The sequence below is a fragment of the Variovorax sp. YR266 genome, assembly GCF_900107295.1.
GTDB lineage: Bacteria > Pseudomonadota > Gammaproteobacteria > Burkholderiales > Burkholderiaceae_C > Variovorax.
This window is the reverse complement of record NZ_FNPM01000024.1, coordinates 1-56,887: the sequence shown is the minus strand read 5'-3', so window position 1 is coordinate 56,887 and position 56,887 is coordinate 1. Positions and strand designations below refer to the sequence as shown.

General features: G+C 67.3%; 51 protein-coding genes (1 of these 51 cut by a window edge). 40 read left to right on the top strand and 11 right to left on the bottom strand.

Annotated features, from left to right (window positions below; all coding sequences use genetic code 11):
- On the top strand, window positions 1-827 hold the 3' portion of the coding sequence (locus BLW48_RS33735) for an amidohydrolase family protein (RefSeq protein ID WP_177142502.1). 13 nt of this gene lie to the left of the window's left edge; 827 of the gene's 840 nt are visible here — the last part of the coding sequence; the start codon falls outside the window, past its left edge; it ends in the stop codon at window positions 825-827.
- Window positions 824-1,816 carry a tripartite tricarboxylate transporter substrate binding protein gene (locus BLW48_RS33730; RefSeq protein ID WP_093180029.1) on the top strand — a complete coding sequence of 331 codons (993 nt, stop codon included), beginning with the start codon at window positions 824-826 and terminating at the stop codon, window positions 1,814-1,816. Before BLW48_RS33735 ends, BLW48_RS33730 begins: the two co-directional genes overlap by 4 nt.
- Before the next feature lie 13 nt (window positions 1,817-1,829).
- On the opposite strand, the gene BLW48_RS33725 is transcribed toward BLW48_RS33730, so the two are convergent.
- Window positions 1,830-2,711, bottom strand: a complete 882-nt coding sequence (locus BLW48_RS33725; protein WP_093180027.1) for a LysR family transcriptional regulator — start codon at window positions 2,709-2,711, stop codon at window positions 1,830-1,832.
- Between the two features lie 28 nt (window positions 2,712-2,739).
- Window positions 2,740-4,632 carry a DNA helicase RecQ gene (recQ, locus tag BLW48_RS33720; protein WP_093180025.1) on the bottom strand — a complete coding sequence of 631 codons (1,893 nt, stop codon included), beginning with the start codon at window positions 4,630-4,632 and terminating at the stop codon, window positions 2,740-2,742.
- 303 nt (window positions 4,633-4,935) lie between these two features.
- On the opposite strand from recQ, the gene BLW48_RS33715 reads away from it, so the two are divergent.
- From BLW48_RS33715 to hutG, 14 genes are all read left to right on the top strand, one after another.
- A complete protein-coding gene (locus BLW48_RS33715) occupies window positions 4,936-5,910 on the top strand; it encodes an ABC transporter substrate-binding protein (protein ID WP_093180024.1) in 975 nt (324 codons plus the stop codon).
- A 13-nt stretch (window positions 5,911-5,923) separates the two neighbouring features.
- Complete coding sequence (locus BLW48_RS33710) at window positions 5,924-6,778, top strand: ABC transporter permease (RefSeq protein ID WP_093180039.1); 855 nt, start codon at window positions 5,924-5,926, stop codon at window positions 6,776-6,778.
- Window positions 6,763-7,560 carry an ABC transporter ATP-binding protein gene (locus BLW48_RS33705; protein WP_093059229.1) on the top strand — a complete coding sequence of 266 codons (798 nt, stop codon included), beginning with the start codon at window positions 6,763-6,765 and terminating at the stop codon, window positions 7,558-7,560. The genes BLW48_RS33710 and BLW48_RS33705 overlap by 16 nt, the downstream gene beginning before the upstream one ends.
- Window positions 7,561-7,568: 8 nt before the next feature.
- A complete protein-coding gene (gene hutC, locus BLW48_RS33700) occupies window positions 7,569-8,306 on the top strand; it encodes a histidine utilization repressor (protein WP_093081817.1) in 738 nt (245 codons plus the stop codon).
- Between the two features lie 60 nt (window positions 8,307-8,366).
- On the top strand, window positions 8,367-9,926 hold the full coding sequence (gene hutH / locus BLW48_RS33695) for a histidine ammonia-lyase (RefSeq protein ID WP_093180022.1): 1,560 nt from the start codon (window positions 8,367-8,369) through the stop codon (window positions 9,924-9,926).
- A 27-nt stretch (window positions 9,927-9,953) separates the two neighbouring features.
- Window positions 9,954-11,690: a urocanate hydratase gene (hutU, locus tag BLW48_RS33690; protein WP_093180021.1), complete on the top strand. Its 1,737-nt coding sequence runs from the start codon at window positions 9,954-9,956 to the stop codon at window positions 11,688-11,690.
- Complete coding sequence (locus BLW48_RS33685) at window positions 11,690-12,541, top strand: phytanoyl-CoA dioxygenase family protein (protein WP_093180019.1); 852 nt, start codon at window positions 11,690-11,692, stop codon at window positions 12,539-12,541. The genes hutU and BLW48_RS33685 overlap by 1 nt, the downstream gene beginning before the upstream one ends.
- Before the next feature lie 122 nt (window positions 12,542-12,663).
- A complete protein-coding gene (locus tag BLW48_RS33680; RefSeq protein ID WP_093180018.1) occupies window positions 12,664-13,398 on the top strand; it encodes an IclR family transcriptional regulator in 735 nt (244 codons plus the stop codon).
- A gap of 47 nt (window positions 13,399-13,445) precedes the next feature.
- A complete protein-coding gene (locus BLW48_RS33675; protein WP_093059239.1) occupies window positions 13,446-14,207 on the top strand; it encodes a transporter substrate-binding domain-containing protein in 762 nt (253 codons plus the stop codon).
- Between the two features lie 7 nt (window positions 14,208-14,214).
- Entirely contained in the window at window positions 14,215-14,883 is a 669-nt protein-coding gene (locus BLW48_RS33670; RefSeq protein ID WP_093059241.1) for an amino acid ABC transporter permease, read from the top strand.
- A complete protein-coding gene (locus BLW48_RS33665; protein ID WP_093180016.1) occupies window positions 14,880-15,452 on the top strand; it encodes a HutD/Ves family protein in 573 nt (190 codons plus the stop codon). The genes BLW48_RS33670 and BLW48_RS33665 overlap by 4 nt, the downstream gene beginning before the upstream one ends.
- Before the next feature lie 27 nt (window positions 15,453-15,479).
- A complete protein-coding gene (gene hutI / locus BLW48_RS33660; protein WP_093180015.1) occupies window positions 15,480-16,706 on the top strand; it encodes an imidazolonepropionase in 1,227 nt (408 codons plus the stop codon).
- Window positions 16,703-18,085: a formimidoylglutamate deiminase gene (locus BLW48_RS33655; protein WP_093180013.1), complete on the top strand. Its 1,383-nt coding sequence runs from the start codon at window positions 16,703-16,705 to the stop codon at window positions 18,083-18,085. Before hutI ends, BLW48_RS33655 begins: the two co-directional genes overlap by 4 nt.
- Before the next feature lie 7 nt (window positions 18,086-18,092).
- Complete coding sequence (gene hutG, locus BLW48_RS33650; RefSeq protein WP_093081771.1) at window positions 18,093-18,917, top strand: N-formylglutamate deformylase; 825 nt, start codon at window positions 18,093-18,095, stop codon at window positions 18,915-18,917.
- Window positions 18,918-18,929: 12 nt separating this feature from the next.
- Here hutG and BLW48_RS33645 read toward each other — a convergent pair whose 3' ends face one another.
- Window positions 18,930-20,789 carry a DUF1963 domain-containing protein gene (locus tag BLW48_RS33645; protein WP_093180012.1) on the bottom strand — a complete coding sequence of 620 codons (1,860 nt, stop codon included), beginning with the start codon at window positions 20,787-20,789 and terminating at the stop codon, window positions 18,930-18,932.
- A gap of 113 nt (window positions 20,790-20,902) precedes the next feature.
- Between BLW48_RS33645 and BLW48_RS33640 the strand changes: the two genes are divergently transcribed.
- Both BLW48_RS33640 and BLW48_RS33635 read left to right on the top strand, forming a co-directional pair.
- The gene (locus BLW48_RS33640; RefSeq protein ID WP_093059252.1) at window positions 20,903-21,955 is read left to right on the top strand and encodes a homocysteine S-methyltransferase family protein; all 1,053 of its coding nucleotides are present in this window, start codon (window positions 20,903-20,905) and stop codon (window positions 21,953-21,955) included.
- 78 nt (window positions 21,956-22,033) lie between these two features.
- Complete coding sequence (locus BLW48_RS33635; protein WP_093180010.1) at window positions 22,034-22,753, top strand: SH3 domain-containing protein; 720 nt, start codon at window positions 22,034-22,036, stop codon at window positions 22,751-22,753.
- Between the two features lie 11 nt (window positions 22,754-22,764).
- On the opposite strand, the gene BLW48_RS33630 is transcribed toward BLW48_RS33635, so the two are convergent.
- The 3 genes from BLW48_RS33630 to BLW48_RS33620 form a co-directional block, all read right to left on the bottom strand.
- Window positions 22,765-23,799, bottom strand: a complete 1,035-nt coding sequence (locus BLW48_RS33630; RefSeq protein WP_093180009.1) for an NADP-dependent oxidoreductase — start codon at window positions 23,797-23,799, stop codon at window positions 22,765-22,767.
- A gap of 116 nt (window positions 23,800-23,915) precedes the next feature.
- On the bottom strand, window positions 23,916-24,536 hold the full coding sequence (locus BLW48_RS33625; protein ID WP_093180007.1) for a TetR/AcrR family transcriptional regulator: 621 nt from the start codon (window positions 24,534-24,536) through the stop codon (window positions 23,916-23,918).
- A gap of 33 nt (window positions 24,537-24,569) precedes the next feature.
- Window positions 24,570-25,502, bottom strand: coding sequence for a LysR family transcriptional regulator (locus tag BLW48_RS33620; RefSeq protein WP_093180005.1), 933 nt, complete (start codon window positions 25,500-25,502; stop codon window positions 24,570-24,572).
- A 101-nt stretch (window positions 25,503-25,603) separates the two neighbouring features.
- Here BLW48_RS33620 and BLW48_RS33615 point away from each other — a divergent pair, with 101 nt between their 5' ends.
- Window positions 25,604-26,047 carry a PACE efflux transporter gene (locus BLW48_RS33615; RefSeq protein ID WP_093081758.1) on the top strand — a complete coding sequence of 148 codons (444 nt, stop codon included), beginning with the start codon at window positions 25,604-25,606 and terminating at the stop codon, window positions 26,045-26,047.
- Here the strand turns inward: BLW48_RS33615 and BLW48_RS33610 are convergent.
- Complete coding sequence (locus BLW48_RS33610) at window positions 26,037-26,966, bottom strand: lipase secretion chaperone (RefSeq protein WP_093180004.1); 930 nt, start codon at window positions 26,964-26,966, stop codon at window positions 26,037-26,039. The genes BLW48_RS33615 and BLW48_RS33610 overlap by 11 nt on opposite strands.
- Before the next feature lie 7 nt (window positions 26,967-26,973).
- Window positions 26,974-27,945 carry an esterase/lipase family protein gene (locus tag BLW48_RS33605; protein WP_371127586.1) on the bottom strand — a complete coding sequence of 324 codons (972 nt, stop codon included), beginning with the start codon at window positions 27,943-27,945 and terminating at the stop codon, window positions 26,974-26,976.
- A gap of 224 nt (window positions 27,946-28,169) precedes the next feature.
- Here BLW48_RS33605 and metH point away from each other — a divergent pair, with 224 nt between their 5' ends.
- Genes metH through BLW48_RS33585 form a run of 4 tightly spaced genes read left to right on the top strand, consistent with a single transcriptional unit; the run spans window position 28,170 to window position 34,180 of the window.
- Window positions 28,170-30,908, top strand: coding sequence for a methionine synthase (gene metH, locus BLW48_RS33600; protein ID WP_093180002.1), 2,739 nt, complete (start codon window positions 28,170-28,172; stop codon window positions 30,906-30,908).
- 52 nt (window positions 30,909-30,960) lie between these two features.
- Entirely contained in the window at window positions 30,961-32,790 is a 1,830-nt protein-coding gene (locus BLW48_RS33595) for an ArnT family glycosyltransferase (protein ID WP_093180000.1), read from the top strand.
- Window positions 32,787-33,782, top strand: a complete 996-nt coding sequence (locus BLW48_RS33590; protein WP_093179999.1) for a glycosyltransferase family 2 protein — start codon at window positions 32,787-32,789, stop codon at window positions 33,780-33,782. The genes BLW48_RS33595 and BLW48_RS33590 overlap by 4 nt, the downstream gene beginning before the upstream one ends.
- The gene (locus BLW48_RS33585) at window positions 33,779-34,180 is read left to right on the top strand and encodes a GtrA family protein (protein WP_093059269.1); all 402 of its coding nucleotides are present in this window, start codon (window positions 33,779-33,781) and stop codon (window positions 34,178-34,180) included. The genes BLW48_RS33590 and BLW48_RS33585 overlap by 4 nt, the downstream gene beginning before the upstream one ends.
- Window positions 34,181-34,204: 24 nt before the next feature.
- Here the strand turns inward: BLW48_RS33585 and BLW48_RS33580 are convergent, their stop codons facing one another.
- Genes BLW48_RS33580 through BLW48_RS33570 form a run of 3 tightly spaced genes read right to left on the bottom strand, consistent with a single transcriptional unit; the run spans window position 34,205 to window position 36,925 of the window.
- A complete protein-coding gene (locus BLW48_RS33580; protein ID WP_093179997.1) occupies window positions 34,205-35,404 on the bottom strand; it encodes an amidohydrolase family protein in 1,200 nt (399 codons plus the stop codon).
- Complete coding sequence (locus BLW48_RS33575; RefSeq protein ID WP_093059272.1) at window positions 35,359-36,132, bottom strand: TetR/AcrR family transcriptional regulator; 774 nt, start codon at window positions 36,130-36,132, stop codon at window positions 35,359-35,361. The genes BLW48_RS33580 and BLW48_RS33575 overlap by 46 nt, the downstream gene beginning before the upstream one ends.
- Window positions 36,133-36,151: 19 nt before the next feature.
- Window positions 36,152-36,925 carry a ferredoxin--NADP reductase gene (locus tag BLW48_RS33570; protein ID WP_093059274.1) on the bottom strand — a complete coding sequence of 258 codons (774 nt, stop codon included), beginning with the start codon at window positions 36,923-36,925 and terminating at the stop codon, window positions 36,152-36,154.
- A 311-nt stretch (window positions 36,926-37,236) separates the two neighbouring features.
- Between BLW48_RS33570 and BLW48_RS33565 the strand changes: the two genes are divergently transcribed.
- The 17 genes from BLW48_RS33565 to BLW48_RS33485 all read left to right on the top strand — a co-directional run.
- Window positions 37,237-38,856, top strand: coding sequence for a 6-hydroxynicotinate reductase (locus tag BLW48_RS33565; protein WP_093179996.1), 1,620 nt, complete (start codon window positions 37,237-37,239; stop codon window positions 38,854-38,856).
- Between the two features lie 2 nt (window positions 38,857-38,858).
- Window positions 38,859-39,776: a UPF0280 family protein gene (locus BLW48_RS33560; protein ID WP_093179994.1), complete on the top strand. Its 918-nt coding sequence runs from the start codon at window positions 38,859-38,861 to the stop codon at window positions 39,774-39,776.
- A 21-nt stretch (window positions 39,777-39,797) separates the two neighbouring features.
- Entirely contained in the window at window positions 39,798-40,439 is a 642-nt protein-coding gene (locus BLW48_RS33555; RefSeq protein WP_093059280.1) for an amino acid synthesis family protein, read from the top strand.
- Between the two features lie 32 nt (window positions 40,440-40,471).
- Window positions 40,472-41,056, top strand: a complete 585-nt coding sequence (locus BLW48_RS33550) for an amino acid synthesis family protein (protein WP_093059282.1) — start codon at window positions 40,472-40,474, stop codon at window positions 41,054-41,056.
- A 67-nt stretch (window positions 41,057-41,123) separates the two neighbouring features.
- A complete protein-coding gene (locus tag BLW48_RS33545; protein WP_093059284.1) occupies window positions 41,124-42,329 on the top strand; it encodes an ABC transporter substrate-binding protein in 1,206 nt (401 codons plus the stop codon).
- A 30-nt stretch (window positions 42,330-42,359) separates the two neighbouring features.
- Window positions 42,360-44,294 (top strand): ABC transporter permease, encoded by a 1,935-nt coding sequence (locus tag BLW48_RS33540; RefSeq protein ID WP_093179993.1) that lies wholly within the window; start codon window positions 42,360-42,362, stop codon window positions 44,292-44,294.
- On the top strand, window positions 44,291-45,100 hold the full coding sequence (locus tag BLW48_RS33535) for an ABC transporter ATP-binding protein (protein WP_093059288.1): 810 nt from the start codon (window positions 44,291-44,293) through the stop codon (window positions 45,098-45,100). The genes BLW48_RS33540 and BLW48_RS33535 overlap by 4 nt, the downstream gene beginning before the upstream one ends.
- Window positions 45,097-45,831 carry an ABC transporter ATP-binding protein gene (locus tag BLW48_RS33530; RefSeq protein WP_093179991.1) on the top strand — a complete coding sequence of 245 codons (735 nt, stop codon included), beginning with the start codon at window positions 45,097-45,099 and terminating at the stop codon, window positions 45,829-45,831. The genes BLW48_RS33535 and BLW48_RS33530 overlap by 4 nt, the downstream gene beginning before the upstream one ends.
- 31 nt (window positions 45,832-45,862) lie before the next feature.
- Entirely contained in the window at window positions 45,863-46,588 is a 726-nt protein-coding gene (pncA, locus tag BLW48_RS33525) for a bifunctional nicotinamidase/pyrazinamidase (protein WP_093059292.1), read from the top strand.
- A 55-nt stretch (window positions 46,589-46,643) separates the two neighbouring features.
- A complete protein-coding gene (locus BLW48_RS33520; RefSeq protein ID WP_256331063.1) occupies window positions 46,644-47,804 on the top strand; it encodes an ABC transporter substrate-binding protein in 1,161 nt (386 codons plus the stop codon).
- The gene (locus BLW48_RS33515; RefSeq protein WP_093179990.1) at window positions 47,782-48,282 is read left to right on the top strand and encodes a (2Fe-2S)-binding protein; all 501 of its coding nucleotides are present in this window, start codon (window positions 47,782-47,784) and stop codon (window positions 48,280-48,282) included. Before BLW48_RS33520 ends, BLW48_RS33515 begins: the two co-directional genes overlap by 23 nt.
- Entirely contained in the window at window positions 48,279-51,980 is a 3,702-nt protein-coding gene (locus BLW48_RS33510) for a molybdopterin cofactor-binding domain-containing protein (protein WP_093179988.1), read from the top strand. Before BLW48_RS33515 ends, BLW48_RS33510 begins: the two co-directional genes overlap by 4 nt.
- 89 nt (window positions 51,981-52,069) lie before the next feature.
- Window positions 52,070-53,251, top strand: coding sequence for a fumarylacetoacetate hydrolase family protein (locus tag BLW48_RS33505; RefSeq protein WP_093179987.1), 1,182 nt, complete (start codon window positions 52,070-52,072; stop codon window positions 53,249-53,251).
- Window positions 53,252-53,402: 151 nt separating this feature from the next.
- On the top strand, window positions 53,403-54,497 hold the full coding sequence (gene tssA / locus BLW48_RS33500) for a type VI secretion system protein TssA (RefSeq protein ID WP_093179985.1): 1,095 nt from the start codon (window positions 53,403-53,405) through the stop codon (window positions 54,495-54,497).
- Between the two features lie 91 nt (window positions 54,498-54,588).
- The gene (tssB, locus tag BLW48_RS33495; protein WP_093081718.1) at window positions 54,589-55,167 is read left to right on the top strand and encodes a type VI secretion system contractile sheath small subunit; all 579 of its coding nucleotides are present in this window, start codon (window positions 54,589-54,591) and stop codon (window positions 55,165-55,167) included.
- A gap of 33 nt (window positions 55,168-55,200) precedes the next feature.
- Window positions 55,201-56,709: a type VI secretion system contractile sheath large subunit gene (tssC, locus tag BLW48_RS33490; RefSeq protein WP_093059305.1), complete on the top strand. Its 1,509-nt coding sequence runs from the start codon at window positions 55,201-55,203 to the stop codon at window positions 56,707-56,709.
- A 47-nt stretch (window positions 56,710-56,756) separates the two neighbouring features.
- The coding region (locus BLW48_RS33485; RefSeq protein WP_143042660.1) for a type VI secretion system tube protein Hcp at window positions 56,757-56,887 on the top strand (131 nt) is incomplete at its 3' end.

Genomic DNA, 56,887 nt, shown 5'->3' with positions numbered 1-56,887 from the left:
CCATCACCGCTATCGACAGCCACGCCCATGTGTTCGTGCGCGGCCTGCCCCTGGCGGAGATGCGCCGGCATGCGCCCGACTACGACGCCACGCTGGCTGAGTACCTCGCCTTGCTCGATGCGCACGGCGTCTCGCACGGCGTGCTGGTGCAGCCCAGCTTCCTCGGTACCGACAACCGCTTCCTGATTGATGCGCTGCGCGCCAGCCCCGCTCGCCTGCGCGGTGTCGCGGTGGTCGATCCGCGGGTGGAAGACGCCACGCTGCAGGCGATGGCCGACGCCGGCGTCGTCGGCATCCGCCTCAACATCGTGGGCATGCCGCTGCCCGACTTCTTGCGGCCGGACTGGCAGCGGCTTTTCGCCCGCGTGCATGCGCTGGGCTGGCATGTGGAGCTGCATCGCGAATCGCGCGACCTGCCGCTGGCCGCACGGGCCGTGCTCGACGCCGGATGCGCGCTGGTCGTGGACCACTTCGGCCGCCCCGCGTCGGCGCCTGCCATCGCTGACGAAGGCTTCGCCTGGCTGCTTGCCGCCGCGGCCTGCGAACGCATCTGGGTCAAGCTGTCGGCCGCCTACCGGAACTGGCCCGTGGCCACCGCAGCCACGGCCGCGCACGACGCCGCACAGGCACTGCTGAAGTCCTTCGGCCCCGAACGCCTCGTGTGGGGCAGCGACTGGCCGCACACGCAGCACCGCGGGATCGCCGATTTCGCCACCGCACACGCGGCTCTGGCCGACTGGGTGCCCGACGCCGCTGTGCGCCGCCGCATCCTGGTCGACACGCCGGCCCGCTTGTTCAAGTTCAATACAGGAGACATCGACCAATGACCAACGAAATCTCTCGCGCGCGCCTGCTGCGTGCCATTCCCCTTGCCCTCGCGGGCGCGGCCCTGCTGATGGGCGGCGTCAGCGCGCAGGCCCAGGCGTGGCCGGCCAAGCCCGTGCGGCTGGTCGTGAGCTATCCGCCCGGCGGCACGGTCGACGCCGTGGCGCGCATCGTTGCGCCCAAGCTGTCGGCGAAGCTGGGTCAGTCGGTGGTGATCGACAACCGCGGCGGTGCCGGCGGCGCCATCGGAGGCGACCTGGTCGCCAAGAGTTCGCCCGACGGCTACACCGTGCTGCTCGACGCTTCCAATCACGCGCAGAACCCCGCGCTGCGCAAGATGCCCTTCGACACGCTGCGCGAACTGGCGCCGGTGTCCCTGCTGGTGAAGGTGCCCAACGTGCTGGTGGTGAATCCGTCGGCACCGATGAAGAACGTGGCCGACCTGATCGCGCAGGCCAAGGCGAAGCCGGGCGGCATCAACTACGCCTCGTCGGGCAACGGCTCGGCGCAGCATCTGGCGGGCGAACTGTTCGCCTCGATGGCTGGCGTCCAGATGACGCACGTGGCCTACAAGGGCGGCGGCCCCGCGCTAACCGACGTGATGTCGGGGCACGTGCCTGTGTTCTTTGCCAGCATGGCTTCGAGCCTGCCCTTCATCCAGGGCGGCAAGCTGCGCGCGCTGGCGGTGACCGGCAAGGCGCATGCGCCCGCCTTGCCTCAGTTGCCCACGGTGGCGCAGGCCGGCCTGCCCGGCTACGAGGTCTACGAATGGAATGCGGTGTTCGTGCCGGCCGGCACGCCCGCGCCGGTGGTGGAGCGGCTTTCGAAGGAACTCGCGGCCACGCTCAAGGACCCGGAGGTGCGCGGCCGGCTCGAAGCATTGGGCGCCGAGGTGATCGGCTCCAGCCCCGCCGAGCTCGACGGCTTCCGCCGTGCCGAGATCACCAAGTGGACCAAGCTCGCCAAGGACAACAAGATCCAGATGGATTGATCGGGGCCGTGCCTCAGCCGCGCAGCATGGCAGCGAAGGTGTCCGCGAAGGTCGGCCGCGAGCGCGCCAGCCACAGAGCCGAAAGCTCGAAGGCCGGCAGCCCCGCGCCATCGCGCACTTCGGCATAGCGCACGCCCTCGTGCTGCAGTGCGCGCACCGAGCGCGGCAGCAGCGACCAGCCCAGCCCCGCAGCCACGCAGGCCAGCACCGTCAGCGTGCGGTTGGCGTCCTGCACCACGCGCGTCTCGTGGCCGGCGCGGCGCAGCGCGCCCAGCAGCTGCGCGCGCAGGGCGGGTATCTGCTGCTCCGGAAACCACACCAGCCCGTGCCGCGCGATGTCGGCGAGCGACACGCAGCCGTCGTCGTCCAGTGGCCAAGCGGCGGGCAGCGCGGCGATCATCGGCTCCTCGCCCAGCCGCAGCTCGTGCACCCGGGCCGTGACTGACACCGGCGGATGCAGCAGCGCGATGTCGATGCGCCCGCCTTCCAGCGCCGCCACCTGCTCGGCATTGCTCATCTCGCGCAGCACCACGTCGAGCTGCGGATGCTCGGCGCGCAGCCGGCGCAGCGCGTTCGGCAGCACCTGGTAGACCGCATGCGTCACGAAGCCGATCGTGAGCCGGCCTGCGCGTCCGGCGCCTATCGCGCGGGCGCGCTCTGCGGCCGTGTCGCCATAGGCAAGGCTGGCGCGCAGGTCGTCGATGACGGCCAGGCCCGCGTCGGTGAGCGTGGCCCCGCGGCGCGAGCGCGTGAAGAGCGGTGTGCCGAGTTCCTTTTCGAGCCGGTTCAGCGTCTGCGTGAGCGCTGGCTGCGCCAGGCCCAGCCGCTCGGCCGCCTTCGTGAGGCTGCCCGCCTCGGCGATCGCGACCACGCAGCGCATCTGGCGGGTGTCCAATGCGGTTCCCCTCGAAGATGCTCCGGCGTCAGAAGGCTTCGCAGACGCGAAGCACCTCGCTGCCGTAGGCCTCGAGCTTCTTGGTGCCGATCCCGCTGATGCCCTGCAGGTCTTCGAGCGTCGCGGGCGCGCGCTCGGCAATGGCTGCCAGCGTGGCGTCGTGGAAGATCACGTAGGCCGGCAGGTTGTGCTCCTTCGCCACCTCGGCTCGCCAGGCCTTGAGCGCATCGAAGCGCTTCTTGCCCATGTCGTCGAGCTTGGCAGCAGCCGGCGATGGCGCGCCCTTGGCGACCTTCTCGCGCCGGGGCTTGCGCTCGGCCGGTGACGAAACCGACTCGCGCAGCGTCACGCTCGCCTCGCCCTTGAGCACCGCGCGCGAGCCTTCCGTGAGCTTCAGCGTGTTGAACGCCTCCGCGTCCACCGCCAGCGCACCGGTTGCAATCAGCTGGCGCAGCACGCCGCGCAGCGCCACCTCGCTGAACTCCGCGCCAATGCCGAAGGTGCTGACGCGCTCATGGCCGAACTGCTTGACCTTCTCGGTCGGCTTGCCGCGCAGGATGTCCATGATGTGCCCCGCGCCGAAGCTGATGCCGCTCAACTGCTGCACGCGGTAGATGGTGCTCAGCAGCTTGCGCGCGGCATCGGTGCCGTCCCACACCTGCGGCGGGTTCAGGCAGTTGTCGCAGTTGCCGCAGGGTGTGCTCTTCTCGCCGAAGTAGCCCAGGAGGCGCACGCGCCGGCAGTCGCTCGCCTCGGCCAGCGAGAGCAGCGCATCGAGCTTGCCGCGCATCACCTGCTTGAACTCTTCGCCTGCCGGACTCTCGTCGATCATGCGGCGCTGGTTGACCACGTCCTGCAGGCCGTAGGCCATCCAGGCGTCGGCGGGGCCGCCGTCGCGGCCCGCGCGGCCGGTTTCCTGGTAGTAGCCCTCGATGTTCTTCGGCATGTCGAGGTGGCCGACAAAACGCACGTCGGGTTTGTCGATGCCCATGCCGAAGGCGATGGTCGCGACCATCACGATGCCTTCCTCGCGCAGGAAGCGGTCCTGGTGCTTCTGTCGCACCGCCGCATCGAGGCCCGCGTGGTACGGCAGCGCGTTGATGCCCGCGTCGCGCAGCGTCACGGCAACGTCTTCCACCCGCTTGCGCGACTGGCAATAGACCACGCCCGCATCGCCCTCGTGCTCGCGCTCGATGAAGCGCAGCAGCTGCGTGGTGGCGTCTTTCTTCTCGACGATGGTGTAGCGGATGTTCGGCCGGTCGAAGCTGGAGACGAACTGGCGCGCGTCCTCCAGCTGCAGCCGCTCGACGATGTCGGCCCGCGTCAGGTCGTCGGCCGTGGCCGTGAGCGCGATGCGCGGCACGCCCGCGTAGCGCTCGTGCAGCACAGTCAGCGCGCGGTACTCGGGGCGGAAGTCGTGGCCCCACTGGCTCACGCAATGCGCCTCGTCGATGGCGAAGAGAGAAAGCTTGCCGCGCTCCTTCAGCGAATCGAGCTGCGACAGAAAGCGCGGCGTGTTCACGCGCTCGGGCGCCGCGTACAGCAGCGTGATCTCGCCGCGCAGCATGCGGCGCTCCACGTCCTGCGTCTGCTCCCAGTCGAGCGTCGAGTTGAGAAAGGCCGCGCTCACCCCGGCCTCGTGCAGCGCGCCCACCTGGTCGTGCATCAGCGCGATCAGCGGCGACACCACGATTGCCACGCCGCGCCCCGCACGCTGCCGCGCGATGGCGGGAATCTGATAGCACAGCGACTTGCCGCCACCCGTGGGCATCAGCACCAGCGCATCGCCACCGCTCACCACGTGATCGACGATGTCCTGCTGGGCCCCGCGGAACTGCGCATAGCCGAAGACCTCGTGGAGGATGTCGGAAGGGGCGCTGCTGCCGGAGACGTCGATGGGGTGGGGAGCGAGAGAGGACACAGGCAGCGAGCGGTGGGAGGTCGGAAAGGAGGCGCAGAGGGCAAAAGGGGGGGGGCCGTCGATTGTCCCCCAGCCCCGTCGATATGACTGTGGCACGAGGTTTGCGATGGTCATCCCCGTCCCGCGGCCTCCCTTGTCTAGACAGCAAAGCGGTGCATTTCCCAAGGAAGTGCACCAAAAATGACCTTTCGGGTTATCCTGTATATACAAGTTGGGGCGCTTGGCAACAATGCGAGGCGTGCGTTACCCGGCCATCGGGCCCGCCGCCGAGCCTTTTCCAAAGAAACAGACCCAGGAGTACCCATGGTCAAGAAGACGGTAGTTGTGAAGTTCGCCTCGCTGGTTGCAGTGGGCGCATGTGCAGCGGGCATGGCCGGAACGGCCGCCGCCCAGGACATGACGAAGATTGCGCTCGGCATGTCGGGCTGGACCGGCTTCGCGCCGCTCTCGCTGGCCGACAAGGCCGGCATCTTCAAGAAGAACGGGCTCGACGTCGAACTCAAGATGATCCCGCAGAAGGACCGCCACCTGGCCCTCGCTTCCGGCGCCATTCAGTGCGCGGCCACCACGGTCGAGACGCACGTGGCCTGGAACGCCAACGGCGTGCCCATCGTGCAGATCTTCCAGATGGACAAGTCCTACGGCGCCGACGGCCTCGCGGTGCGCGGCGACATCACCAAGTTCTCCGACCTCAAGGGCAAGACCATCGGCGTCGACGCCCCCGGCACCGCGCCTTACTTCGGCCTGGCCTGGATGCTCAACAAGAACGGCATGACGCTGAAGGACGTGAAGACGACCACGCTGTCGCCGCAGGCTTCGGCCCAGGCTTTCGTGGCCGGCCAGAACGACGCCGCCATGACCTACGAGCCGTACCTTTCGACCGTGCGCGCCAACCCCGCCGCCGGCAAGATCCTGGCCACCACGCTCGACTACCCGATGGTGATGGACACCGTCGGCTGCGCGCCCACCTGGCTCAAGGCCAACGCCAAGGCCGCCGCCGCGCTCACCAAGTCGTACTTCGAGGCGCTCGACATGATCAAGGCCGAGCCGGAGAAGTCGAATGAGCTCATGGGCTCCGCCGTGAAGCAGAGCGGCGAGCAGTTCGCCAAGTCGTCGGCCTTCCTGCGCTGGCAGGACAAGGCTGCCAACCAGAAATTCTTCGCGGGCGAACTCACCAGCTTCATGAAGGAAGCCGCGCCCATCCTTCTGGAAGCCGGCGTGATCCGCAAGGCGCCTGAAGATTTCGCCGCGACCTTCGATGCAAGCTTCGTCAAGTAAGACCATGTCGCAAATGCCGTCCGCCGCGGTGGCCGCGGCGCCTGCCCCCAGGCCCGCAGCGGCGCCGGTCGTCGCGCCTGCGCGCCGCCGCGCGTTCGCACCGCTCGAACCCATCGGCGCGCGTGCGCGCGTGCTGCTGGGGCTCGCGTTCTTCGTCGTCTTCGTGCTGGTGTGGGCCATTGCCACGCTCGGCGGCTTCGTGCCGCCGACCTTCCTCGCGAGCCCGCCGACCATGGTCAAGGAGGGCTGGCTCCTCTTCACCGAGTACGGCTTCATCGGCGACATCGGCATGACTGTGTGGCGCGTGTTCGGCGGCTTCCTGCTGGCGGCGGTGTTCGCTGTGCCGCTGGGCATTGCCATGGGCACCTGGAAGACCGTCGAGGCCTTCTTCGAGCCCTTTGTCTCGTTCTGCCGCTACCTGCCGGCCTCGGCCTTCATTCCGCTGTTGATCCTCTGGGCGGGCCTGGGCGAAATGCAGAAGCTGCTGGTGATCTTCATCGGCTCGTTCTTCCAGATCGTGCTGATGGTGGCCGTTACCGTCGGCGGTGCGCGGCGCGACCTCGTCGAGGCCGCCTACACGCTGGGCGCCAACAGCCGCGGCATCGTGGCGCGCGTGCTCATTCCGGGCGCCGCGCCGGGCATCGCCGAAACGCTGCGCCTCGTGCTGGGCTGGGCGTGGACGTACGTGATCGTGGCGGAACTGATCGGCTCTTCGTCGGGCATCGGTCACATGATCACCGACAGCCAGGCGCTCTTGAACACCGGCCAGATCATCTTCGGGATCATCGTGATCGGCGTCATCGGGCTCCTTTCCGACTTCGCCTTCAAGGCATTGAACCGCCGTCTGTTTGCATGGGCCGCACTGTGACGAAGAACCAACTTTCCATCCAGGGCGTGTCACGCGTCTTCACCGGCACCAAGGGGCAACGCACGCAAGCGCTGCAGCCCATCGACTTCGAGGTGAAGGAAAACGACTTCGTCACCATCCTCGGCCCCTCGGGCTGCGGCAAGTCGACGCTGCTGCGCATCGTGGCGGGGCTCGACTTTCCGACCACCGGCCAGGTGCTGCTCGACGGGGAGCGCATCGATGGCCCGGGCGCCGACCGCGGCGTGGTGTTCCAGAGCTACACGCTGTTCCCGTGGCTCACGGTGGCGCAGAACATCCGCTTCGGCCTGCGCGAGCGCGGCATGAGCGAGGCCGACCAGAAGGAGCGCAGCGAGTTTTTCATCGCCAAGGTAGGCCTGCGCGGTTTCGAGAACCACTTTCCGAAGCAGCTCTCGGGCGGCATGCAGCAGCGCACGGCCATTGCGCGCGCGCTGGCCAACGACCCCAAGATGCTGCTGCTCGACGAGCCCTTCGGCGCGCTCGACAACCAGACCCGCGTGCTGATGCAGGAGCTGCTGCTCGGCATCTGGGAGTCGGCGCAGAAGACGGTGCTGTTCGTCACGCACGACATCGACGAGGCGATCTTCATGGCCAACCGCGTGGCGGTGTTCAGCGCACGGCCGGGGCGCATCAAGACCGAGATCGCGGTCGACTTTCCGCATCCGCGCAGCTACACCATCAAGACCTCGCCGGAATTCATGGACATCAAGGCGCGCCTGACGGAAGAAATTCGCGCCGAGTCGATGGCAGCGGCGGAGCATTGACCGAAACGATGAAACGCGACCTGCCGACCCTCGCGCTCTACGCGCAAGTCAAGGATCACATCTCCCGCAAGATCCAGGACGGCACGTGGCCGCCCGGCCACCGCCTGCCTTCGGAGCACGAGCTGGTGGCGCAGTTCGGCATGGCCCGCATGACGGTGAACCGCGCGCTGCGCGAGCTGGTGGAGCAGGGCCGCATCGTGCGCGTGGCCGGCGTCGGCAGCTTCGTGGCCGAGAACAAGCCGCAGTCCACGCTGCTGCAGATCGCCAACATCGCCAGCGAAATCCGCCAGCGCGGGCACGACTACCGCTGCGAAATGATCGAGGTCGAGCGCATCGCCGCCTCGCCAGACGTGGCTGCGTGGCTCGACCTGCGCGCGGGCGACTCGGTGTTCCACAGCGCTTGCCTGCACCTGGAGAACGAAACGCCGGTGCAGCTCGAAGAGCGTTACGTCAACCCGCAGGTCGTGCCCGACTACCTCGAGCAGGACTTCACCGCCATGCCGCCCAGCGAATACCTGGTGCGCAACGTGCCCTTCGACCAGATCGAACACGTCGTCGATGCCGTGCTGCCCAACCTGGAACAGGCGCAGAGGCTCGCGATGGCACCCACCGACCCCTGCCTGCTGCTGACGCGCCGCACGTGGATACGCAACACGCCCGTGACCTGGGTGCGCTGCCTGCATCCCGCTTCACGCTACAGCCTGGGCAGCCGTTTCAAAGCCGACGGCAACCCGAGCTTCGGCTAGTTTTTTTCGTCCTCAGAGACCTACGTTTTCTCTCGCAACTACTTGTATAGACAGGTTCACATGCCAAGCAATCACACCGCCACTCCAGATGCCACTTTGACCCTCATGCCCGGCAAGGTCGATCTAGCGATGCTGCGACGCATCCAGGCCGGCGGCGTGCAACTTGCGCTCGATCCGTCGGTGCGCGACGGCATGCTGCGCGCCGAAGCCGCCGTGCGCCACATCGTCGAGAACGACCAGGTCGTCTACGGCATCAACACCGGCTTCGGCAAGCTCGCCAGCACGCGCATCGGCAACGACCACCTGGCCGAGCTGCAGCGCAACCTGGTGCTGTCGCACAGCGTGGGCACGGGCGAGCCGCTGGCTGCGCCGGTGGTGCGCATGATCCTCGCGACCAAGGCCGTGAGCCTGGCGCGCGGCCATTCGGGCGTGCGGCCCGCGCTGGTCGATGCGCTGCTGGCCCTGTTCAACGCGGGCGTCACGCCGAGCATTCCGTGCAAGGGCTCGGTCGGCGCTTCCGGCGACCTCGCGCCGCTCGCGCACATGGCCTGCGTGCTGATCGGCGAAGGCCAGGCGACCCTGGCCGATGGCAAGGTTGTCGGCGGCGCCGAGGCGATGCGCAGCATCGGCCTCGAACCCTTCGTGCTCGGCCCCAAGGAAGGCCTCGCGCTGCTCAACGGCACGCAGGTCTCGACCGCGCTCGCGCTCTTCGGCCTGTTCGGCGCGGAAGACGTGTTCGCCTCTTCGCTGATGTCGGGTGCGCTGTCGCTCGAAGCCATCCAGGGTTCGATCAAGCCTTTCGACGCGCGCATCCACGCCGCGCGCGGCCAGCTCGGCCAGATTGCCGTGGCGGGCGCGGTGCGCACGCTGCTCGAAGGCAGCGAGATCGTTCCCTCGCACGCCGACTGCGGCCGCGTGCAAGACCCGTACTCGGTGCGCTGCATCCCGCAGGTGATGGGCGCCTGCCTCGACAACCTCGCGCACGCCGCGCGCGTGCTGGTCATCGAGGCCAATGCCGCGTCGGACAACCCGCTGGTGTTCGTCGACACCGGCGAGGTGATCTCGGGCGGCAACTTCCACGCCGAGCCCGTTGCCTTTGCAGCGGACATCATTGCGCTGGCCATCAGCGAAGTCGGCGCGATTGCCGAACGCCGCATCGCGTTGCTGCTCGACACGGGCCTGTCGGGCCTGCCGCCGTTCCTGGTGCGCGACGGTGGCCTCAACTCCGGTTTCATGATCGCGCAGGTAACGGCGGCGGCATTGGCTTCGGAAAACAAGTCGCTCGCGCACCCCGCCAGCGTCGACAGCCTGCCGACCTCGGCCAACCAGGAAGACCACGTCTCGATGGCTACCTTCGCGGGCCGACGCCTGGCTGACATGGTCAACAACACGGCCGTGGTCGTCGGCATCGAAGCCATGGCCGCCGCCCAAGGCATCGAACTCAAGCGCAATCTCAAGAGTTCGCCGCTGGTCGAAGCCGAATTCGCCGCCATCCGTCAGAAGGTCGCCTTCCTCGAACGCGATCGTTATCTCGCCCCCGACATCGAAGCCATGCGCCAGTGGGCGCTGAAGGCCGAGCTGCCGGCCGCGCTGCTCGACATCCTGCCCAGTCACTCGTAAAAACACCCCGATTAGGAGAACCACGCCATGAACGCTCCCGAGAAATTCGCCCTGAACAACCCTGATGCCACCGACCCGCGCCATGACCCGACCCGCGTGATCCGCGCCCCACGCGGCAGCGAGCTCAACTGCAAGAGCTGGCTCACCGAAGCCCCGTTCCGCATGCTGCAGAACAACCTCGACGCCGAGGTGGCCGAGCGCCCGCAAGACCTCGTGGTGTACGGCGGCATCGGCCGCGCCGCGCGCAACTGGGCCTGCTACGACCAGATCCTCGCGTCGCTGAAAGAGCTGAACGACGACGAGACGCTGCTCATCCAGTCGGGCAAGCCCGTCGGCGTGTTCAAGACGCACGAGAACGCACCGCGCGTGCTGCTGGCCAACTCGAACCTCGTGCCGAAGTGGGCCAACTGGGAGCACTTCAACGAGCTCGACCGCCAGGGCCTCTTCATGTACGGCCAGATGACGGCCGGCAGCTGGATCTACATCGGTAGCCAGGGCATCGTGCAGGGCACCTTCGAAACCTTCGTCGAAGCCGGCCGCCAGCACTACAACAACAGCCTCGCGGGCAAGTGGATCCTCACGGCCGGCCTCGGCGGCATGGGCGGCGCGCAGCCTCTCGCGGCCACGCTGGCCGGCGCCGTGTCGCTCAACATCGAATGCCAGCAGTCGAGCATCGACTTCCGCCTGCGCACGCGCTACGTCGACAAGCAGGCGCGCGACATCGACCATGCCTTCGAGCTCATCAAGCAGCATTGCGACGCAAAGGAAGCCGTGTCGATCGCGCTGCTCGGCAATGCGGCTGACATCCTGCCTGAGCTGGTCAAGCGCGTGAAATCAGGACAGGCCGGCGGCCTGAAGCCTGACCTCGTGACCGACCAGACCTCCGCGCACGACCTCATCAACGGCTACCTGCCTTCGGGCTGGAGCGTGCCCCAATGGCAGGCCGCCATGAAAGACGTGTCGCAGCACGACGCGCTCAAGAAGGCAGCAGCCAAGTCTTGCGCCGTGCACGTGCAGGCCATGCTCGACTTCCAGGCCATGGGCATCCCCACGGTCGACTACGGCAACAACATCCGCCAGGTCGCGTTCGACGAAGGCGTGAAGAACGCCTTCGACTTCCCGGGCTTCGTGCCGGCCTACATTCGCCCGCTGTTCTGCGAAGGCAAGGGCCCGTTCCGCTGGGTGGCGCTTTCGGGCGACCCGGAAGACATCTACAAGACCGATGCCAAGATCAAGGAGCTGTTCCCCGAGAACAAGCACACGCATCGCTGGCTCGACATGGCGCGCGAGCGCATCGCCTTCCAGGGCCTGCCGGCGCGCATCTGCTGGCTGGGCCTGGGCGAACGCCACATCGCGGGCCTGGCCTTCAATGAGATGGTGAAGAACGGCGAGCTGAAGGCGCCCATCGTCATCGGCCGCGACCACCTCGACACCGGCTCGGTCGCCAGCCCCAATCGTGAGACCGAAGCCATGAAGGACGGCACCGATGCCGTGTCCGATTGGCCGCTGCTGAATGCGCTGCTCAACACGGCGGGCGGCGCCACCTGGGTGAGCCTGCATCACGGCGGCGGCGTGGGCATGGGTTACTCGCAGCATTCGGGCGTGGTGATCGTGTGCGACGGCACCGATGCCGCGGCCAAGCGCATTGAGCGCGTGCTCTTCAACGACCCGGCCACCGGCGTGATGCGCCATGCCGACGCGGGCTACGACATCGCCGTCGCCACCGCGAAGAAGCAGGGCCTGAAGCTGCCGATGGTGAAGTGATGGCGGGCGCGGTCCTTCCCGACGCCCGGGAGTTGCAGCGCCGCGTGCAGGCGCGCGTGGACGACGCGCTGGTCGCGCAGTTCCAGCGCGACGGCGCGGTCTGCATCCGCCAGCTGCTCACGGCCGATGAGCTGACCTTGTTGAAGGACGGCATCGAAGCCAACCTCGCCGCGCCCAGCCCGCGCGCCAAGGTGGCGAGCCGGCCCGACGACCCGGGCCGCTTCTTCGAGGACTTCTGCAACTGGCAGGACATCGACGCCTTCCGCAGCTTCATCTTCGAAGCACCGCTCGCGCAACTGGCGCAACGCCTGATGGGCTCGCAGACCGTGCGGCTGTACCACGACCACTTGTTGGTCAAGGAGCCCGGCACGCGCCAGCGCACGCCCTGGCACCAGGACCAGCCCTACTACAACATCGAGGGCGAGCAGAACGTCAGCATGTGGATTCCGGTCGATCCGGTGTCGCGCGCCGCCACGCTCGAGTTCGTGGCCGGCTCCCACAAGGGGCCGTGGCTGATGCCGCGCACCTTCATGGACAACCACGCCAAGTGGTTCCCCGAAGGCAGCCTGCAGGACCTGCCCGACATCGAGGGCGCGCGCGAGCGCTTCCCCATCGTCGGCTGGAACATCGAGCCCGGCGATTTCGTCTGCTTCCACATGCTCACGCTGCATGCGGCCGCCGGGGTCGAGGGGCCGAACCGGCGCCGCGTGTTCTCGGTGCGCTTCCTGGGCGACGACATCCGCCATGCGCCGCGCAGCTGGAAGACCTCGCCCGACTTCCCCGGGCTGGCCGACACGCTGCCGGCGGGCGCGCCCATGGACGACGCGCGCTTTCCGCTGCTGGTGGGTTAAGACGAAGGTAGAAAGAAAAAACGCGCTCATTCCCATCGAGTGGGAATCAAGGCTTGGAAGTGAGAACGGCGAGCAAGATACTGCACGCCGCATCCACTTTCGACCTCCAGCGATTGCCTCCGATGACGCCCCCGATTGAAGCTCCCGCCCACAACGACCGCGCGCTGTTCGTGCTGTCGGTGCTGGCGCAAAGCAAGGCGGCGATGACGGCGGCCGAGCTGGTGCAGGCCACTGGCCTGTCGCAGAGCACGCTGTACCGGCAGATCGCCACGCTGCGCCGCTGGGGTTTCGTGATGGAGTCCGAGGGCCGGTACTCACCGGGCCCGGTGAGCGTGCAGCTGGCCACCGGCTTCGACGGCAACTCCGACCTCGTGATGGCGGCGCGCGCCGACATGCGCGTGCTGGCCCAACAGACGCACGAGAGCGTGGCGCTGGTCACGGCCGTGAACGAGCGCGTCGTGTGCCTGGAGATGATCGACAGCGAGCAGTCGCTGCGTTGCTCCTTCGATCGCGGCCGCAGCGTGCCGGCGCGCGACGGCGCCAGCGCCAAGTGCCTGCTGGCCCACATGCCGCTCGACCAGCGCGATGCCCTGCTCGACGGGCTCGGCGAAAGCCCCGAACGCCGCGCCGAGCGCGCCGCCGAACTCGATGCCATCCGCGAAGCCGGCCATGCCGTGACCCACGGCGAGGTCGATGCCGGCGTGTGGGGCGCGAGCGCGCCGGTGCTCGCCTCGGGGCGGCGCCTGCGCGGCGCGATCACGCTCATGGCGCCGCTCACGCGCGTCGAGGGCATGGAAGCTGCATTGCTCCACATGACCGTCGTCACGGCGGCCCGCATCTCTCGCGCCCTGCAGTAGTCGCGCGCTGCTTTTTTTCTTCTTTACTCCCACGGAAGCCTTTCACCATGAACACCCGTCGCTCCCTCATCTGCGTTGCCGCCGCCGCACTCTCCGGCCTCGCTCTCTTCGGTTTCGCCGGCGCTGCCCAGGCGCAGGGTGAGCCGCTGCGCGTGGCCACCGACGCCACCTTCCCGCCGATGGAGTTCGTGGAGAACGGCAAGCGCACCGGCTTCGACGTGGAGCTGGTCGAGGCCATCGGCAAGACGCTGGGCCGCAAGATCGAGTGGATCGACATCGACTTCAAGGGCCTCGTGCCGGGCCTGATCTCCAAACGCTTCGACATGGCCGTCTCGGGCATCTACATCACCGACGAGCGCAAGAAGGTCGTCGACTTCACCGTGCCGTACTACGCGGGCGGCCTCGTGGTGATGGTGAAGGACGGCAACACCGCCATCAAGACGCCGGCCGACATCAACGGCAAGAAGGTCAGCGTGCAGGTGGGCACCAAGTCGGTGTCGTACACCAAGGAGAAATTCCCGCAGGTGCAGCTGATGGAAGTCGAGAAGAACCAGGAAATGTTCAACCTCGTCGACATCGGCCGTGCCGACGCCGCCGTGACCGGCAAGCCCGCCGCCTACCAGTACGTGCGCACGCGCGGCGGCCTGAAGGTGCTGCCCGAGCAGATCACCACCGAGGAATACGGCATGGCCATCCGCAAGGACACGCCGGAACTCACCAAGGCGGTGAACGGCGCCATCGAGAAGCTCAAGGCCGACGGCACCTACGACCAGATCGTGAAGAAGTGGTTCAGCGCCAACGCCAAGTAAGCGGGCCATGGATTTCGATTTCTCGCCCGTCTGGGAGGGCTGGCCCGACCTGCTGCGCGGCGCGCTGGTCACGGTGGAGATCACCTCCTGCGCGCTGGCGCTGGGCTGCGTGCTGGGCCTCTTGGTCGGCATCGGCCGGCTGAACCCGAAGCGGCGCTGGCTCTACGGCGTGTGCACCGCGTATGTGGCGGCCATTCGCGGCACGCCGCTGCTGGTGCAGCTGTTCATCCTGTTCTTCGGGCTGCCGCACTTCGGCATCCTGCTGCCGGCCTTCCTGTGCGGCGTGCTGGGGCTCGGCGTGTACTCGGGCGCATACGTGTCGGAGATCGTGCGCGGCGCGATCCAGTCGATCGACAAGGGCCAGACGATGGCGGCGCAGTCGCTGGGCATGACGCCCGGCGTGGCAATGCGCCAGATCGTGCTGCCGCAGGCGGTGGTGCGCATGATTCCGCCGCTGGGCAACGAGTTCATCGCGCTCATCAAGAACTCGGCACTGGTGTCGTTGCTGACCATCCACGACGTGATGCATGAAGGGCAGAAGATCATCAGCGTGTCTTACCGCTCGCTGGAGGTGTACCTGGCCATCGCGGTCGTGTACTTCGTGCTGACCGGCACCATGACGCTGGTGCTGCGGCACTTCGAGCAGCGGCTGCGCCAGGGCGGGTTGATGCGATGAGCGTTGTGCTTCGTTTCTCGCGCGCCGCGCTGCCCGTCACGCCGTGGAAGAACGGCGGCGGCACCACGCAGGAAATCGCCAGCTGGCCACAGGGCGCGGGGCTCGACAGCTTCGGCTGGCGCGTGAGCATCGCCACCATCGCAGCGGCGGGGCCGTTCTCGGTGTTCGTCGGTGTCGACCGCAGCATCACGCTGCTGGAGGGCGACGGCGTGCGCCTCTTCACGCACGACGGGCGCATCGACCATCGGCTCGACGTGCCGCACCGGCCCTTCGCCTTCAGCGGCGACGAGGCCATCGACTGCACGCTGCTCGGCGGTGCGTCGAACGACTTCAACGTGATGACACGGCGCGGCCAGTGGCGCGCCGAGGTGCTGGTGCTCGATGGCGTTTCAGCCATCGACGCCGCGCCGCATGGCGTGTTGCTGGCGTTGCGCGGCGCGTGGCGGTTTAACGACGAAGCGTTCCGCGATGGCGAGGGCCTGCAGTGGGCTGACGCAGCGCAGGCCTGGCAGGCGGTACCCGAGGGCTCCGATGCACGGTTGCTCGCAGTGCGCATCACGCCGGCGTAACCTGCAACAGCAAAGACAGGAAAGACGATGAAACCCGCCAACGAATTCCCTTCGGCCGACGGCCTCTGGACCGGTCTACGCCTCGCTACCGATGCCGGGGCGGAAGCTGCCATCGTGGTGGAGCAGGGCGCGATCCGCTGGGTCGGCGCGCGCAGCGCACTGCCGGCAGGGTTCGCGGGCCTTGCGCTGCACGACGGCGGCGGCGCGCTCGTCACGCCGGGCCTGGTCGATTGCCACACCCACCTCGTCTACGGCGGCCAGCGCGCCAACGAATTCGCAATGCGGCTTGCGGGCGCCACGTACGAAGAAGTGGCAAAGGCTGGCGGCGGCATCGTCTCTTCGGTGCGCGCCACGCGCGAGGCCGATGAAGACACGCTCTTCGCGCAGGCCGCGTCGCGGCTCGAACAGTTGCTGGCCGACGGCGTGTGCGCCATCGAGATCAAGTCGGGCTACGGCCTTTCGCTGGAACACGAGCGCAAGCAACTGCGCGTGGCGCGGCGCCTGGGCGACGCCTATGGCGTGACGGTGCGCACCACCTTCCTCGGCGCGCACGCGCTGCCGCCCGAATACGCAGACCGCAGCGGCGACTACATCGACCTCGTCTGCAACGAGATGCTGCCCGCGCTGGCCGCCGAAGGGCTGGTCGATGCGGTCGACGTGTTCTGCGAACGCATCGCCTTCTCGCTCGAGGAAACCGAGCAGGTCTTCAAGGCCGCACAGGCGCTGGGCCTGCCGGTGAAGCTGCATGCCGAGCAGTTGTCGGACATGGGCGGCGCGGCACTGGCCGCTCGGTATGGGGCGCTCTCGTGCGACCACATCGAACACCTGTCGGCCGAGGGCATCGAGGCGATGCGCAAGTCGGGCACGGTGGCCGTGCTGCTGCCCGGCGCGTACTACACGCTGCGCGACACGCACCTGCCGCCCATCGCCGCGCTGCGCGCTGCGGCCGTGCCGATGGCGGTGTCCACCGACCACAACCCCGGCACCTCGCCGGCACTGAGCCTGCTGCTGATGGTGAACATGGCTTGCACGCTGTTCCGCCTCACCGTGCCCGAGGCGCTCGACGGCGTCACTGTGCATGCCGCGCGCGCGCTGGGCCTGCAGGACACACACGGCGCCATCGCGCCAGGCATGCCCGCCAACTTCGTGCTGTGGAACGTGCGCGAAGCCGCCGAACTCGCCTACTGGTTCGGCCAGCAGCCCGTGCGCGCGGTGGTGCGGCAGGGCCGCATCGCCATCGGAGCCAAGGAATGACACAAACGCTTTTTGCAGCCGATGCGCTGCTGCCCGAAGGCTGGGCCAGAAACGTCCTGCTGACGTGGAACGATGCGGGCCAGCTCACGCAGGTTCAGTCCGGTGCGCAACGGCCTGCCGACACGCAAGCCACCAACGGCCCCGTGATCCCCGGCATGCCCAACCTGCATTCACACGCCTTCCAGCGCGCCTTTGCCGGCCTTACCGAACACCGCGCCGAGCAGCAGGACAGCTTCTGGAGCTGGCGCACGCTGATGTACCGCTTTGCCGCGCGCCTCGGCCCGCAGCACATGGAAGCCATCGCCACCTGGCTCTATGCCGAGATGCTCGAAGCGGGCTACACCAGCGTGTGCGAGTTCCAGTACGTGCATCACGACGTGGACGGCCGCCCGTATGCCGACGACGCGACGCTGAGCCTCGCCCTGCTGCGCGCGGCGAAGAAGGCCGGCATCGGCTTCACGCTGCTGCCGGTGCTCTACCAGACCGGCGGCTTCGGCGATCTGCCTCCCACCGAGGGGCAGCGCCGCTTCATCCGCTCGACCGATTCGATGCTGCGCCTGCTCGAAGCGCTCAAGCCGGTTTGCGACGCGCAGGGCGCCCGGCTCGGCCTGGCACCACATTCGCTGCGCGCAGTGCCGCCCGAAGGCTTGCGCGATGCGATCGCGGGGCTCGAAGCCATCGACCGCACCGCGCCCATCCACATCCACATCGCCGAGCAGACGAAGGAAGTGGACGACTGCGTGGCCTGGAGCGGCCTGCGCCCGGTCGAGTGGCTGCTCGATCACGCGCCGGTCGATGCACGCTGGTGCCTCGTGCACGCCACGCACATGAACGACGCCGAGTACGAATACGCGGCCCAGAGCGGCGCGGTCGCGGGCCTGTGCCCGACGACCGAAGCCAACCTCGGCGACGGCATCTTCGACTTCGCCAAATGGCGCAGCCACGGCGGCGCATGGGGCGTGGGCTCGGACAGCCACGCGAGCGTCAACGCGGCCGAAGAGCTGCTGATGCTCGAATACAGCCAGCGTCTGGCCAAGCGCCAGCGCAACGTCGGTGCCAGCGCGGCGCAGCCGCATGTGGCGACCGCGCTCACGCTCGAAGCGGTGCAGGGCGGTGCGCAGGCATCGGCCCGCGCCGTCGGTGGGCTTGCAGCGGGGCAGCAGGCCGACTTCGCCGTGCTCGACGCCTCGCGCCTCGCGCTGCAGGGCCTGCTTGCGCCCGATATGCTCTCGGCCCACGTCTTCGCAAGCCATCGCACCTCGGCCGTCGACACCGTCTGGGTGGCGGGCCGGGCGCGCGTCTCGGCCGGCCGCCATGCGCTGCACGACGAAGCCGGGGCCGCCTTCGTGGCCGCGCGCACTCAACTACTCAAGGATTGACCCCACCATGGCCTTCACCACCGCCGAACCGCCATTCCGCTTCCGCCAGGGCACGCGCCCGCTGCTCATTTCGATGCCGCACGTCGGCACGCACGTGCCGCCCGCGCTGGCTGCCCGCCTCACGGAGGAAGCGCGCCATGTGCCCGACACCGACTGGCACCTCGAACGGCTCTACGACTTCGCCGACGAACTCGGCGCCTCGGTACTGGTCGCCACGCATTCGCGCTACGTGATCGACCTCAACCGTCCGCCGGATGGCGCGAGCCTTTACCCGGGCCAGAGCGTCACCGGCCTGTGCCCGGTCGACACCTTCGACGACACGCCGGTGTATGCCAACCCCGGCGACCTGCCGGGCGATGCGGAAACCGCCGAGCGCCGCGATGCCATCTGGCAGCCCTATCACGCGAAGCTGGCCGAAGAACTCGCGCGCATCCGCGCGCAGCATGGCGTGGCCGCGCTGTGGGACGCGCACTCCATCCGCTCGGTGCTGCCGCGTTTCTTCGAAGGCAAGCTGCCCGACCTGAACCTGGGCACCGGCAAGGGCATCAGCTGCGACCCGGCGCTGGCGCAAACGCTGCTGGGCATCGCCGAAAGCGCCACCGGCTACACGGGAGTGCTCAACGGCCGCTTCACCGGTGGCTACATCACGCGCAACTACGGCAACCCTGCGCAGAACGTGCACGCGGTGCAGCTGGAGATGACGCAGAGCAGCTACATGCAGGAGGCCTTGCCCTTCGACTATCTGCCCGAGGTGGCGGCGGGCGTGCAGCCGCATGTGCGGCGCATGATCGAGGCGGTGCTGGCGTTCGCCGAATCGCGCGCGGCGCGCTGAGCGACCGCAGGCTCAACTGCTTTCCAGGCTCGCGAAAGTCCTGGAGAAATCGCCGAGTGCCAGGTCCTTCATGTGGATGCTGAAGCTCAGCGTGCCCGCATCCCAGAAGCAGAAGCCGGGCCGGTTGTCCGACTCGAGCATCAGCAGGTTGATCCATTCGCCAGGCAGGCCGCCGCGCTCGGCCGATGCCTGCTCCTCGGGCGATTCGTGCTGCGTGAACACGTGTGCGTTGACGAGGTGGCAGTCCTCGCTCTTGCCCGAAAGCTCTTCCTGCAGTGCCCAGTAGGCCTTCTGCAGCTTGTCGTCGTCCTCGATGTTCTGCAGCACCGCGTCGCGGCCGGTCAGGCGGTCGCCCGCGTTGTAGAGGCTCGGCACCGACACGGTGGCAGTGGCGACGGCCTTGAAGCCGGGAAACGCGTCGCCGTTCTCGAACGTGGCGTCGTCCGGGTAGACGTAGGTCTGCAGCGACGAGGCGGCGGCGGTCGAGTGGATCACCCGGTGCTTCTGCAGCTCCTCCTGGTCCTCGCCGAAAAAGTAGAGCATGCCGTCGCGCGGTAGCCAGGGCTGCAACCCGGCCACGTCGGCCAGGCGCAGTTGCGCATAGAAGCGCCAGTGCGTGCCGTCTTCCGCACGGGGAAATTCGATGTCCGGCGGAAGGTCGGGTGCGCCGCCGAAGCGCGTGTTGCCCTTCTGCGCATAGTCTTCCGGCTCGGTGGTGCGGTAGCGCACGGTGTTGCGGGCCAGGCGCAGCAGCGCGGGCAGATAGCGCTTGAGCTTGTGCCGGGCGCAGGCGGCTTCCAGGATCGCGGCGTGTTCCGCGCTGCTGCGCGCCAGGAAGCTTTCGGGCGCCACCGCCACGTCGATGTCCGGGCGATAGCGGATGTCGAGATACAGCGCCTTGAGCTTGTTCTCGAGCGTGACCTTCTTGATTTTCTTCAGCGACGCCGGCAGCGACACAAAGGGATTCTTCTCGACGTTCAGCAAGGTCAGCGCCGGCAGGTGGCCGACGCATTCGGGCAGCGTGGCGAGTGCGTTGCCGGGCAGCACCAGCCGTTGCAGCCGCGAGAGGCGGTCGATGCTGTCGGGCAGGTCGCGCAGCTTGCCGTACTGCAGGAACAGCGCTTCCAGCTGCTCGAGCGCACCGAAGTTCTCGGGCAGGTGCTCGATGGCCGAGCCGCGCACGAACAGCTCCTTCAGCGACGAGAGCGAACAGAATTCGTCCGGCAAGGCTGTGAAGGGCGCGTGCGCCGGCGACATGAACTGCAGCGACAGGAACTCGAGGTTCCTGAAGCGCAGGATCTCGGGCGGGAAGGCCTCGATCTTCGGTGTGTCGCCTTGCCACGGTTGCCGGACAAGCAGCCGCCGCACCCGTTCGGGCGGCACCTCGGCAGCCTCCTCGAGGCTGGTGTACGTGTGGGGCTGCAATGTCACTTCACCCGGCTCGAAAGCCTTGCGGACGTGGATGGGAACGCTCTTGCTGTCGTCGTAGCGCGAACGCATCGTGCCGCGCAGCTCGACCGACGAAGGCGTCAGCGTCACCGTGCCGTGAAAGCTGTCGAGCGCGAAGCCGCGCTCGTACAGGTGAAAGTCGAAGGTGGCCGGCTGGTTTTGCGGCAGCTGCACGATGCGCAGCGGCTCGCCGGTCTTGTCGTGGAAGAAGAACGCGCCGTAGGTGCCGAACTGCGGCGCGATCAAGCCCTGCGAGGGGTTGTCCACGTCGTCGGGCTGGAAGGCGGGTGCATGCAGCGCCGCATCGAACGCGACCGGGGCCGTGTGCAGCTGGAACTGCATGCCCCCGTCGACGAAGCTGGCCGAGGATTGCGCGGTGAACGCGAAGTGCGCGTTGCCGACCTGAAAGATGTCTTCTTGCATGGAGATGAAAGCGTCGGGTGCCTGCGTCCAACCTTGCCAGACCGGCAAGGCATGGACAAGGCCAAGTCCCGGGGCAGAGCGGGGCGATGGGCTGGTTTCTACAATCGGAGGTTATGAAGCCCCTTGTCTACACCCGCGGCCAAGCCCTGGCCGGCATCCTCGCCAAGCGCATCGCCATCCTCGACGGCGCCATGGGCACGATGATCCAGCGCTTCAAGCTCACCGAGGAGCAGTACCGCGGCGAGCGCTTCAAGGACTTCGATCGCGACATCAAGGGCAACAACGAGCTGCTGTCGCTCACCCGGCCCGACGTGATCCGCGACATCCACGAGAGCTACCTCGCGGCCGGCGCCGACCTGATCGAGACCAACACCTTCGGCGCGACCACCATCGCGCAGGAGGACTACAAGATGGCTCACCTGGCGCGCGAGATGAATCTCGAATCCGCCAAGCTGGCGCGCGCGGCCTGCGACAAGTTCAGCACGCCCGACAAGCCGCGCTTCGTGGCCGGCGCGCTTGGCCCGACGCCCAAGACGGCGAGCATCAGCCCCGACGTGAACGACCCGGGCGCGCGCAACGTCAACTTCGAGGAACTGCGCGCGGCCTACTACGAGCAGACCGAGGCGCTGGTCGAAGGCGGCGCCGACGTGATCCTGGTCGAGACCATCTTCGACACGCTCAACGCCAAGGCCGCGCTGTTCGCGGTCGACGAGTATTTCGACAACAGCGGCCAGCGCCTGCCGCTGATCATCAGCGGCACGGTGACCGACGCCTCGGGCCGCATTCTCAGCGGCCAGACCGTCACCGCCTTCTGGCACAGCGTGCGCCATGCGCAGCCGCTGGCCATTGGCCTGAACTGCGCGCTGGGCGCGGCGCTGATGCGCCCGTACATCCAGGAGCTGGCGCGCGTGGCCGGCGACACCTTCATCAGCTGCTACCCGAACGCGGGCCTGCCCAATCCGATGAGCGACACGGGCTTCGACGAGACGCCCGACGTGACCTCGCGGCTGCTGCACGAGTTCGCGGCCGAGGGGCTGGTGAACATCGTGGGTGGCTGCTGCGGCACCACGCCGGACCACATCGCGGCCATCGGCAAGGCTGTGGCGCCAGTGGCAGGCCGCGTGCTGGGCAGCAACAACGCGGGCTTCTACAAGGAAGCCGCGTAAGCACCACTCCGGTCGCGCCCGCGGCCGATTGACAGGCTCTCGGCCCCCGGCCTACGCTGGGGCGCAAGGAGCCTACCCATGAACACACTCGTTCCGCGCTGGATCGGCATCGGCGCCCTGGCACTGCTGCTTCCGCTCGCGGCCGCGGCGCAACAGGCCTTCACGCGTGGCGCGGTCAACATGCGTGCCGGGCCTTCGGGTGACTATCCGTTGGTGGCGCGGCTCGGGCCGGGCCAGCCGCTCGACGTGGTCGGCTGCACGAGCGGCTATGGCTGGTGCGACGTGGTGCTGCCCGACGGCGGGCGCGGCTGGGTCTGGTCGCGCAACCTCGACTACGCATATCAGGAGCAGCGCGTGCCGCTGGCCACCTACGGCGCGGTGATCGGCGTGCCGATCATCGGCTTCGCGATCGGCAGCTACTGGGCCGACTACTACCGCGACCGGCCGTGGTACGGCGACCGGCGCTGGTGGGCTGGCCGGCCGCCTCCGCCACCCGTGGCGGGCTGGCGTCCACCGCCGCCGGTGAGGCCGGGATGGCAGCCGCACCCGTGGCGGCCGGGGCCGGGTTTCCGGCCGCCGGGGCCTGGCTTTCGCCCACCACCCGGACCTGGATTCCGCCCGCCGCACGATCCCGGCATCAGGCCGCCGCGGCCGCAGCCGGGCTTTCGTCCCGGGCCTCCGCCCGGCGTGGCACATCCACACCCCGGCGGCCGGCCGAGGCCCGGTGGGGGCGGCGGCGAACGCCCGCATGGCGGTGGCGGACACGGCGGCGGCCATGGAGGTGGCCACCGGCCCTGAAGGCGCGTGCGTCAGCCCTCGGCGACGTGCACCACGCGCTTGCCGAAGTTGCGCCCCTCCAGCAGGCCGATGAGCGCAGCCGGCGCGTTATCCAGCCCGTCGACCCGGTCCTCGCGCAGCGTCACGCGGCCGGCATCGACCCATTCGCTCATCTCGCGCCGGAAGGTGTCGAAGCGGTCGCCGTAGTGGTCGAGGATGACGAAGCCCTGCATGCGGATGCGCTTCTGCAGCAGCGCCGCCATCAGCAGCGGCAGCCGGTTCGGGCCGGACGGCAGCTTCTCGTTGTTGTAGTCGGCGATGTGCCCGCACACCGGCACGCGCGCGCCGATGTTGAGCAGCGGCAGCACCGCATCGAACACTGCGCCGCCGACGTTCTCGAAGTAGACGTCGATGCCCTTGGGGCACGCGGCCGCGAGGCGCGATGCGAACTCCGGGCCATGGCGGTCGAGGCAGGCGTCGAAGCCGAGCGTTTCGACCGCGTAGCGGCACTTGTCCGCGCCGCCCGCGATGCCGACCACGCGCGCGCCCTTGAGCTTGGCGATCTGCCCGACCACCGAGCCGACCGCGCCGGTCGCCGCGGCCACGACAACGGTGTCGCCCGGCTTCGGCTGGCCGATGTCGAGCAGGCCGACGTAGGCGGTGAAGGCAGGCATGCCGAGCCCGCCCAGCGCCAGCGAAGGCTGCGCCATCTCGCCGAGCGGGAGCAGGTCCTGGCCGTCGGACAGCGCGTAGTCCTGCCAGCCTGCGTTGCCGAGCACGAGATCGCCGGGGCGGAACTGCGGGTGCTTTGAGGCGGCGACGCGGTTCACCGTGCCACCCGGCATCGGCTCGCCCAGCGGCACCGAGGCCGCATAGACCGGTGCGACCTCGTCCATCAGCTGGCGCATGTACGGATCGAGCGAGAGATGCAGCGTGCGCAGCAGCACCTGGCCTTCGCCAGGCGTGGGGACGGGAGTCTCGTCGAGGCGGAAGTCGCCCGGTGTCGGCAGGCCGCGCGGGCGTGCGGCAAGGACGATGCGGCGGTTGAGGATGTCGCTTTGAGGCATGGGCTGGTGGCTCCTGTAATGGTTGGGGATGCGGATCTGCGGAGGCGAATAGACCAGTCGTCTAGTTCATGGCCGAAAAAAAGCGGGAGCGCGTATGCCTCCCGCTCCAGGCTTTTTCAGGTGTCCGGAGACAGGCCCAGCAGCTGCCGGGTGTCGCGCATGGCCATGTCCAGCGAGGCGCGGTCTCGGGTGATCTTGGCCAGCAGGCTGGCGCCGAGCCATCGCTGGTAGAGCGCGACGGCGATTCCCTGCGCGTCCTGTTCCTTTGCTTGCGGCGCGGCCTGCAACGAGCCGTCGGCCCGGCCGGCTTCGATGCATCGCGCCAGCCGGTCGGTGATGCCGCGGGTGCCTCGCGCCAACGCCGCGCGCATGCTTTCGGACAGGTCGCAGACCTCCGCGCCGAGCTTGACCACGAGGCAGCGGCTCTGCGCATCGTCGCCGGTCTGCGAATCGAGCCAGTCGTCGAAGTAGCCGATCAGCCGTTGCGCGGCCGTGCCCGGTGCCTCGGTCAATAACGCGTCGGTACGCCCCAGGTACTCGGTGAAATAGGCTTCGAGCACGGCCTCGCCGAAGGCCTCCTTGGAGCCGAAGTAGTGATAGAACGAGCCCTTCGGCACCTTCGCCGCCGTCAGCACCTCGGCCAGTCCGACCCCGGTGAAGCCCCTTTGCAGCAACAGCGGATGGGCCACGTCGAGGATGTGCTGGCGGACGTCGGGAGTGGGGGCGATCGCGTTCATGGCCCGCACTCTAGCGGCTATTAGACCAGTCGTCTAGTCGCCTTGATCGCCGCCGGTCTTGGGGCTGCACTCACCGGCGGCTGCCCGGTCCTTCGCTATCAACTTCACGAAGCGCTGGGCTCCCAGGCCGAGTGGGCGCTCACGTGACCACACCACGTCCACCCACAGGTCCAGCCCGTTGCTGAGGTTCTCGAACGGAATCTCGATCAGGGCGCCCGCCGCCACATGCGGCTTTGCGAAGTTGCGCTGCAGCCAGCCCCAGCCCAGCCCGGCGGTGATCAGGCTCAGCGCGGCCAGTGCGTTGTCGGTGCGCCAGACATGGCGCGCGAACACGAAGCGCGGGTCGCTGGTGGTCAGGTCGCGCCCGGCCACGACGATCTGCCGGGTGTTCGTCAGATGGTCCTCGCGCAGCCGGCCGCCGTTGGCCGCGAGAACGGGGTGGTCCGGCGCGATGACCGCCACCATCAGGTCGCTGCCGACTTCCTGGAAGCCCTCGCGCCCGTCGAGGCTCGGGCGCTCGAACACCAACGCCAGCTGCGCGCGCCCGCTGTGGAGCAGCGCCAGTGCGTCGGCCTGCGGGGCCGCCAGCACCTCGACCTGCAGCAGCGGATGCTCCCGTGCCAGTTCGGCCAGCGGACCGCTCCAGCGCGCGGCCAGCAGCTCGGGCGCAATGGCCAGCGTGAGCCGGTCTTCCAGCCCCTGGGTCAGCGCCAGCGCCTGCACCTGCAGCTGCTTGAGCTGGGCCGCCAGCAGCCGCGCCTGCGGCTCCAGCGAGCGCGCGGCGGCGGTGGGCTGGGGCTCGCGGCCGCTGCGGTCGAACAACGGCAGGTCGAGCTCGGCCTCGAGGTTGGCGATGGCCATGCTCACGGCCGACGGCACCCTGTGCAGCGCCCGGGCGGCGGCCGAGAAGGAGCCGTGGTCGATCACGGCCAGGAAGACTTCGACGTTGTCGCTGGAAAAAGCCATGGCACCCGACCTATCAATAGAACTGAAACAAGTTAACTTTTTATATCAGCGGATGACACATAAAGTCCAGTCATCGCAGTAACGAAACCAAGAGAAGAGTCATGCAAGGCATTCAACGTCGCATCGTCTACATCAGCCTTTATGAGGGCATCGCCATCGTCGCTGCCAGCGCCGGGCTGGCATTGATGACGGACGCCGGCCTCGGCCATTCGGGCGTGCTGGCGGTGGCCGCCTCGGTCGTCGCGGTGATCTGGAACCTGGTCTTCAATTCGCTGTTCGAGCGCTGGGAGTCGCGCCAGGTCGTGCGCGGCCGCAGCCTGCGCCGCCGCATCGCCCACGCCATCGGCTTCGAGGGCGGGCTGGTTGCCTTCCTGGTGCCGATGTTCGCCTGGGGCCTGGGCGTGTCGCTCTGGCAGGCACTGGTGATGGACCTGGGGCTGGTGATCTTCTTCCTGGTCTACACCTTCGTCTTCAACTGGGCCTTCGACCGGGTGTTCGGCCTGCCGGCTTCTGCGGCGGCGAACAGCACGGTGGTCACGGCGTAGAGGGCGCTTTCTTCCTGTCGTTGGCGGCGCGGACTTCCAGCGCGGCCTGAAGTCGCAGCGCCTCCTGCGGCGTGAAGAGCTGGGCCTGCAGCTGCGCCCGCGTGGCTTCGTCGGCCGCGGCGTAGCGCGAGAGTCGGCTTTGCCAGTCTTGCTCCTGCTGGTCGAGCGTGGCCAGCCGCTGCGCTGCCTCGTAGCCGTACTGCTGGGAGCGCTCGGCAAAGCGCTCCTGGGGGCTCGCACCGCGTGCTTCCAGCGCCGCGGTCTGCTCGGCGACGCCGAGTTGCGCCGTGGTGGCAGCCCGGTCGGCGAGCTGCTCGGGTGTAAGCCAGTTCTTCTCGGCCTGTGCCAGCGCCTCGCGCTTCTGCTCGGGCGTCAGATCCTTGTTGCGCTCGATTTCCAGCTTCTCGACGCTGAAGCGGTCGAATTTTTCCTCGGCGCCGAACAGGCCCTCGACCTCTTCCGGCGCGAAGTAGCGTGCCCGGATGCCCGCGCGCGCATCGAGGATCCTGCGCAGCCCGGCAGGGTCGCCGATGCTGGCCGCCGGCAGCGCCTCTAGCGCGTTGCGATAGTCGATGTAGCGCTCCAGCAGGCCCAGCCCGCGCACCCTCCATTCCGGCGGCAGGTACTTGTCGATCTTGGCGCGCATCTCGGCCATCAGGCCTTCCTTGTCCCTGGCCTGGCTGTCGTTCAGCATCTGCTCGAAGATGCGCAGCAGGTCGGGCGTCAGCAGTGGGTCGGGGGCATGGCCGTTGTTGCGCAGCGCGATGGCGGATGCTTCCGCCGCCGCGGGGTTGGTGGCCGGCGGCACCGAAGACGCGGCGACCACAGGCGCTTCAGGCGCGCTGAGCTGCCACCACGCCACGCCTGCGGCCACTACCACCGCGATCGCCGCCAGCGGACGCAGGAGCTTCGGGGACATCGACTCCTCAGAGGCCGAGCTGCTTCAGCTTCGCCGCCTGGTTGACGTACAGCGTCACCGGGCTCACCGAGAAGAGGTCGCGCAGTCCGAGCAGCTGATTCACCTCGTCCAGATGGTTCTGCCGGTAGCTGCCAAGGTAGGTGCCCAGATGCGAACTGCAGGCCGATGCCAACCCGTCGTTGGCTTCGCCGTGGACCGCGCTCAGCAGCGACAGCGGGTAGTCGGAGGCGTCGAATACGTTGGTCAGCGGCTGGGTGCCCGACCAGGAGAAGTACCGCACGCCGTTTACCAGCTCGGCCCCGTTGCCGCAGGCCGTGGTGGGCACGCCGTCGGGGAACTTGGCGTTGAACTTCGCCGAGCCCACGGTGTTCAGCGAATCGAGCGCGCCCAGCCCGTTCTGGGGCGTGTTGTTGCCCGAGAGAATGCCGAGCAGGCTGGAGAACGCGTTGACGGCGCTGACCACCACGGTCCGGCTGAGGCTGCCGGCCGGCAGCGTGTCGCCGAGCACGTCGGCCACCTTGCTGCCCTTGTGGGGGCTGCCAACCGTCGTGACGGAGGCCACAAGCTCCGGCGCCACGCCCGAGACATAGCGCGCCGTGGGCCCGCCGTGCGAATGACCGATCAGGTTGACTTTGCTCGCGCCGGTGAGCGCCAGCACGTCCTTGACCTGCTTGAGCAGCTGCTCGCCGCGCACTTCGCTGCTGTTGGTGGCCGCCACTTCGGCGACGAAGACCTTGGCGCCCTGGGCGCGAAGCTCGCCGGGAATGCCGTACCAGTAGTCGATGCCCGCGATCGTGTCGAAGCCCAGCATGCCGTGCACCAGCACGATCGGGTAGGCCGTCTGCGCGGTCTTGCTGCTGGCGGCCTGGGCCGTCTGCACCAGGGGCGCCAAGGCCAGCACGCCGCACATCAGCAGCGCGCCGGCAGAGCGCCGCGCCGTACCGCTTTTCCTGCCCGTCGAAGCCAGAATCGTCTTCAGTCGAATCATCGGAACTCCCTGCAATTGGGTTGGATCGGTTTTGGGGATGCACGCAAAAAAGAACGAGCGTGCTCTTTTTATTCTGCGAAATCAGGGATTCGCTATCGATTCGGACTTACCCTTTCATGATTCAGACTTACTCCTTGCACGCTATCTGCTTGGGGGAGGGCGATAGACTCCCCCAACCCGCGCACGAATAACCGCTTTTGCCCTCGAGTCAAACCATGTCTTCCCCAATGCCCCCTCCCATGAAGCTGTCCGGCCTCGAACCGGTTGCCATCGGCGAGGGCACGCTGTTCGTCAACATCGGCGAGCGCACCAACGTCACGGGCTCGAAGGCCTTCGCGCGGATGATCCTGAACGGCCAGTTCGAAGAAGCCCTGGCCGTGGCGCGCCAGCAGGTCGAGAACGGCGCGCAGGTGATCGACATCAACATGGACGAGGCCATGCTCGACAGCAAGGCCGCGATGGTCCGCTTTCTGAACCTCATCGCCAGCGAACCCGACATCGCGCGCGTGCCGGTGATGGTCGACAGCTCGAAGTGGGAAGTCATCGAGGCCGGCCTGCGCTGCATCCAGGGCAAGGGCATCGTCAACTCCATCTCCATGAAGGAGGGGGTCGACAAGTTCAAGCACGAGGCCAAGCTGGTGAAGCGCTACGGCGCCGCCGCCGTGGTGATGGCCTTCGATGAAAAAGGCCAAGCCGACACCTACGCACGCAAGATCGAGATCTGCGAGCGCGCCTACCGCATCCTGGTCGACGAGGTGGGCTTCCCGCCCGAAGACATCATCTTCGACCCGAACATCTTCGCCATTGCTACAGGCATCGAGGAGCACGACAACTACGCGGTCGACTTCATCAACGCCGTGCGCTGGATCAAGGAGAACCTGCCGGGCGCCAAGGTGTCGGGCGGCGTTTCGAACGTGAGCTTCAGCTTCCGCGGCAACGACCCGGTGCGCGAAGCGATTCACACCGTGTTCCTGTACCACGCGATCAAGGCGGGCATGGACATGGGCATCGTTAACGCCGGCATGGTCGGCGTGTACGACGACCTCGAACCCGAACTGCGCGAGCGCGTCGAAGACGTGGTGCTCAACCGCCGCGCCGACGCCGGCGAGCGCCTCGTCGAAGTGGCCGAAACCGCCAAGAGCGGCGCCAAGGACGACAGCAAGAAGCTCGAATGGCGCGGCACGCCCGAGAACCCGGTGCACGTCAACCAGCGCCTGTCGCACGCGATGGTGCACGGCATCACCGACTTCATCGTGGAAGACACGGAAGAGGCCTACCAGCAGATCCTTGCCAAGGGCGGCCGCCCGCTGCACGTGATCGAAGGCCCGCTGATGGACGGCATGAACATCGTGGGCGACCTGTTCGGCCAGGGCAAGATGTTCCTGCCGCAGGTGGTGAAGTCGGCGCGCGTGATGAAGTCGGCCGTGGCCCACCTCATTCCCTACATCGAGGAAGAAAAGCGCCAGGACGAGGCCGCGGGCCGCGACGTGCGCACCAAGGGCAAGATCATCATCGCCACCGTGAAGGGCGACGTGCACGACATCGGCAAGAACATCGTCACCGTCGTGCTCCAGTGCAACAACTTCGAAGTGGTGAACATGGGCGTGATGGTCCCGTGCCACGAGATCCTGGCCAAGGCGAAGGTCGAGGGGGCGGACATCGTGGGCCTGTCGGGCCTCATCACGCCGAGCCTCGAAGAAATGCAGTACGTGGCCGGCGAGATGCAGAAGGACGATCACTTCCGCATCAAGAAGATTCCGCTGCTCATCGGCGGCGCCACCACCAGTCGCGTGCACACGGCCGTGAAGATCGCGCCGCACTACGAAGGTCCCGTGGTCTACGTGCCCGACGCCTCGCGCAGCGTGAGCGTGGCGCAGAGCCTGCTCTCCGACCAGGCCACCGCGTACATCGACGAGATCAACGCCGACTACGTCAAGGTGCGCCAGCAGCACGCCAACAAGAAGCAGGTGCCGATGTGGCCGCTGGCCAAGGCGCGCGCCAACAAGACGCCCATCGACTTCGTGAACTACCTGCCACCGGTGCCCAAGTTCATTGGCCGGCGCGTGTTTAAGAACTTCGACCTCACCGATCTGGCCAAGTACATCGACTGGGGCCCGTTCTTCCAGACCTGGGACCTGGCCGGTCCGTTCCCCGCCATCCTGAAGGACGAGATCGTCGGCACCGAGGCCGTGCGCGTGTACGCCGACGGCCAGCGTATGCTCAAGCGCCTCATCGAAGGCCGCTGGCTCAGCGCGAGCGGCATCGTCGGCTTCTGGCCCGCCAACACGGTGAACGACGACGACATCGAGCTGTACACCGACGAGTCGCGCAGCGAGGTCGCGCTCACCTGGTACGGCATGCGCCAGCAGACTGAAAAGCAGATGATCGACGGCGTGATGCGCCCCAGCCGCTGCCTGTCCGACTTCGTCGCGCCCAAGGACAGCGGCGTGAAAGACTACGTCGGCATGTTCGCCGTCACCGCCGGCCTGGGTGTCGAGAAAAAAGAGAAGTACTTCATCGACGACCTCGACGACTACTCCGCCATCATGCTCAAGGCCCTGGCCGACCGGCTGGCCGAGGCCTTCGCCGAGTCGCTGCACCACCGCGTGCGCACCGATCTCTGGGGCTACGCGAGCGACGAAAGCCTGAGCAACGACGACATGATCGCGGAGAAGTACCGTGGCATCCGCCCCGCGCCCGGCTACCCGGCCTGCCCCGACCACAGCGTGAAGCGCCCCATGTTCGACCTTCTGGCCTGCGCGGACATTGGCATGACCCTGACGGAAAGCCTCGCTATGATGCCCGCCGCCAGCGTGAGTGGTTTCTACCTGAGCCACCCCGATTCGACGTACTTCAACGTCGGCAAGATCGGACACGATCAGTTGCAGGACCAGGCCGCGCGGCGCAAGGAGAGCGAGTCCGATCTCGAGCGTCTGCTGGCGCCCAATCTTTGAACCTGCCGGCCGGCGCGGCCGCCCGGCGCCGGGAGTTGTTATTCAGAAGCTGATGTTTGCAGCCGCGCACTACGCGGCACTGGCGGTTTTCGTGTTCAGCTGTTGGGGTTACGGCCGCGCATTGCTGGGCCGCATGGCCCCGCCGCCGCGCCGCGACGCTGGGCTCGAAGCCGCCATGGCCGTTGCGCTGGGCGTTGGCCTCTTCATCTGTGCGTTCCAGGCGCTGGCCATCTTCGGGGCCTTCAAGATGGGCGCGACCGTGGCGCTTGTCGTGGCGGGCTTCGTTGCGGCGGCGATCCAGCTGCCGTCGTGGCTGCGCGAGCGGCGTGCCCTGCGCGCGAACGAACCCGCCGCGCCGTGGACCTACTTCGAACGCGTCGCGATGATCGCGCTGGCCCTGGTTGCATTGCCCGCGCTGGTAGCGCCGCTCGCGCCGCCGATCGCCTTCGACGAGCTGATGTACCACCTGCCGTATGCGCGCCAGGTCGCGCTGCAGGGCTCGCTGGGCATTCACGACTGGCTGCGCTATCCCTGGTTCCCGTACAACTACAACCTGCTCTACGCCGCCGCACTGCAGGTCGGCGACGACGTGCTGCCGCACTTCCTCAATGCGCTGGCTGGTGCGCTGTCGGTGGTGATGATCTTCCGCCTCGGCATCCTGCACGCCAACCGGCTCACCGCCTGCATCGGCGCGGCCATCTGGCTGGGGCTCGGCGATTATTCGAACGCGCTGATCGACATGGGCGTGGCGCTGTTCGTGCTGTCGGCCTGCGTGGCGCTGTGGTGGTGGCGCGAGTCGGAGCCCGGCAAGCCCGTGCACGGCGGCATGCGCTGGCTCGGCGTGGCTGCGTTCTGCCTCGGCGTGGCCGCGGGCTCGAAGTACCAGGCGCTGATCTTCCTGCCGCTGGTGGCGCTGTTCGTCATCCGCCACGAGCGGCGGCCCCAGGCATGGGCGCTGGTGTTCGTCTGCTTCCTGATTCCCTGCCTCTATTGGTACGCGCGCAACGCTGTCATGACGGGCGACCCGTTCAACCCTATCGGTGCGCGCGTGTTCGGCTTCACCGAATGGACCCCGGCCGACTACGTGCAGCAGGTGGCGGACGTGCGCGTGCATGCCGAACTGCCCAATGCGCTGATCTGGTCCGTGTTCTTCGCGCCGTTCAGCGTGCTGTGGAAGCGCTCCGCGGCCGTGCGCGCCGCCGGTTGGTTCTGCCTGTACTCGGTGGTGGTCTGGGTCGTGACCTCGCGCTATCCGCGCTACCTGACGGCCTCGTTCCCGATGCTGGCCGCCATCGCGGCCATCGGCTGGCAGGTGCTGTTCGGCTGGGCCGCATCGGGCTTGCGCCGCATGTTCGGTGCGAAGGAGAAGACGCAGGATGCCGGCACCGTCGCGACGGGCTCGATGAGCCGCGACACCGCGCGTTCCGGCGCCCGCGCGGGCGACTGGGTGCTCGTGCTGCTGCTGGCCGTGCTGGCCGCCGTGTCGGTGCGCCAGACCGCGGTGAAGGTGTCGATGGTCTCGATCACCCCGGAAGCCCGCGATGCCGTGCTGCGCAAGCACGTGCCGGGCTATGCAGTCATGGACTACCTGCGCCGCACTGCCACCGGCCGCGTCTACCAGATCGCGCTGAACGAGGCGATCTACTACGGCCCCAACCCCATCTGGGGCGACACGCTCGGACCATGGCGCTACACCGACTTCGGGCGCCTGTCGGGCGGCGATCTCGCGCGCAAGCTCGGTGGCCTGGGCTTTGTCGCGGTCGTCCTGCCGGACAGCGTGGTGCCCGTATTCAGCGCGCGCGTCGACTTCGACAAGTACTTCGCCGTCGAGTACGAGAAGGACGGCAGTCGGGTCTACCGTATCCTTCCCGCCGCACCATGACCGACGCCAATTTCCCCGCCACCCACGGCAGCAGCGGCCTGCGCATTGCCGCGGTGATCCCCTGCTACAACGAGGCGCTCGCCATCGCCCAGGTGGTGGCGGGCTTTCGCGCCGCGCTGCCAGAGGCCGAGATCCACGTCTTCGACAACAACTCCAGCGACGACACGGCCGCCGTGGCGCGCGCGGCCGGCGCCATCGTCACGCACGTGACCCTGCGCGGCAAGGGCAACGTGGTGCGGCGCATGTTCGCCGACGTCGATGCCGACGTGTACGTGATGGTCGACGGCGACGCCACCTACGACACCGGCGCCGCGCACCGGCTCATCGACCGGCTGGTGAGCGACAACCTCGACATGGTGGTCGGCAGCCGCGTGGACGACGGCCTGGACGCGCATACCTACCGCACCGGCCACCGCCTGGGCAACCGCATGCTCACGGGCGCCGTGGCGCAGCTGTTCGGCGGAGGCCTGAGCGACATGCTCTCGGGCTACCGCGTGTTCTCGCGGCGCTATGCCAAGTCGTTCCCGGCGCTGTCGCGGGGCTTCGAGACCGAAACCGAACTCACCGTGCACGCGCTCGAACTGCGCATGCCCTATGCCGAGGAAAGCACCGCCTACAGCACGCGCCCCGAAGGCTCGGTCAGCAAGCTCTCGACCTACCGCGACGGCTGGCGCATCCTCAAGACCATCTGCAAGCTGTTCGTGAGCGAGCGGCCGCTGCAGTTCTTCTCGATCATCGGGGGGCTGCTGGTGCTGATGTCGGTCGCGCTGGTCCTGCCGCTCGTCATGACCTACATGCACACCGGCCTGGTGCCCCGGCTCCCCACGGCGGTGCTGGCCACGGGTGCGATGCTGGCTGCCATGCTGTCCTTCGTGTGCGGCGTTGTCATGCAGGCCATCACGCTGGGGCGACGGGAGGCCAAGCGGCTTAGCTACCTCGCGATTCCTAGCGTGCGCGAGCAGGCGGCCCGCGGCACACGCACTTCACGATGAAGATCGGACGCGAGTTCCTCTCCTTCGCCCTCGTCGGCGTGATCGGGCTCGTGGTCGACGTGGTCGTGCTGTATCTGCTGGCGCCGCTGCTGGGTTGGTACGGCGCGCGGGTGGTGTCGTTTCTTGCAGCGGCGACCACCACCTGGGCCTTCAACCGCCGCTACACCTTCGCGGCCAGCGCATCGGCCGGCCGCTCTCTCTGGCGCGAGTACCTGGGCTATCTGGCGACCATGGCCGCCGGCGCGGTGCTCAACTACGGCGCCTATGTGCTGACGCTGCACTGCGTCGAAGGGCACTGGGCCGCTGCCCTGGGCGTGGCGCTGGGCAGCCTTGCCGGCATGAGCGCCAATTTCCTGTCGGCGCGCTACCTGGTCTTTCGCTCGCACCGCGGCGGCTGAGGCCGCCGGGTGTCGTGGCGCGTGTCAGTGCGCGCCGGAAACCACCACCGGGATTTCATTCGCGGGCGGCGTATTGCGGCTGCGGCCGCAGCGCACGATGCCGTCGATCATCACCATGCCCACGCCCGGAATGTCGCCGAGCTGCACGCTTTCGAGCAGGCCCGGCGCGGGCGAATGCTGCGCGCGGTCCATGAACACGAAGTCGGCGTCGCGGCCCACCTCGATCAGGCCGCAGTTGAGCTTGCGGATCTTCGCCGTGTTGCCGGTCGCGAAGCAGAACACCAGCTCGGCCGGAATGTTCGCGATGGACGACAGCATTGCCACCATGCGCAGGATGCCCAGCGGCTGCACGCCCGAGCCCGCGGGCCCGTCGGTGCCGAGAATCACGCGGTGCGGGCACTTGAGCTCCAGCGCCGCCTTGGCCGCCGCGATGGCCACCTTCTCGTTGCCGTTGTGCACGATCTCGATGGCGCGCGAGCTCTTCTCGCAGAGCTCACACACGTGCGCTTCCGGTAGCGAAGTGTGGCCGCCGTTGATGTGGCCGATGATGTCGGCGTCGGCCTCGAGCACAACATCTTTGTCGATCAGGCCCGAGCCCGGGATCGACGGGCCGCCCGTGTGGATGGTGCTCTGGATGCCGTACTTGCGCGCCCAGGCCACCATCTCCTTCGCCTCGTAGCCGGCCTTGACAGAGCCCAGGCCCACTTCGCCAAGCAGGCCCACGCCGGCTTCGGCGAGTTCCTTGAAGTCGCTCTCGACCATGCCCTTCTCGATGACGGGCGCGCCCGCCAGAACCTTCACGCCGCCGGGGCGGAAGTTGTCGAAGGCGCGCTGCGCGGTGATGGCCAGGGCCTTCAGGCCCACGATGTCCTTGGGGCGGCCGGGCAGGTGCACCTCGCCGGCAGAAATCATGGTGGTCACGCCGCCGTGCATGGTGGAGTCGATCCAGCCGATCTGGCCCTGGCGCGGCGTCCAGTCGCCGAACACCGGGTGCACGTGGCTGTCGATCAGGCCTGGCGCCACGCAGGTCTTCTTCGCGTCGATGACGGTCGCCGCGCCTTCGAGATCGCAGTCTTTCTCTTTGCCGACCGCGACGATCAGGCCGTCGTTCACCACGATGGTGTCGGCGTCGAGGATGGGCTTGTCGATGTCGCCCGAGAGCAGCAGCCCGATGTTCTTTATGACGACCTTGCCCGACTTGCCGCCGGCTGCGATTTCTGCCATTTCGATGTGTCCTCGTGGGGTGGTGTGTTGTCTTGCGGCTCGTCCGCTTCTGTATCCGCGTCCGCGCGCACCGTGCGCAGCAGCGTCTCGATCACGAAGTCTTCCCAGTGCGTGATCGCCTCCGGTGACTCCAGCGGTTCACCGAGGAAGGCGGTGAGCGTGTGGCGGTTGGAGGTGTAGAAATAACCCGTGGACGCGATCAGCAGGTAGATGTCGCGCGCCACCAGTTCCTTGCGGAACAGGCCCTGCGCCGCGCCGCTGGCGAGGATTTCCGCAATGATCGCCACCGCGCGCGACGAATACTCGCGCGCCCGCAGCGACTTCGAAATGTGCCGGCCCTTGTGCAGGTTCTCGGTGTTCAAAAGCGTGACGAACTCGGGGTTCTTGCGGTAGTAGCCCAGCACGAAGCGGATGACCTCGGTGAGCGCTTCCACCGGCCGCGAGGCGTCGAGCGCGATGGCGGCCTCGGCGTCGTCCATGCGCTGGTAGATGCCTTCGAGCACCGCAATGAAGAGGCCTTCCTTGCTGCCGAAGTAGTAATAGATCATCCGGTCGTACGACTTCGCGGCCTTGGAGATCTTCTCCACGCTGCCGCCGTCGTAGCCGTACTTGGCGAACACCTTGGTCGCCGATTTCAGGATGCTGTCGCGCGTGGCCTGGGCGGCCGCCTCGCGCACGCCCGTGCGACGCTGGGGCTTGGTCTTGGGTGCGGAGCGGCTGTCGGCCATCGGGCGCGCGAGATGCCGATTACTTCTCTGCGAACGCGCGCTCGACCACGAAGTCGCCCGGCGTGCTCGTGTTGCCTTCCTTGAAGCCGCGCTTTTCCAGGATGTGCTTCAGGTCGACCAAGAGGCCGGGGCTGCCGCACAGCATGACGCGGTCTTCCTCGACGTTGAGCGGCGGCAGGCCGAGGTCGTCGGTGAGCTTGTTGCTCTCGATCAGGTCGGTGATGCGGCCCTGGTTGCGGAACTCCTCGCGCGTGACGGTCGGGTAGTACAGCAACTGCTTGGCGATCATCTCGCCGAGGATCTCGTGTTTGGGCAGGTGGTCGGTCACGAGGTCGTGATAGGCCAGCTCGTCGACCTGGCGCACGCCGTGCACCAGGATGACCTGCTCGAACTTCTCGTACGTGTCCGGGTCGCGGATGATGCTCATGAACGGTGCGAGGCCGGTGCCGGTGCCGAACAGGTACAGGCGCTTGGCCGGCAGCGTGTAGTCGATCAGCAGCGTGCCCGTGGGCTTGCGGCCCACGATGATGGTGTCGCCCACCTGGATGTGCTGCAGCTTCGAAGTCAGCGGACCTTCTTCCACCTTGATGCTCAGGAACTCGAGATGCTCCTCGTAGTTCGGGCTCACGATGCTGTAGGCGCGCAGCAGGGGCTTGTTGTTGACCTTCAGGCCGATCATCGTGAAATGACCGTTCGAGAAGCGCAGCGCCGGGTCGCGCGTGGTGGTGAAGGTGAACAGGCGGTCGGTCCAGTGGTGGACGCTCAGGACGCGTTCTTCGCTGAATGCACTCATACGGAACTCAAGAGTTGGTTGGTAACAGGGGAGGTTGGCTGAGCCGGCGTGCACGCCTTTGGGGCGAAAACCGCCGGCCGGCTCCGAACCCTCCATTGTCGTTGGTCGTAAAAACCCCGATGAACATCGCGAGAAAACACCATTGCAAGCATCGGGCCTGTTTGCTACATTGACTGCGAATGTAGTGAACGCAACATGAAAGTGTAGGGAATGCTACACAAACGGAAGTCGGTGCACAAGCTGGCGGACGGCACGTTTGTTGCAAACCCCGACAGCCAGGATTTGCCCACATACGCCCACGAGATTGCCCGATGACAGAACACACCAAGACAGATGGCCTCCCCGGCATGGACATGCCCGTGGTGGCTGAAGCCGGCAGCGGCGCCTTCGGCAAGGCGCCGCCGCGCAACGAGCGCATGAGCACTGCCAAGGTCGAGTGCAACGCCTGCCCGGTGCTGTGCCAGATCTCCGACGGCCGCACCGGCGCCTGCGACCGCTATGCCAACCGCGAAGGCGTGCTGGTGCGCGTCGATCCCGTGGTGCTGCTGCGCCGGACGATCGAAAGCGAAGCGCCTGCGCTGGTGCCCTTCAATCGCACCGGCGCCGAAACGGTCCCGGCCCCCGCCGAGCCCGACTGGAACGGCGACCTGCTGCACGCCGACGAAGTCTTCGTCACCGGCGTGGGCTCGTCCACCACCTACCCCGACTACAAGCCCGCGCCCTTCATCGTTGCATCGAAGGCCCAGGGCGTCGACATGGTCACCGTCGTCACCGAAGGCATCTTCAGCTACTGCAGCTTCAAGGTGAAGATCGACACCGACCGCTTCCTCGGCTCCGAGCAGGCCAACGTGCGCTATCGTGGCGAAGTCGTGGGCCACGTCACCACGGCCGAGTACGGCTCGCAGATGCTCTCGCTCGGCGGCGTGCACCACCTTACTGGCGGCAGCAAGAAGGAAGGCCGCATGACGGCCGAGCTGATGCAGCTGCTGGGCAACAAGAAGGCCGTGGAGTGCACCATCGACGGCGGCTCCACCCTCGTCATCCAGGCCGGCAAGGCGCCCATCGTCAACGGCGTCGAAGAGCAGCGCATGCGCGTGGGCTGCGGCTCCGCGGCGGTCGGCATCTTCGCGCGCCAGTTCGCGGGCGTGGCCGACGAGGTGGTGGTGGTCGACGACCACATCACCGGCGTGCTCACCGAGCACCAGGCTGGCCGCTGCCTCGACATGGCGCCCTCGGGCATCCAGATGCTGGGACGCAAGTCCACGCCGGGGCGCTACTTCCAGGTGGCGAACCCGGGCAACAGCTGGGGCGGCACCGACATCGCCGATCCGCTCGCGATCATCGAGGGCTGGGAAGAGGGCGTCGCGCGCCCCGGCCTGCGCCTGCTCATGACCTCGACCACCGGCGAGCACGCGCAGTGGTACGTGCTCGACGATGCACTGAAGCCCGTCGAGCAGCCCATGCCTGCGGAGGTGAAGCGCATCGTCGACCGCATCGGCGAAAACTGCGAACCCTCGCTGTGCACCGTGCTGTTCCTCGGCGGCGCGGGCGGAAGCCTGCGCGCGGGCGTCACCGAAAACCCGGTGCTGCTCACGCGTGCCATCAAGCGCGCGCTGGTCAACGTCACCTGCGGCGGCGCACCGGCATACGTGTGGCCCGGCGGCGGCATCACCGTGATGGCCGACGTCATGCGCATGCCCGACAACAGCTTCGGCACCGTGCCCACGCCGGCCATCGTCGCGCCCATCGAGTTCAGCATGCGGCGCGACGACTACGAGGCGCTCGGCGGCCACATGGAACACATCTTCCCGCTCGAACAGGCGCTCGCGCGCGGTGCGTGGCAGGAAGACGGCGCACCGCTCGCACGCCAATGGCTCGCGATGGACGACGCCAATCCGTGGCCGCTCGGCCACGCCCCCATGCTGGGCTGATCATGTCCGCCCAACGCACAGCGCTCGACAAGAACCGCTGGCATTTCAACCACGGCCCGATCGACATCGTGGCCGAGGCGCATGGCGACCCGTACGCCGTCGCGGCCGCGCACGACGCCGCGTGGGCGCGCTTCGTCCACGTGCTCGACGAACTGGTGCACGAGCTGCCGCTGCTGCGCCTGCCCGTCACCGACAAGATGCGTCCGCGCAATGTGGTGGCGCGCCGCATGTGGGACGCCTGCGCCGCGTTCTCCCCGATGTTCATCACGCCGATGGCGGCGGTGGCCGGCTCGGTCGCGCAGGAGCTGATCGCGTTCTACGAGCGCCCTGGCATCGAGCGCGCATGGATCAACAACGGCGGCGACATTGCGCTGCATTTCGCGCCCGGCCAATCGGCGCGCGTGGGCGTGTTCGCCGACCTTGCGCGCTTCGACTGGCGCGATCATGTCGATGGTGGCAGCGGCATCCTCACCACCGACGGCCAGTTCGAGCTGCACGCCGACCAGCCCGTGCGAGGCGTCGCCACCAGCGGCTGGCGCGGGCGCAGCTTCTCGCTGGGCATCGCCGACAGCGTGACGGTCCTGGCCGCCACGGCAGCGCAGGCCGATGCGGCGGCGACAGTGATCGCCAACGCCGTCGATGTCGACGACGCTGCCATCGCGCGCCGCCCCGCGAACGAATGCAAGGACGACAGCGACCTCGGCGACACCCTCGTCACCGTCGGCGTACCCACGCTGGCCCCCGAGCAGGTGCGCAGCGCACTCGATACGGGCGTGGTGTGCGCCAAGGTCCTGCAAAAAGGCGGGCTTGTGTGGGCCGCTCTACTCGTTTGTCAGGGGCAGTGGCGACTTGTCAAGCCCTTATGCTCGAAGGCGCTCAAGACCGAGCTGCCGAAAGCAGTTGGTTCAGTATTTGCTTAACGAAAAGCAAGGTTCTTTTTCATGATCGAAATCCGACGCGTCTTCACCCATGTCGAGCACATCCACCACGAGTTCGGACCGCGCGCCGAAACGCCGCTGGTGCGCGGTGCCATCGGCGCGGTGCTGACCAATCCGTTCGCCGGCCGCTACGAGCCCGACATCCTGCCGATGATGGCGCTGCTCGACCCCGTAGGCGTCGACATGGCGCACAAGCTGCACGCCGCCATGGACGTGCCGCTGGAGCAGATCGCCACCTACGGCAAGGGCGCCATCGTCGGCGCCGATGGCGAGCTGGAGCACGGCGCGTTGTGGCACGTGCCCGGCGGCTACGCAATGCGCGAGCTGCTCGGCTGGAAGGGCAGCCGCGTTGCCTACACCGCAGGCACGGCCGAAGAGAAAACCGGCCAGCCCGGCAATGCGCTGTCCATCGTGCCCTCGACCAAGAAGGTCGGCCCGCCCGGCGCCGCGCTCGATGTGCCGCTGACCAACATCAACGCCAGCTACGTGCGCGGCCAGTTCGACGCCATCGAAGTGCGAGTGCCTGGCGCGCCGGCTGCGGACGAGATCGTCTTCATCCTCGCGATGAGCACGGGCTACCGCGTGCATGCCCGTGTCGGCGGCCTGCTCGCAGAGAACATCAGCAAGTGGGACGGCCTGCGCTGACCCGCACAGAGACAAGACAAGGAACACAGAACATGACCGCCAACATCCGCAAGCTCGTCATCCAGGTCGATGAAACCCGCAAGGAAATGGGCAAGGACGTCACGCCGCCCACGCGCCGCGCCGTCGCCATCGCCGTGATCGAGAACCCCTACGCCGGTCGCTACAGCGAGAACCTAGACGAGCTGATCGCCATCGGCGAAGAACTCGGCGCGCTGCTCGGCCAGAAGGCCGTGAAGGCTCTGGGCATCGAGCCCGGCCAGGCGCAGAGCTACGGCAAGGCCGCCATCGTCGGCGAGCGCGGCGAGCTCGAACACGCCGCCGCCATCCTGCATCCCAAGCTGGGCGCGCCGCTGCGCGTTGCGGTCGAGAAGGGCGCCGCACTCGTGCCCTCGGCCAAGAAGCAAGGCACGCTGGGCACCGCCATCGACGTGCCGCTCGGCCACAAGGACGCAGCCTTCGTGCGCAGTCACTTCGACGCGATCGAAGCCCGCGTGAGCGATGCACCGCGCGCCAACGAGATCGTGGTGGCGGTTGCCGTCACCGACAGCGGCCGTCCGCTGCCGCGCATCGGCGGCCTGCAGGCCCATGAAATCAAGGGCGAAGACGGTCTTCGCTGACGCTGTCTTTCGCTCTCGCCCAATCACGGTGTTTTCTTTCCTCATTCGATCTCAAGGAGCTTTCCCCATGAACCCATTGCGTCACGTCTTCAGCGCCGCGGCCCTCGCTGCGCTGACCACTGCTCTCGTTCCCGCGCATGCGCAGGGCGTGATCAAGATCGGCGAGGTCAACAGCTACAAGGCACAGCCCGCCTTCCTGGAGCCCTACAAGAAGGGCATGGAGCTGGCCGTCGAAGAAATCAACGCCAAGGGCGGCGTGAACGGAAAGAAGATCGAGCTCATCACGCGCGACGACAACGCCAACCCCGGCGACGCCGTGCGCGTGGCCGAAGAACTGGTGGCGCGCGAGAAGATCGACGTGCTCACCGGCACCTTCCTGTCGAACACCGGCCTGGCCGTGGCCGACTTCGCCAAGCAGAAGAAGATCTTCTTCCTGGCCGGCGAGCCGCTGACCGACAAGATGACCTGGCAGGGCGGCAACGAATACACCTACCGCCTGCGTCCCGGCACCTACATGCAGGCAGCGATGCTCGTGCCCGAGGCCGTCAAGCTCAAGAAGAAGCGCTGGGCCGTCGTGTACCCCAACTACGAATACGGCCAGTCGGCCGTGGCTGCCTTCAAGGCGCTGCTGAAGGCCGCGCAGCCCGACGTCGAGTTCGTCGCCGAGCAGGCGCCGCCGCTGGGCAAGGTCGACGCAGGCGCCGTGGTCCAGGCGCTGGCCGATGCCAAGCCCGACGCAATCTTCAACGTGCTGTTCGCCGCCGACCTGTCGAAGTTCGTGCGCGAAGGCAACACCCGCGGCCTGTTCAAGGACCGCACCGTCGTCAGCGTGCTGACCGGCGAGCCCGAGTACCTCGACCCGCTGAAGGACGAAACGCCCAACGGCTGGATCGTGACCGGCTACCCCTGGTATGGCATCCAGACGCCCGAGCACAAGGCCTTCTTCCTCGCGTACCACGCCAAGTACAACGACTATCCGCGCCTCGGCTCGGTGGTCGGCTACAGCATGATCAAGTCGGTCGCGGCCGGCGCCGCCAAGGCCAAGAGCACCGAAACGCCGAAGCTCCTCGAAGCCTTCAAGGGCCTGCAGGTCGACACGCCGTTCGGCAAGATCAGCTACCGCGCCGAAGACCACCAGTCCACCATGGGAGCCTTCGTCGGCAAGACGAAGAACGAAAACGGCAAGGGCGTGATGGTCGACTACACCTACTTCGACGGCGCCAAGTTCCAGCCCTCCGCCGCCGACGTCAAGAAGTCGCGCGCCGCAGACTGACCCTGATCCTTTTTCGGAACGCTTGCACCCATGAGCCTCTCGTCCCTGCTGCTTCAGTTCCTCACCGGGCTGTCGTCGGCTTCGTCGCTGTTCCTCGTGGGGGCCGGCCTTTCGTTGATCTTCGGCGTCACGCGCATCGTCAACTTTGCGCATGGCTCCTTCTTCATGGTCGGCATCTACCTGGCCTACACGCTGGTCGAGAAGCTCGGCGGCGGCATGGGCTTCTGGCCCGCGCTGGTGATTTCCGCGCTCGCGGTCGGCATTCTCGGCGCGCTGATCGAGATGGTGCTGCTGCGCCGCATCTACAAGTCGCCCGAGCTGTTCCAGCTGCTGGCGACCTTCGCACTGGTCCTTGTCATCAAGGACGCGGTGCTCTACATCTGGGGGCCTGACGAACTGCTCGGGCCGCGCGCGCCGGGCCTGTCGGGTTCCGTCGAAATCCTGGGCCGGCAGTTTCCGACCTACGACCTGTTCCTGATCGTCGTCGGCCCGGTCGTGCTCGGCCTGATGTGGCTGCTGCTCACGCGCACCCGCTGGGGCACGCTGGTGCGTGCCGCCACACAAGACCGCGAGATGGTCAGCGCGCTGGGCGTGAACCAGGCCTGGCTCTTCACCGCGGTGTTCGCGCTCGGCGCGATGCTCGCGGGCCTGGGCGGTGCGCTGCAGCTGCCGCGCGAGCCGGCCACCCTCGCGATGGACCTCAACACCATCGGCGCGGCCTTCGTGGTCGTGGTGGTGGGCGGCATGGGCTCCATTCCGGGCGCCTATGCGGCGGCGCTGCTGATCTCCGAGATCAAGGCCGTGTGCATCTGGCTCGGCGTGGTGGAAATCTTCGGCTACAGCGTGTCCTTCTCGAAGCTCACGCTGGTGGTCGACTTCATCGTCATGGCCATCGTGCTGGTGTGGCGCCCGTGGGGCCTGTTCGGCCGGCCGCAGGCGCCGAGCCGCTACGTGGGCATGGCCGAGGAGCCGCTGCGCCGCGCGAGCAAGGGCTACCTGTGGCTGGTCGCCGCGCTCGGCGTGGTGCTCATGGCGATGCCGCTGCTCACCGCCGATTCGCCCTACACCACGGTGCTGATGATCGACCTGCTGATTGCCGCGCTGTTCGCCGCCAGCCTGCACTTCATCATGGGGCCGGCCGGCATGCACTCGTTCGGCCATGCCGCCTACTTCGGCCTCGGGGCTTACGGCGCCGCGCTGCTGGTGCGCTCCAGCGGCCTGCCGATGGAAGTGGCGCTCATCGTGGCTCCGCTCGTCGCGGCCATCGGCGCCTTCATCTATGGCTGGTTCGCGGTGCGGCTGTCGGGTGTGTACCTGGCCATGCTCACGCTGGCCTTCGCGCAGATCACCTGGGCCATCGTCTACCAGTGGGATTCGTTCACCGGCGGCAGCAACGGCCTCACGGGCGTGTGGCCGTCGGAGTGGCTGTCGGACAAGCGCACCTACTACTGGCTCACGCTGGTGCTCGTGGCCGCCGGCGTCATGATGCTGCGCCGCGTGCTGTTCTCGCCCTTCGGCTATGCGCTGCGCGCGGGCCGCGATTCGGTGCTGCGCGCCGACGCCATCGGCATCGACGTCAAGCGCATGCAGTGGACGGCCTTCGTCGTCGCGGGCGCCGCGGCCGGGCTGGCCGGCTCGCTCTACGCCTTCTCCAAGGGCAGCATCTCGCCAGAGAGCCTCAGCGTCGACAAGTCGGTCGACGGGCTGGTGATGGTGCTGCTGGGCGGCATCCAGACGCTGGCGGGGCCGGTGGTCGGCGCCGTCACTTTCAGCTGGTTGCACGACACCGTGGCGCGCAACACCGACTACTGGCGCGCGACGCTCGGCGCCATCATCCTGATCCTCGTGCTGCTGTTCCCGCAGGGCATTGCAGGTTTTGCGAAGCAGCTGACCGACAAGCTGCTGCGCCGCGCCAAGCCCGATGCGGCGCCTGTGGCTGCCGAGGCGAAGGAGGCCAAGGCATGACGACCACTTCCAACGCACCCCTGCTCAAGGTCGAGAACCTCGGCAAGTCTTTTGGCGGCGTGAAGGCCGTCGATGGCATCAGCTTCGAGCTGCATGCCGGCGAACTGCTCGCGCTCATCGGCCCCAACGGCGCCGGCAAGTCGACCACCTTCAACATGGTCAACGGCCAGCTCAAGGCCGACCAGGGTTCGATCCTGTTCGACGGACACGAGCTCGTGGGCCAGAAGCCGCGCGCCATCTGGCGCCAGGGCGTGGGCCGCACTTTCCAGATTGCCGAAACCTTTGCCTCGCTCACCGTGGTCGAGAACGTGCAGATGGCGCTGCTGTCGCACGACGGCAAGCTGTTCTCCATGTGGCGCCGCGCGGCCGACCACAAGCGCGACGAAGCACTGGCGCTGCTCGACCAGGTCGGCATGAAGTCGCAGGCCGACCGGCCCTGCAGCGTGCTGGCGTACGGCGACGTGAAGCGCGTCGAGCTCGCCATCGCGATGGCCAACAGCCCCAAGCTGCTGCTGATGGACGAGCCCACCGCCGGCATGGCGCCCAAGGAGCGCAACTCGCTCATGGCGCTGACCAAAGATCTCGTCATCCAGCGCGGCATGGCCGTGCTCTTCACCGAGCACAGCATGGACGTGGTGTTCGCGTATGCCGACCGCATGATCGTGCTGGCGCGCGGCCGCCTCATCGCGCAGGGCAAGCCGCTCGAAATCCGAGACCACCCGAAGGTGCAGGAGGTGTACTTCGGCAGCGGCAAGACATTCGAGAAGATCGCAGAGAAAGCCGCAGCCCTTGGAGTCGCCGCATGAGCACACACGAACCCCTCCTGCAGGCCAAGGCCCTGTGCGCCTGGTATGGCGCCGCGCAGATCCTTTATGACGTCGACCTCGAAGTGCGTCGCGGCGAAGTGGTCGCGCTCATGGGCCGCAATGGCGCGGGCAAGTCGACCACGCTGAAGACGCTCATCGGCATGCTGACCAAGCGCCGCGGCGCGGTGCGCTTCCTGGGCCACGACATCTCCAGGAGCGAGCCGCACCACGCAGCGCGCCTGGGCCTGGGCTTCGTGCCCGAAGACCGCCGCGTGTTCACCGACCTCACGGTGATGGAGAACCTCGAAGTCGGCAAGCAGCCCGCGCGCTGCTGGGCCGACGGTACCGATGCACCGCTGTGGACGCCCGAGCGCCTGTTCAAGCTGTTCCCCAACCTCGGCGAAATGCCGAACCGTCCGGGCGGGCGCATGAGCGGCGGCGAGCAGCAGATGCTGACCGTGGCGCGCACGCTCATGGGCAACCCGTACCTCGTGCTGCTCGACGAGCCTTCCGAAGGCGTGGCACCGGTGATCGTCGAGCAGATGGCCAACATGATCCTGGAGCTCAAGGCGCAGGGCGTGAGCATCCTGCTGTCGGAGCAGAACATGCACTTCGCCGAACTGGTGTCCGACCGGGCCTATGTGCTCGAGAAGGGGCAGATCCGCTATCACGCCACCATGGCCGAGCTTGCGGCGAACGACGAAGTTCGCCGCGCCTATTTGAGCGTCTGAGTTTTTCCTTCAACCCATCGGAGTCCACGCCATGCATCGCAGAACCCTCGTGAAATCCGCCGCCGCCCTCGGGTTGGTTGGCGGTTTGGGCAGTGTCGGTTTCAACGCCTTCGCGGCGGGCAAGATCAAGCCCGGCGACAAGGCCGCACTGATCGTGGTCGACGTGCAGAACTGCTTTCTCGACGGCGGCACGCTGGCGGTGAAGGGCGGCAACGAAGTCATTCCGGTCATCAACGCACTGGCGCCCGCGTTCCAGAACATCGTTGTCACGCAAGACTGGCACACGGCGGGCCATGCATCCTTCGCGAGCACCTACAGCGGCAAGAAGCCCTTCGAGACCACCAAGCTCAGCTACGGCACGCAGGTGCTGTGGCCCGACCACTGCGTGCAGGGCACGGAAGACGCCGCGCTCGGCAAGGAGCTGAAGGTGCCCACCGCGCAGCTGATCATCCGCAAGGGCTTCCACAAGGAGATGGACAGCTACTCGGCCTTCGAGGAAGCCGATCACAAGACGGCCACGGGCCTGGCCGGCTACCTGAAGGCGCGCGGCATCAAGACCGTGTACGTCACCGGCCTGGCCACCGACTTCTGCGTGGCGTGGACCGCGATGGATGCGCGCAAGGCCGGCTTCGAGGCCTACGTGATCGAGGACGCCACGCGCGGCATCGATCTCAACGGCTCGCTGGCCGCGGCGTGGAAGCAGATGACGGCCAAGGGCGTCAAGCGCATACAGTCCGCCGACATCCAGACCGCCTGAGACCGCACCGCGAAGAACAACGACGAACAACAAGAAAACACGAGACACACGACGCATGAAGCTTTCGATCTCAAGGCGCGCCATGGTGGCGGGCAGTGCGGCCCTGGCCCTCGGCCCCGGCCTGCTGCGTTCGGCACGCGCGGAAAACGGCGTGACCGACACCACCATCCGCATCGGCCAGTCGGCCGTGTTCAGTGGGCCGGCGAAAGACTTCGGCGTCGACTACCGCGCGGGCATCAAGCTGTATTTCGACCGGGTCAACAAGTCGGGCGGCGTCAACGGTCGCAAGATCGAACTCGTCACCTACGACGACGCATACGACCCCGCAAAGACCGCCGTCAACACGGCGAAGCTGATCGACGAGGACAAGGTCTTCGCGCTCACCGGCTACGTGGCCACCGGCAACCTCGCGGCCGCGATGCCGCTGGCCGAGAAGGCGGGCGTGCCGATGTTCGCACCGCTGGTGGGCACCAGCTCGTTCCGCACCAAGGTCAACCGCTACCTGTTCCATGTGCGCGCAGGCTACGACCTGGAGCTGCGCAAGATCATCAGCCACCTCTCGACCATCGGCATCCAGTCGATCGCGGTGGTCTACCAGGACAGCGCCTTCGGCAAGTCGAACCTCGCCACCTGCGAGGAGCTGGCGGCCGACCACAAGGTGAAGGTGCTGAAGACCTTCCCGCTGGCCATCACGGCCGAGGACGCGAAGCAGGTCGTCACCGGTCTGTCTGAAGCCAAGCCTGGCGCGGTCGTGATGATCATGGCCGGGCGCATGGTCGAAGTGTTCATGCGCGATTACCGCGCGAACGGCGTGGGCTCGCCGCTGTACACGCTGTCGGTCGGCATCACCGACGCGGCCGGTTCGGCCAAGCGGCTCGACGGCAAGCTCGCGGGGCTGGTCACGGCCAGCATCGTGCCGCCGCCGCAGGCGCAGCGGATGCCCATCGTGGCCGACTACCAGCGCGACCGCGCGGAGTTCGGCGAGAAGATCGACAGCTACACCGCGCTGGAAGGCTACATCGTCGCGCGCGTGATGGTCGAGGGCCTGCGCCGCGCGGGCAAGACACTCACGCGCGACAGCTTCATCGCCGGGCTCGAAAGCATCGGCAGCACGCGCATCGGCGATTTCCCCGTCGAGTACAGCGCGAAGAACCACAACGGCTCGACCTTCGTGGACCTGGAGATGTACACCCGTGACGGCCAGTTGCGGCGCTGAGCCGCTGCACCTGCTGGTCAACGGCCAGGCGCAATCGATCGAGGGCGTGCCGCGCGAAGCAACGCTGCTGCACCTGCTGCGCAACGACCTGGGGCTGAACAGCCCCAAGTACGGCTGCGGGCTGGGACAGTGCGGCGCGTGCACGGTGCACGTCGACGGCGTGGCGGCGCGCTCGTGCGTGATTCCCGCGCGTGGCGTGGCGGGGCGATCCATCACAACGCTCGAAGGGCTGGGCGCGCGCGGCGACTGGCATCCGGTGCAGGCCGCCTTTGAAGACGCGCAGGCCGCGCAGTGCGGCTACTGCCTCAACGGCATGGTGATGCAGGCGGCGGCCTTGCTTGCGCGCGATCCTGATGCGAGCGATGCGCGCATCCGCAGCGAGCTTTCGGGCAACCTGTGCCGCTGCGGCACCCACATCGAAATTCTCGACGCCGTGCAACGAGCGGCGGCGCGCATGCGCGCGCATCCGGCCACATGACGCGACGCGCCGATCTTCCGCGGACACGCGCCGAGTTCCTGTCGGCCAATGGCGTGCTGCTGGTGGTGCGCGAGACCCCGCTCGCACCGCCGCCCGCCAAGGGCCAGCCCGCGTTCATTGCCGGCAACCCGATCGAAGGCGACGAGATCCTGCTCGCCGTGTGGGACGACGGCAGCGCCTCGGCACTCAACGGCCACGTCGACCTGGGCACCGGCATCCAGACCGCGCTCGGGCAGATCGTGGCCGAGGAACTGGACCTCGGCATGCCCTGCGTGCGCGTGATGCTCGGCGACACCGCGCGCGCGCCCAACCAGGGCGCGACGATCGCGAGCGCGTCGATCCAGATCCATGCGCAGCCGATGCGGCTTGCCGCTGCGCAGGCGCGCGCGTGGCTGACGGCGCGCGCGGCCGAACGGCTTGGCGTGGCCGTCGATGGACTGCAGGCGCATAACGGCGTGGTGCGAACCACCGAAGCGCCGGACCGACACGTCAGCTATGCCGAGCTGGTTGCCGGCCAGCGCACCGTGCTGCGGCTAGATCCGCAGGCGCAGCCCAAGAACCCCGCCGATTACCGAGTCGTCGGCACACGGCAGGCGCGCGTCGACATTCCGGCCAAGCTGGCAGGCGAGCTCGTGTTCGTGCACGACATGCGCGTGCCCGGCATGCTGCACGGTCGCGTGGTGCGCCCACCGTATGCGGGTGCGGACCATGGCGAGTTCATCGGCAACACGCTCGAGGCGGTCGATGAATCGTCGATTGCGCACATCCCCGGCATCCGCGCCGTGGTCGTGATCCGCGACTTCGTCGGCATCGTGGCCGAGCGCGAGGAGCACGCCGAGCAGGCCTTGCGTGAACTGCACGTCACGTGGAAGTCGTGGCCCGGCATGCCCGACCTGGGCGACCTGGCGCAGGCGCTGCGCGACAACCCGTCGACGCAGCGCCTGCTGGTCGATGAAGGCGATGTCGATGGCGCCATTGCCGCCGCCGCGCAGCCGATGCATCGCACCTACGTGTGGCCGTACCAGATGCATGCCTCCATCGGCCCTTCGTGCGCGCTCGCCGACTGGCAGCCGGCCGACGGCAGCGGCATGCAGCTGCGTTGCTGGGCCGGCTCGCAGAACCCGCACGTGCTGCGCGCCGATCTCGCGAAGCTCATGGGCGTGGAGGACGTTCAGGTCGACGTGGTCCGCATGGAAGCTGCTGGCTGCTATGGCCGCAATGGCGCCGACGACGTGGCCGCCGATGCGGCGCTGCTCGCCCGTGCGGTCGGCGCACCGGTGCGCGTGCAGCTCACGCGCGAGCAGGAGCATGCGTGGGAGCCCAAGGGCGCCGCGCAGCTCATGGAGATCGACGGCGGCCTCATGGCAGACGGCCGCGTCGCTGCATACGACTTCGAAACCTCTTATCCGTCGAACGGCGCGCCGACGCTTGCGCTGCTGCTCACGCGCACCATCGAACCGGTGGCGCAGGCTTTCGAGATGGGCGACCGCACCGCCCGCCCGCCCTACACGTACGACAACCTGCGCGTGAAGGTCAACGACATGGCGCCGATCGTGCGCGCCTCGTGGTTGCGCGGCGTGTCGGCGCTGCCCAGTTCGTTCGCACACGAGTCGTACATCGACGAGCTGGCGACTGCTGCGGGTGTGGACCCGGTGCAGTTCCGGTTGCGGCATCTGGAAGATCCGCGCGCGGTCGAGCTGGTGCAGGCCACCGCGCAGAAGGCCGGCTGGCGCATGCGCACCGGGCCGCAGGAGAACGCGGACGGTGGGCTCGGCGAAGGGGGCGACATCCTCTTCGGGCAGGGTTTTGCGTACGCCCGCTACATCCACAGCAAGTGGCCGGGCTTCGGCGCCGCGTGGGCCGCGTGGGTGGCCGACGTCGAGGTCAACCGCAAGACCGGCGAGGTGCATGTGCGCCGCGTGGTGGTGGGGCATGACGCGGGGCTGATGATCAACCCGGCAGGGGTCGAGCATCAGATACACGGCAATGTGATCCAGACCACGAGCCGGGCGCTGAAGGAGCAGGTGCGGTTCGCGCCGCAACAGCAGCAGCAAGGCACGGCGACAGGTGCGCAGCTGCCGGGCGTGCTGCCTTCGGGCGTGGTCGCGAGCCGCGAGTGGGGCAGCTACCCGATCATCAATTTCCGCGAAGTGCCGGTGATCGAGGTGATGCACATGCCCCGGCCCGGCGAACCTTCGCTGGGGGCCGGAGAGTCGTCTTCGGTGCCGGGGACTGCGGCGATCGCGAATGCAATCTTCGATGCGACGGGGGTGCGATTTCGCTCGCCGCCGTTTACGCCGGAGACGGTGCTGGCGGAATTGAACCGGGGGTTGCCTGGTGACGCCGTCGTGCCCCCATCCCAACCTTCCCCCAGAGGGGGAAGGAGCAATGCACTCTGGCCGCGCCGCAAGGGCTTGTGGGCTAACGGCGCCGCGCTCGTCGTCGGCGGCATCGGCGTTGTCGCCGGCCTGCTCGGCTGGCGCTCCGCCATCGCGCCCGTATCGCTCACCGCTCCGGTCTACAGCCAGGCCACCATCGAACGCGGTCGTGTGCTCGCCGCCGCCGGCGACTGCGCCGTGTGCCACACAGCCCCTGGCGGCGCGCCCAATGCGGGCGGTCGCGCGATGGAAACGCCCTTCGGCACGCTCTACACGACCAACCTCACGCCCGACCCCGAGACGGGCCTCGGCCGCTGGTCCTTCAGCGCCTTCCAGCGCGCGATGCGCGAAGGCGTCTCGCGCGACGGCCGCTACCTGTACCCCGCGTTCCCCTACACCGCATTCGCGAAGACCAGCGACGACGACCTGCAGGCGCTCTATGCGTACTTCATGTCGATGCCTGCGGTGCGTGCGGAAACGCCGAAGTCCGAGCTCAAGTTCCCGTTCAGCATGCGGCCGCTGATGGCCGGCTGGAATGCACTCTTCCATGACCCGACGCCGATGCAGCCCGTGGCCACGCAAAGCGCGGAATGGAACCGTGGCGCGTATCTCGTCAACGGCCTCGGTCATTGCGGTGCCTGCCACACGCCGCGCAATGCGCTCGGCGCGGAGCAGGGCGGCAGCGCCTTCCTGTCGGGCGCCATGATCGATGGCTGGGAAGCACCGGCGCTCACGCACCTGTCGAAGTCAGCGGTGCCGTGGGACGCCGACGAGCTCTATCGCTACTTGCGCCACGGCCACACGCAGCGCCATGGCATCGCCGGCGGGCCGATGGCCGAGGTGGTGCGCGAGCTTGCGCAGGTGCCGGATGAAGACGTACGCGCGATGGCAAGCTACCTCGGTTCGTTCAATCCAGCACCGTCCGTGCAACCGACTGTCGTGGCACAGCAAGCGGTCGATAACGCCGCACGCACGCAGGGCCAGTTGTCCGGTCCCGCGCAGCGCATGTTCGACAGCGCCTGCGCCTCCTGCCACCACGACGGCAACGGCCCCACGCTGCTTGGCGTGAACACGCCGCTCGCGCTCAACAGCAACCTCACGAGCGCGAGGCCAGACAACCTGCTGCGCACCATCCTCGACGGCGTGCGCGAGCCCGCGAGCCGCGACATCGGTTTCATGCCCGCGTTCCGCGAAGTGCTCGACGACCGGCAGATCGCCGAGCTTGCCGGCTACATGCGCACGCGCTTCGCACCGCAGGAGCCTGCGTGGGCCAACCTGCCTGCCGACGTGGCGCGCGTGCGCGCCGCGCCGGGACACTGACACCAGAAAGAGAAGAGCCGGCCGCGTCGCAATCCGCTGTGCGCCGCTACGATGCAACGTAGCGCACACATCCAAGGAGACACCACGCCATGCCGCTCGATCTTTCAATCTCTTCCAGCCTGCCCCGCGACGCCGAACGCGCCACCCTCGTCGGCCGTTTGTGGCAACCCGACGTGGGCCCCGTGCTGGTGGCCGTGCACGACGGCGACCTGTACGACCTGTCGGCGCTCGCGCCGACCATGAGCGACCTGCTTGAGGGCAAGAAAGGGCCTGCAGAAGCCGTTCGCCATGCATTGCAGGGCGCACCGCGCATCGCTGCACTCGACGAAGTCCTTGCCAACAGTGACGAGACCGCGCGCGACACGAGCAAGCCCTGGCTGCTCGCACCCTGCGACCTGCAGGCCATCAAGGCCAGCGGCGTCACCTTCGTCGCGAGCCTGCTCGAACGCGTGATCGAAGAGCAGGCGCGCGGCGACGCATCGAAGGCCGAGGCCACGCGCGCGGCCATCGGCGGCGTGCTCGGCGACAACCTTGCCGACATCGTGCCGGGCTCGCCCGAGGCCATGAAGGTCAAGGAAGTGCTGATCGCGCAGGGCGCGTGGTCGCAGTACCTCGAAGTCGGCATCGGCCCCGACGCCGAGATCTTCACCAAGGCCCCGGTGCTCTCCGCCGTGGGCACGGGGGCCGACGTCGGCATTCATTCGGGCTCGGTGTGGAACAACCCGGAGCCCGAGGTCGTGCTAGCCGTCAACAGTCGCGGCGAGACGCTTGGCGCCGCGCTGGGCAACGACGTCAACCTGCGCGACTTCGAAGGCCGCAGCGCGCTGCTGCTCGGCAAGGCCAAGGACAACAACGCCTCGTGCGCCATCGGCCCCTTCATCCGCCTGTTCGATGCGCACTTCGGCATTGCGGACGTGCGCCGCATCACCGTCGCGCTGGAAGTGACCGGCCCCGAGGGCTTCACGCTCGAGGGTTCGAGCTCGCTGTCGAAGATCAGTCGCGATCCGCTCGACCTCGTGGCGCAGACCGTGGGTAGGCATCACGCCTACCCTGATGGTTTCATGTTGTTTCTTGGAACGATGTTCGCGCCGACACAAGACCGTCATGGGCCTGGGCAAGGATTCACCCACGTCGTGGGCGACCGAGTGTGCATTGCCGCACCGGAACTCGGCGCCCTGGTCAATCGCGTTGTGCACGCGGACCAGGCGCCGATGTGGACTTTTGGTATCAGTGCGTTGATGCGCAATTTGAGTGAACGCGGTCTGCTGTGATTCGCATGTAGACGTTCCGTTTGAATTTCAAAAGGAGTTGTACTCCTTAGTAATTCATATGCGTCGTGTTGCAATCTGTTGCTGTTGACCGCGCCTCTTGTTCCCCTCAAGATTGCCGCTGTTACGAAACGGTTGAACAGGGAGAAGAGGTTTGTCGCCGAGCGAAATCGATCTATTGCAGTTGCCTGTGGAAGGCTCGCATCCGTGCGGTGAAGACCTGGAATACGACCCCGATTTCATGGCGTTGCACCAAGCAACAACCGGTAAGCGCGAGCAGCAATTCGGCTCGACGATCATCCCCGCCGAGCCACCCGACTGGGCCCGCGTGGAGCGCATCGCGAAGCAGCTGTGCACACGTACGCGCGACCTGCGGGTGCTGGTGCCCCTCACGCTGGCCTGGACCGAAAACCGTGGCTTGCCCGGCTATGTCGATGGGTTGCAACTCGTCGACGCCGTGCTGCAGAAATTCTGGGACGGCGTGCATCCGCGCGTTGTCGACGATGGCTTCGAAGACCCGCTGCCGCGCATGAATGCACTGGCCGCGCTGGCCGAGGCCGAGGGATTGGGGCGCAGTGTTCGCGATGCAAGGCTGCTCGAAGACGGCGGCGCATCAATGAGCCTGCGACAGGTCGAAGCCTTGCTCGATTCGAGCAAGACCGACCATCAGATCGATTACCCGGGCGGCATCGGCCGGCTGCGGGACGCGGCGCGGCGTGCGCAGGAAAAGGCGGCGCCCCCGGTGGTGGCATTGCGTGCTGCGCTCGACCTGCTGCAGCGCATACGCGAGACCTGCGAGCGCGCGCTAGGTCAAAGCTGGGCGCCTGATTTCTCGCGGCTCGAACGCTCGCTGCGCACCGTGGCCCAGCTGTTGCCCGAGCAGGCGCAGAGCGAAGGGGGCGGGGCTGGCGAAGCCCACTCTGGAGCCGATCCGCAAGGGGCGGGAGTTGCCGAGCCGGCTGCGAAGGGTGCTGCTGCCGGCAATGCAAATGGTGGTGCTGGCCTACGCACGGTGCCTATTAAAGATATTGAAATATCGACTCGTGATGATGTGCAAGTGTTGTTGGAAAAAGCTTGCCAGTTCATGGAGCGCACGGAACCCAGTCATCCGGCGCCCATGCTGATTCGCAGAGCGCAGCGGCTGCTGGATCTCAACTTCTTCCAGATCATCGAAGAGCTTGTGCCCGAGGGATTGCAAAAGATAGAAAGCCTTGCTGGACGCCCGCTGAACAGTGGGGGCAGCACGTAATAAGAAGAAGGCGGAGGCCGTCGCGGACTCCGCTGGCCGGCAGGACTGCCGGGGTCGTACCCACACGCATTACAGATTCAAGAGGAAGCTTATGGCAGACAACCGTGTCAGAAACAGTGGTCAGAAGTTCATTGCGCGCAATCGCGCGCCGCGTGTGCAGATCGAATACGACGTCGAGATCTACGGCAGCGAACGCAAGATCCAGCTGCCCTTCGTGATGGGCGTCATCGCCGATCTCGCGGGCAAGCAGGTCGACCCGATGCCCGACCTCGGCGAGCGCGAGTTCATGGCGGTGGACATCGACAACTTCGATGAACGCATGAAGTCCATCAAGCCGCGCGTTGCCTTCCAGGTGCCCAACACGCTCACCGGCGACGGCCAGATGAACGTCGACATCACCTTCGACAGCATGGACGACTTCTCGCCCGCGCGCATCGCCCGCCAGGTCGGCGCGCTGCAGCACCTGCTCGAAGCGCGCACCGAGCTGTCGAACCTGCTGTCCTACATGGACGGCAAGAACGGCGCAGAGCAACTGATAGCGCAGGCACTGCAGAACCCGGGGCTTCTCAAGTCGCTGGCCTCGGCGCCGAACCCGGCCGTCGCCAAGGCAGTGGAAGCCGCCAACGAAAAGGCCGGCACGCCCGGCAACCCAGGGACCTCTTCCGAGTAAGCGCGAGCACGAGCAGCAAGGACCGTCATCATCATGAGCACCGCCCCCAAACAGACCGCCGCGCGCGCACCCGCCTCCGTCGAAACGCTCGAGCCGAACGAGTTCTCCGACCTGCTGCAGCGCGAGTTCAAGCCCAAGACCGACCAGGCCCGCGAGGCGGTCGAGAACGCCGTCAAGACGCTGGCCGTGCAGGCGCTGGAAAGCACCGTCACCGTCTCCAACGATGCCTACCGCACGGTGCAGGCCATCATCACCGAGATCGACCGCAAGCTCTCCGAGCAGATCAACCAGATCCTGCACCACGAGGACTTCCAGCAGCTCGAAGGCGCGTGGCGCGGCCTGCACTATCTCGTGAACAACACCGAGACCGACGAGCAGCTCAAGATCCGCGTGATGTGCGCGTCCAAGCGTGAAGTGGCGCGCTCGCTCAAGCGCCACAAGGGTATCGGCTGGGACCAGAGCCCGCTGTTCAAGAAGATCTACGAAGCCGAGTACGGCCAGTTCGGCGGCGAGCCCTTCGGCGCGCTGATCGGCGACTTCCATTTCGACCATAGCCCACCCGACGTCGAGATGCTCAGCGAAATGGCCAAGATCGCCGCGGCCGCGCACTGCCCCTTCATCGCCGGCGCATCGCCCACCGTGATGCAGATGGACTCGTGGCAGGAGCTGTCGAACCCGCGCGACCTGACCAAGATCTTCCAGAACACCGAGCACACCGCATGGCGCAGCCTGCGCGACTCGGAAGACGCGCGCTACATCGGCCTGGCCATGCCGCGCTTCCTGGCGCGCCTGCCATACGGCGCGCGCACCAATCCGGTCGACGAATTCGAGTTCGAGGAAGAGACCGACTCGGCCGCGCACAGCCGCTACACCTGGGCCAACTCGGCCTATGCAATGGGCGTGAACATCAACCGCTCGTTCAAGCAGTACGGCTGGTGCACTTCCATCCGCGGCGTGGAGTCCGGCGGTGCGGTGGAGAACCTGCCCACGCACACCTTCCCGACCGACGACGGCGGTGTGGACATGAAGTGCCCGACCGAGATCGCCATCAGCGACCGGCGCGAGGCCGAGCTCGCCAAGAACGGCTTCATGCCGCTGGTGCATCGCAAGAACTCCGACTTTGCCGCATTCATTGGCGCGCAGTCGCTGCAGCTGCCGGCTGAGTACTACGACGCCGACGCAACGGCCAACGCGAACCTCGCGGCGCGCCTGCCGTATCTGTTCGCCTGCTGCCGCTTCGCGCACTACCTGAAGTGCATCGTGCGAGACAAGATCGGTTCGTTCCGCGAGCGCGAGGACATGGAGCGTTGGCTCAACGACTGGATCATGAACTACGTCGACGGCAGCCCCGGCACCTCGTCGCAGGACACGAAGGCAATGAAGCCGCTGGCGGCGGCGGAAGTCCAGGTGGAAGCCATCGAGGACAACCCGGGCTACTACGCCGCCAAGTTTTTTCTCCGGCCGCACTATCAGCTCGAAGGGCTGACGGTGTCGTTGCGGCTGGTTTCGAAGCTGCCATCCAACAAGAAGGACAGCAGCTAATTCAACGGTGTCCCGGAATCGGGCACATATAACTTTGGGGGTTAATCATGGCAGTAGACATGTTCATGCGCGTTGAAGGCGCGAACGGCGAATCGAAGGACTCGAACCACAAGGAGTGGACGGACATCAAGTCGTTTGCGTGGGGAGCAACGCAGCCTGGAAACATGGTCAGCGGCGG

Bases quoted from the DNA above. Each gene is read 5' to 3' on its own strand.
- BLW48_RS33730 (WP_093180029.1), top strand. From the start codon at position 824: ATGACCAACGAAATCTCTCGCGCGCGCCTGCTGCGTGCCATTCCCCTT.
- BLW48_RS33715 (WP_093180024.1), top strand. From the start codon at position 4,936: ATGGTCAAGAAGACGGTAGTTGTGAAGTTCGCCTCGCTGGTTGCAGTG.
- BLW48_RS33710 (WP_093180039.1), top strand. From the start codon at position 5,924: ATGCCGTCCGCCGCGGTGGCCGCGGCGCCTGCCCCCAGGCCCGCAGCG.
- BLW48_RS33705 (WP_093059229.1), top strand. From the start codon at position 6,763: ATGGGCCGCACTGTGACGAAGAACCAACTTTCCATCCAGGGCGTGTCA.
- hutC (WP_093081817.1), top strand. From the start codon at position 7,569: ATGAAACGCGACCTGCCGACCCTCGCGCTCTACGCGCAAGTCAAGGAT.
- hutH (WP_093180022.1), top strand. From the start codon at position 8,367: ATGCCAAGCAATCACACCGCCACTCCAGATGCCACTTTGACCCTCATG.
- hutU (WP_093180021.1), top strand. From the start codon at position 9,954: ATGAACGCTCCCGAGAAATTCGCCCTGAACAACCCTGATGCCACCGAC.
- BLW48_RS33685 (WP_093180019.1), top strand. From the start codon at position 11,690: ATGGCGGGCGCGGTCCTTCCCGACGCCCGGGAGTTGCAGCGCCGCGTG.
- BLW48_RS33680 (WP_093180018.1), top strand. From the start codon at position 12,664: ATGACGCCCCCGATTGAAGCTCCCGCCCACAACGACCGCGCGCTGTTC.
- BLW48_RS33675 (WP_093059239.1), top strand. From the start codon at position 13,446: ATGAACACCCGTCGCTCCCTCATCTGCGTTGCCGCCGCCGCACTCTCC.
- BLW48_RS33670 (WP_093059241.1), top strand. From the start codon at position 14,215: ATGGATTTCGATTTCTCGCCCGTCTGGGAGGGCTGGCCCGACCTGCTG.
- BLW48_RS33665 (WP_093180016.1), top strand. From the start codon at position 14,880: ATGAGCGTTGTGCTTCGTTTCTCGCGCGCCGCGCTGCCCGTCACGCCG.
- hutI (WP_093180015.1), top strand. From the start codon at position 15,480: ATGAAACCCGCCAACGAATTCCCTTCGGCCGACGGCCTCTGGACCGGT.
- BLW48_RS33655 (WP_093180013.1), top strand. From the start codon at position 16,703: ATGACACAAACGCTTTTTGCAGCCGATGCGCTGCTGCCCGAAGGCTGG.
- hutG (WP_093081771.1), top strand. From the start codon at position 18,093: ATGGCCTTCACCACCGCCGAACCGCCATTCCGCTTCCGCCAGGGCACG.
- BLW48_RS33645 (WP_093180012.1), bottom strand. From the start codon at position 20,789: ATGCAAGAAGACATCTTTCAGGTCGGCAACGCGCACTTCGCGTTCACC.
- BLW48_RS33640 (WP_093059252.1), top strand. From the start codon at position 20,903: ATGAAGCCCCTTGTCTACACCCGCGGCCAAGCCCTGGCCGGCATCCTC.
- BLW48_RS33635 (WP_093180010.1), top strand. From the start codon at position 22,034: ATGAACACACTCGTTCCGCGCTGGATCGGCATCGGCGCCCTGGCACTG.
- BLW48_RS33630 (WP_093180009.1), bottom strand. From the start codon at position 23,799: ATGCCTCAAAGCGACATCCTCAACCGCCGCATCGTCCTTGCCGCACGC.
- BLW48_RS33625 (WP_093180007.1), bottom strand. From the start codon at position 24,536: ATGAACGCGATCGCCCCCACTCCCGACGTCCGCCAGCACATCCTCGAC.
- BLW48_RS33620 (WP_093180005.1), bottom strand. From the start codon at position 25,502: ATGGCTTTTTCCAGCGACAACGTCGAAGTCTTCCTGGCCGTGATCGAC.
- BLW48_RS33615 (WP_093081758.1), top strand. From the start codon at position 25,604: ATGCAAGGCATTCAACGTCGCATCGTCTACATCAGCCTTTATGAGGGC.
- BLW48_RS33610 (WP_093180004.1), bottom strand. From the start codon at position 26,966: ATGTCCCCGAAGCTCCTGCGTCCGCTGGCGGCGATCGCGGTGGTAGTG.
- metH (WP_093180002.1), top strand. From the start codon at position 28,170: ATGTCTTCCCCAATGCCCCCTCCCATGAAGCTGTCCGGCCTCGAACCG.
- BLW48_RS33595 (WP_093180000.1), top strand. From the start codon at position 30,961: ATGTTTGCAGCCGCGCACTACGCGGCACTGGCGGTTTTCGTGTTCAGC.
- BLW48_RS33590 (WP_093179999.1), top strand. From the start codon at position 32,787: ATGACCGACGCCAATTTCCCCGCCACCCACGGCAGCAGCGGCCTGCGC.
- BLW48_RS33585 (WP_093059269.1), top strand. From the start codon at position 33,779: ATGAAGATCGGACGCGAGTTCCTCTCCTTCGCCCTCGTCGGCGTGATC.
- BLW48_RS33580 (WP_093179997.1), bottom strand. From the start codon at position 35,404: ATGGCAGAAATCGCAGCCGGCGGCAAGTCGGGCAAGGTCGTCATAAAG.
- BLW48_RS33575 (WP_093059272.1), bottom strand. From the start codon at position 36,132: ATGGCCGACAGCCGCTCCGCACCCAAGACCAAGCCCCAGCGTCGCACG.
- BLW48_RS33570 (WP_093059274.1), bottom strand. From the start codon at position 36,925: ATGAGTGCATTCAGCGAAGAACGCGTCCTGAGCGTCCACCACTGGACC.
- BLW48_RS33565 (WP_093179996.1), top strand. From the start codon at position 37,237: ATGACAGAACACACCAAGACAGATGGCCTCCCCGGCATGGACATGCCC.
- BLW48_RS33560 (WP_093179994.1), top strand. From the start codon at position 38,859: ATGTCCGCCCAACGCACAGCGCTCGACAAGAACCGCTGGCATTTCAAC.
- BLW48_RS33555 (WP_093059280.1), top strand. From the start codon at position 39,798: ATGATCGAAATCCGACGCGTCTTCACCCATGTCGAGCACATCCACCAC.
- BLW48_RS33550 (WP_093059282.1), top strand. From the start codon at position 40,472: ATGACCGCCAACATCCGCAAGCTCGTCATCCAGGTCGATGAAACCCGC.
- BLW48_RS33545 (WP_093059284.1), top strand. From the start codon at position 41,124: ATGAACCCATTGCGTCACGTCTTCAGCGCCGCGGCCCTCGCTGCGCTG.
- BLW48_RS33540 (WP_093179993.1), top strand. From the start codon at position 42,360: ATGAGCCTCTCGTCCCTGCTGCTTCAGTTCCTCACCGGGCTGTCGTCG.
- BLW48_RS33535 (WP_093059288.1), top strand. From the start codon at position 44,291: ATGACGACCACTTCCAACGCACCCCTGCTCAAGGTCGAGAACCTCGGC.
- BLW48_RS33530 (WP_093179991.1), top strand. From the start codon at position 45,097: ATGAGCACACACGAACCCCTCCTGCAGGCCAAGGCCCTGTGCGCCTGG.
- pncA (WP_093059292.1), top strand. From the start codon at position 45,863: ATGCATCGCAGAACCCTCGTGAAATCCGCCGCCGCCCTCGGGTTGGTT.
- BLW48_RS33520 (WP_256331063.1), top strand. From the start codon at position 46,644: ATGAAGCTTTCGATCTCAAGGCGCGCCATGGTGGCGGGCAGTGCGGCC.
- BLW48_RS33510 (WP_093179988.1), top strand. From the start codon at position 48,279: ATGACGCGACGCGCCGATCTTCCGCGGACACGCGCCGAGTTCCTGTCG.
- BLW48_RS33505 (WP_093179987.1), top strand. From the start codon at position 52,070: ATGCCGCTCGATCTTTCAATCTCTTCCAGCCTGCCCCGCGACGCCGAA.
- tssB (WP_093081718.1), top strand. From the start codon at position 54,589: ATGGCAGACAACCGTGTCAGAAACAGTGGTCAGAAGTTCATTGCGCGC.
- tssC (WP_093059305.1), top strand. From the start codon at position 55,201: ATGAGCACCGCCCCCAAACAGACCGCCGCGCGCGCACCCGCCTCCGTC.